General features: G+C 63.4%; 51 protein-coding genes and 1 riboswitch (2 of these 52 only partly in view). Of the genes, 24 read left to right on the forward strand and 27 right to left on the reverse strand.

What is annotated here, in order from left to right; translation table 11 throughout:
• The 3 genes in view from DEHOM01_RS02045 to DEHOM01_RS02055 are tightly spaced (at most 21 nt apart) and all read left to right on the forward strand, a layout consistent with a single transcriptional unit that may run on beyond the window.
• Positions 1-105, forward strand: partial view of an Fpg/Nei family DNA glycosylase gene (locus tag DEHOM01_RS02045; RefSeq protein WP_061211252.1) — the 3' end only. Its footprint begins 903 nt before the window's first position; 105 of the gene's 1,008 nt are visible here — the last part of the coding sequence; its start codon lies off the left edge, out of view; its stop codon occupies positions 103-105.
• Between the two features lies 1 nt (position 106).
• Complete coding sequence (locus tag DEHOM01_RS02050) at positions 107-607, forward strand: GNAT family N-acetyltransferase (RefSeq protein ID WP_061211253.1); 501 nt, start codon at positions 107-109, stop codon at positions 605-607.
• Between the two features lie 21 nt (positions 608-628).
• A complete protein-coding gene (locus DEHOM01_RS02055) occupies positions 629-1,597 on the forward strand; it encodes an isoaspartyl peptidase/L-asparaginase family protein (protein ID WP_061211254.1) in 969 nt (322 codons plus the stop codon).
• Between the two features lie 104 nt (positions 1,598-1,701).
• On the opposite strand, the gene DEHOM01_RS02060 is transcribed toward DEHOM01_RS02055, so the two are convergent.
• The 8 genes from DEHOM01_RS02060 to DEHOM01_RS02095 all read right to left on the reverse strand — a co-directional run bounded on the left by DEHOM01_RS02060 (position 1,702) and on the right by DEHOM01_RS02095 (position 11,279).
• Positions 1,702-3,282, reverse strand: coding sequence for a glycoside hydrolase family 10-like protein (locus tag DEHOM01_RS02060; RefSeq protein ID WP_061211255.1), 1,581 nt, complete (start codon positions 3,280-3,282; stop codon positions 1,702-1,704).
• A gap of 129 nt (positions 3,283-3,411) precedes the next feature.
• Positions 3,412-4,323 (reverse strand): MurR/RpiR family transcriptional regulator, encoded by a 912-nt coding sequence (locus DEHOM01_RS02065; protein WP_061211256.1) that lies wholly within the window; start codon positions 4,321-4,323, stop codon positions 3,412-3,414.
• 10 nt (positions 4,324-4,333) lie between these two features.
• Positions 4,334-5,332 carry an N-acetylmuramic acid 6-phosphate etherase gene (locus DEHOM01_RS02070; RefSeq protein WP_061211257.1) on the reverse strand — a complete coding sequence of 333 codons (999 nt, stop codon included), beginning with the start codon at positions 5,330-5,332 and terminating at the stop codon, positions 4,334-4,336.
• Entirely contained in the window at positions 5,325-6,548 is a 1,224-nt protein-coding gene (locus tag DEHOM01_RS02075) for an anhydro-N-acetylmuramic acid kinase (RefSeq protein WP_061211258.1), read from the reverse strand. Before DEHOM01_RS02075 ends, DEHOM01_RS02070 begins: the two co-directional genes overlap by 8 nt.
• A complete protein-coding gene (locus DEHOM01_RS02080; protein ID WP_061211259.1) occupies positions 6,545-8,044 on the reverse strand; it encodes a glycoside hydrolase family 3 N-terminal domain-containing protein in 1,500 nt (499 codons plus the stop codon). Before DEHOM01_RS02080 ends, DEHOM01_RS02075 begins: the two co-directional genes overlap by 4 nt.
• A 9-nt stretch (positions 8,045-8,053) precedes the next feature.
• Positions 8,054-8,920 carry a carbohydrate ABC transporter permease gene (locus DEHOM01_RS02085; protein WP_082738649.1) on the reverse strand — a complete coding sequence of 289 codons (867 nt, stop codon included), beginning with the start codon at positions 8,918-8,920 and terminating at the stop codon, positions 8,054-8,056.
• Positions 8,917-9,885: a carbohydrate ABC transporter permease gene (locus DEHOM01_RS02090; RefSeq protein WP_016664252.1), complete on the reverse strand. Its 969-nt coding sequence runs from the start codon at positions 9,883-9,885 to the stop codon at positions 8,917-8,919. Before DEHOM01_RS02090 ends, DEHOM01_RS02085 begins: the two co-directional genes overlap by 4 nt.
• 89 nt (positions 9,886-9,974) lie before the next feature.
• Complete coding sequence (locus DEHOM01_RS02095; RefSeq protein ID WP_061211260.1) at positions 9,975-11,279, reverse strand: sugar ABC transporter substrate-binding protein; 1,305 nt, start codon at positions 11,277-11,279, stop codon at positions 9,975-9,977.
• Between the two features lie 130 nt (positions 11,280-11,409).
• Here DEHOM01_RS02095 and DEHOM01_RS02100 point away from each other — a divergent pair, with 130 nt between their 5' ends.
• Positions 11,410-12,420, forward strand: coding sequence for an N-acetylglucosamine kinase (locus DEHOM01_RS02100; protein ID WP_061211261.1), 1,011 nt, complete (start codon positions 11,410-11,412; stop codon positions 12,418-12,420).
• Here the strand turns inward: DEHOM01_RS02100 and DEHOM01_RS02105 are convergent.
• The 6 genes from DEHOM01_RS02105 to DEHOM01_RS02130 all read right to left on the reverse strand — a co-directional run bounded on the left by DEHOM01_RS02105 (position 12,408) and on the right by DEHOM01_RS02130 (position 18,999).
• Positions 12,408-12,803, reverse strand: coding sequence for an ankyrin repeat domain-containing protein (locus DEHOM01_RS02105; RefSeq protein WP_061211262.1), 396 nt, complete (start codon positions 12,801-12,803; stop codon positions 12,408-12,410). The genes DEHOM01_RS02100 and DEHOM01_RS02105 overlap by 13 nt on opposite strands.
• On the reverse strand, positions 12,800-14,965 hold the full coding sequence (locus DEHOM01_RS02110; RefSeq protein WP_061211263.1) for an ATP-binding cassette domain-containing protein: 2,166 nt from the start codon (positions 14,963-14,965) through the stop codon (positions 12,800-12,802). Before DEHOM01_RS02110 ends, DEHOM01_RS02105 begins: the two co-directional genes overlap by 4 nt.
• Positions 14,962-15,570 (reverse strand): ECF transporter S component, encoded by a 609-nt coding sequence (locus tag DEHOM01_RS02115; protein ID WP_016664257.1) that lies wholly within the window; start codon positions 15,568-15,570, stop codon positions 14,962-14,964. The genes DEHOM01_RS02110 and DEHOM01_RS02115 overlap by 4 nt, the downstream gene beginning before the upstream one ends.
• The gene (locus tag DEHOM01_RS02120) at positions 15,567-16,211 is read right to left on the reverse strand and encodes an ECF transporter S component (RefSeq protein WP_061211264.1); all 645 of its coding nucleotides are present in this window, start codon (positions 16,209-16,211) and stop codon (positions 15,567-15,569) included. The genes DEHOM01_RS02115 and DEHOM01_RS02120 overlap by 4 nt, the downstream gene beginning before the upstream one ends.
• A gap of 53 nt (positions 16,212-16,264) precedes the next feature.
• Positions 16,265-16,370: riboswitch (TPP riboswitch) on the reverse strand.
• Between the two features lie 46 nt (positions 16,371-16,416).
• Positions 16,417-17,001: a hypothetical protein gene (locus tag DEHOM01_RS02125; RefSeq protein ID WP_061211265.1), complete on the reverse strand. Its 585-nt coding sequence runs from the start codon at positions 16,999-17,001 to the stop codon at positions 16,417-16,419.
• 3 nt (positions 17,002-17,004) lie between these two features.
• Positions 17,005-18,999 (reverse strand): M13 family metallopeptidase, encoded by a 1,995-nt coding sequence (locus tag DEHOM01_RS02130; RefSeq protein ID WP_061211266.1) that lies wholly within the window; start codon positions 18,997-18,999, stop codon positions 17,005-17,007.
• 140 nt (positions 19,000-19,139) lie between these two features.
• Between DEHOM01_RS02130 and DEHOM01_RS02135 the strand changes: the two genes are divergently transcribed.
• Positions 19,140-20,156: a YeiH family protein gene (locus DEHOM01_RS02135; RefSeq protein ID WP_061211267.1), complete on the forward strand. Its 1,017-nt coding sequence runs from the start codon at positions 19,140-19,142 to the stop codon at positions 20,154-20,156.
• A gap of 70 nt (positions 20,157-20,226) precedes the next feature.
• On the opposite strand, the gene DEHOM01_RS02140 is transcribed toward DEHOM01_RS02135, so the two are convergent.
• Positions 20,227-21,048, reverse strand: coding sequence for a hypothetical protein (locus DEHOM01_RS02140; protein WP_061211268.1), 822 nt, complete (start codon positions 21,046-21,048; stop codon positions 20,227-20,229).
• A gap of 191 nt (positions 21,049-21,239) precedes the next feature.
• Here DEHOM01_RS02140 and DEHOM01_RS02145 point away from each other — a divergent pair, with 191 nt between their 5' ends.
• Entirely contained in the window at positions 21,240-22,319 is a 1,080-nt protein-coding gene (locus tag DEHOM01_RS02145) for an ADP-ribosylglycohydrolase family protein (RefSeq protein WP_061211385.1), read from the forward strand.
• 167 nt (positions 22,320-22,486) lie between these two features.
• Here DEHOM01_RS02145 and DEHOM01_RS02150 read toward each other — a convergent pair whose 3' ends face one another.
• Positions 22,487-25,042: an FtsX-like permease family protein gene (locus DEHOM01_RS02150; RefSeq protein WP_061211269.1), complete on the reverse strand. Its 2,556-nt coding sequence runs from the start codon at positions 25,040-25,042 to the stop codon at positions 22,487-22,489.
• Positions 25,039-25,764, reverse strand: coding sequence for an ABC transporter ATP-binding protein (locus DEHOM01_RS02155; RefSeq protein ID WP_061211270.1), 726 nt, complete (start codon positions 25,762-25,764; stop codon positions 25,039-25,041). The genes DEHOM01_RS02150 and DEHOM01_RS02155 overlap by 4 nt, the downstream gene beginning before the upstream one ends.
• A 279-nt stretch (positions 25,765-26,043) precedes the next feature.
• On the opposite strand from DEHOM01_RS02155, the gene DEHOM01_RS02160 reads away from it, so the two are divergent.
• Genes DEHOM01_RS02160 through DEHOM01_RS02175 form a run of 4 tightly spaced genes read left to right on the forward strand, consistent with a single transcriptional unit; the run spans position 26,044 to position 29,502 of the window.
• Positions 26,044-27,180 (forward strand): trans-sulfuration enzyme family protein, encoded by a 1,137-nt coding sequence (locus DEHOM01_RS02160; RefSeq protein WP_061211271.1) that lies wholly within the window; start codon positions 26,044-26,046, stop codon positions 27,178-27,180.
• Positions 27,181-27,215: 35 nt separating this feature from the next.
• Positions 27,216-28,019 (forward strand): transporter substrate-binding domain-containing protein, encoded by an 804-nt coding sequence (locus DEHOM01_RS02165; protein ID WP_061211272.1) that lies wholly within the window; start codon positions 27,216-27,218, stop codon positions 28,017-28,019.
• 21 nt (positions 28,020-28,040) lie between these two features.
• The gene (locus tag DEHOM01_RS02170; RefSeq protein ID WP_082738651.1) at positions 28,041-28,727 is read left to right on the forward strand and encodes an amino acid ABC transporter permease; all 687 of its coding nucleotides are present in this window, start codon (positions 28,041-28,043) and stop codon (positions 28,725-28,727) included.
• Positions 28,714-29,502, forward strand: coding sequence for an amino acid ABC transporter ATP-binding protein (locus DEHOM01_RS02175; protein ID WP_082738652.1), 789 nt, complete (start codon positions 28,714-28,716; stop codon positions 29,500-29,502). Before DEHOM01_RS02170 ends, DEHOM01_RS02175 begins: the two co-directional genes overlap by 14 nt.
• A gap of 47 nt (positions 29,503-29,549) precedes the next feature.
• Here DEHOM01_RS02175 and DEHOM01_RS02180 read toward each other — a convergent pair whose 3' ends face one another.
• Entirely contained in the window at positions 29,550-30,110 is a 561-nt protein-coding gene (locus DEHOM01_RS02180) for a methylated-DNA--[protein]-cysteine S-methyltransferase (protein ID WP_061211273.1), read from the reverse strand.
• Positions 30,111-30,412: 302 nt separating this feature from the next.
• Here DEHOM01_RS02180 and dnaK point away from each other — a divergent pair, with 302 nt between their 5' ends.
• The 4 genes from dnaK to DEHOM01_RS02200 all read left to right on the forward strand — a co-directional run bounded on the left by dnaK (position 30,413) and on the right by DEHOM01_RS02200 (position 34,519).
• Entirely contained in the window at positions 30,413-32,275 is a 1,863-nt protein-coding gene (gene dnaK / locus DEHOM01_RS02185; RefSeq protein WP_061211274.1) for a molecular chaperone DnaK, read from the forward strand.
• Positions 32,272-32,919 carry a nucleotide exchange factor GrpE gene (locus DEHOM01_RS02190; RefSeq protein ID WP_061211275.1) on the forward strand — a complete coding sequence of 216 codons (648 nt, stop codon included), beginning with the start codon at positions 32,272-32,274 and terminating at the stop codon, positions 32,917-32,919. Before dnaK ends, DEHOM01_RS02190 begins: the two co-directional genes overlap by 4 nt.
• A 136-nt stretch (positions 32,920-33,055) precedes the next feature.
• Positions 33,056-34,051: a DnaJ C-terminal domain-containing protein gene (locus DEHOM01_RS02195; RefSeq protein WP_061211276.1), complete on the forward strand. Its 996-nt coding sequence runs from the start codon at positions 33,056-33,058 to the stop codon at positions 34,049-34,051.
• 33 nt (positions 34,052-34,084) lie between these two features.
• A complete protein-coding gene (locus tag DEHOM01_RS02200) occupies positions 34,085-34,519 on the forward strand; it encodes a heat shock protein transcriptional repressor HspR (protein WP_061211277.1) in 435 nt (144 codons plus the stop codon).
• On the opposite strand, the gene DEHOM01_RS02205 is transcribed toward DEHOM01_RS02200, so the two are convergent.
• From DEHOM01_RS02205 to DEHOM01_RS02215, 3 genes are read right to left on the reverse strand one after another with little or no spacing between them, the layout of a single operon-like run.
• Complete coding sequence (locus tag DEHOM01_RS02205) at positions 34,516-35,568, reverse strand: glycosyltransferase family 4 protein (protein ID WP_061211278.1); 1,053 nt, start codon at positions 35,566-35,568, stop codon at positions 34,516-34,518. The two genes, DEHOM01_RS02200 and DEHOM01_RS02205, sit on opposite strands and share 4 nt — an antisense overlap.
• 12 nt (positions 35,569-35,580) lie before the next feature.
• Positions 35,581-36,366: a TVP38/TMEM64 family protein gene (locus tag DEHOM01_RS02210; protein ID WP_061211279.1), complete on the reverse strand. Its 786-nt coding sequence runs from the start codon at positions 36,364-36,366 to the stop codon at positions 35,581-35,583.
• The gene (locus DEHOM01_RS02215; protein WP_217997990.1) at positions 36,363-37,661 is read right to left on the reverse strand and encodes a glycosyltransferase family 4 protein; all 1,299 of its coding nucleotides are present in this window, start codon (positions 37,659-37,661) and stop codon (positions 36,363-36,365) included. The genes DEHOM01_RS02210 and DEHOM01_RS02215 overlap by 4 nt, the downstream gene beginning before the upstream one ends.
• Before the next feature lie 315 nt (positions 37,662-37,976).
• On the opposite strand from DEHOM01_RS02215, the gene DEHOM01_RS02220 reads away from it, so the two are divergent.
• The 4 genes from DEHOM01_RS02220 (at position 37,977) to DEHOM01_RS02235 (ending at position 41,139) form a co-directional block, all read left to right on the forward strand.
• Positions 37,977-39,290 (forward strand): carboxylate--amine ligase, encoded by a 1,314-nt coding sequence (locus DEHOM01_RS02220; RefSeq protein WP_061211281.1) that lies wholly within the window; start codon positions 37,977-37,979, stop codon positions 39,288-39,290.
• Positions 39,287-40,036, forward strand: coding sequence for a cysteate racemase (gene cuyB / locus DEHOM01_RS02225; protein ID WP_061211282.1), 750 nt, complete (start codon positions 39,287-39,289; stop codon positions 40,034-40,036). The genes DEHOM01_RS02220 and cuyB overlap by 4 nt, the downstream gene beginning before the upstream one ends.
• A gap of 303 nt (positions 40,037-40,339) precedes the next feature.
• Positions 40,340-40,567 carry a helix-turn-helix domain-containing protein gene (locus DEHOM01_RS02230; protein WP_061211283.1) on the forward strand — a complete coding sequence of 76 codons (228 nt, stop codon included), beginning with the start codon at positions 40,340-40,342 and terminating at the stop codon, positions 40,565-40,567.
• Positions 40,568-40,578: 11 nt separating this feature from the next.
• A complete protein-coding gene (locus DEHOM01_RS02235; RefSeq protein ID WP_061211284.1) occupies positions 40,579-41,139 on the forward strand; it encodes an IclR family transcriptional regulator in 561 nt (186 codons plus the stop codon).
• An 81-nt stretch (positions 41,140-41,220) separates the two neighbouring features.
• Here the strand turns inward: DEHOM01_RS02235 and DEHOM01_RS02240 are convergent, their stop codons facing one another.
• From DEHOM01_RS02240 to DEHOM01_RS02260, 5 genes are all read right to left on the reverse strand, one after another.
• The gene (locus DEHOM01_RS02240) at positions 41,221-42,849 is read right to left on the reverse strand and encodes a glycoside hydrolase family 13 protein (protein WP_061211285.1); all 1,629 of its coding nucleotides are present in this window, start codon (positions 42,847-42,849) and stop codon (positions 41,221-41,223) included.
• Between the two features lie 64 nt (positions 42,850-42,913).
• Positions 42,914-44,863 carry an alpha-amylase family glycosyl hydrolase gene (locus tag DEHOM01_RS02245; protein ID WP_061211286.1) on the reverse strand — a complete coding sequence of 650 codons (1,950 nt, stop codon included), beginning with the start codon at positions 44,861-44,863 and terminating at the stop codon, positions 42,914-42,916.
• A gap of 7 nt (positions 44,864-44,870) precedes the next feature.
• Entirely contained in the window at positions 44,871-45,767 is an 897-nt protein-coding gene (locus tag DEHOM01_RS02250; RefSeq protein WP_061211287.1) for a sugar ABC transporter permease, read from the reverse strand.
• A gap of 23 nt (positions 45,768-45,790) precedes the next feature.
• Positions 45,791-47,374: an ABC transporter permease subunit gene (locus DEHOM01_RS02255; protein ID WP_061211288.1), complete on the reverse strand. Its 1,584-nt coding sequence runs from the start codon at positions 47,372-47,374 to the stop codon at positions 45,791-45,793.
• 117 nt (positions 47,375-47,491) lie between these two features.
• A complete protein-coding gene (locus DEHOM01_RS02260) occupies positions 47,492-48,766 on the reverse strand; it encodes a sugar ABC transporter substrate-binding protein (protein WP_061211289.1) in 1,275 nt (424 codons plus the stop codon).
• A gap of 205 nt (positions 48,767-48,971) precedes the next feature.
• On the opposite strand from DEHOM01_RS02260, the gene DEHOM01_RS02265 reads away from it, so the two are divergent.
• From DEHOM01_RS02265 to DEHOM01_RS02275, 3 genes are read left to right on the forward strand one after another with little or no spacing between them, the layout of a single operon-like run.
• Positions 48,972-49,973, forward strand: coding sequence for a LacI family DNA-binding transcriptional regulator (locus DEHOM01_RS02265; RefSeq protein WP_061211290.1), 1,002 nt, complete (start codon positions 48,972-48,974; stop codon positions 49,971-49,973).
• A gap of 5 nt (positions 49,974-49,978) precedes the next feature.
• Positions 49,979-51,079 (forward strand): tryptophan--tRNA ligase, encoded by a 1,101-nt coding sequence (gene trpS / locus DEHOM01_RS02270; protein ID WP_217997991.1) that lies wholly within the window; start codon positions 49,979-49,981, stop codon positions 51,077-51,079.
• Positions 51,080-51,087: 8 nt separating this feature from the next.
• On the forward strand, positions 51,088-51,876 hold the full coding sequence (locus tag DEHOM01_RS02275) for an SIR2 family NAD-dependent protein deacylase (protein ID WP_061211291.1): 789 nt from the start codon (positions 51,088-51,090) through the stop codon (positions 51,874-51,876).
• Here the strand turns inward: DEHOM01_RS02275 and DEHOM01_RS02280 are convergent.
• Complete coding sequence (locus DEHOM01_RS02280) at positions 51,873-52,493, reverse strand: GNAT family N-acetyltransferase (protein ID WP_369405714.1); 621 nt, start codon at positions 52,491-52,493, stop codon at positions 51,873-51,875. The two genes, DEHOM01_RS02275 and DEHOM01_RS02280, sit on opposite strands and share 4 nt — an antisense overlap.
• A gap of 99 nt (positions 52,494-52,592) precedes the next feature.
• On the opposite strand from DEHOM01_RS02280, the gene gcvT reads away from it, so the two are divergent.
• The 3 genes from gcvT to gcvP all read left to right on the forward strand — a co-directional run.
• Positions 52,593-53,714 (forward strand): glycine cleavage system aminomethyltransferase GcvT, encoded by a 1,122-nt coding sequence (gcvT, locus tag DEHOM01_RS02285; RefSeq protein ID WP_061211293.1) that lies wholly within the window; start codon positions 52,593-52,595, stop codon positions 53,712-53,714.
• A 78-nt stretch (positions 53,715-53,792) separates the two neighbouring features.
• Complete coding sequence (gcvH, locus tag DEHOM01_RS02290) at positions 53,793-54,161, forward strand: glycine cleavage system protein GcvH (RefSeq protein WP_061211294.1); 369 nt, start codon at positions 53,793-53,795, stop codon at positions 54,159-54,161.
• A 22-nt stretch (positions 54,162-54,183) separates the two neighbouring features.
• Positions 54,184-57,147, forward strand: partial view of an aminomethyl-transferring glycine dehydrogenase gene (gcvP, locus tag DEHOM01_RS02295; protein WP_174519425.1) — the 5' portion only. 30 nt of this gene lie beyond the right edge of the window; the window shows 2,964 of its 2,994 coding nt (coding positions 1-2,964); it begins with the start codon at positions 54,184-54,186; its stop codon lies beyond the right edge, outside the window.

Raw genomic sequence — 57,147 nt, forward strand, 5'->3', positions numbered from 1 at the left:
GCCCTGTACTGGTGTCCCCGCTGCCAAAGGCGCCGCGTTCGCAAGGCCGGGTGGACGGACCTGAACAGTGCAGCCGGCTGGGCGTACACTCCGGAGGGTGAATGAGATGACCCCACACCCCAAGTTTGATCTGCGCGTGCTCGCCGAAAGGCCCGACGGTTCCACCCTCAAGGCGTCGCACCTCAGCTTCATGGAGCCCGAGATCGTGTACTCGCTGTGCATGCTCCGCCAGGACGTGTTCATCATTGAGCAGGGCGTATCGAGCGAGCAAGAGCTCGACGGGCTCGACCGCGAGGATTCCACCATCACCGTGTGGTGGGAAAAAGACGGCGATGTGATCGGGACGATCCGCGTGTTCCCCGGTGAGGGATGCATGAGAATCGGTCGCCTCGCGTGCGCCAAGAGTGCCCGCCGTGGCGGTTATGGCGGCGACCTCATGGCCGCGGCAATCGACCTGTGCAAGGAGCGCGAGAGCACCCAGAAGATCGTTATCCACGGACAGTCCTACCTCAAAGACTGGTACGAATCGCTCGGATACGTGACCGTGAGCGACGAGTTCTACGAAGCTGGGATCGCGCATTACACGATGGAGTACCACCACCCGTAAGTGTTTCGAGGAGGAGCGACGATGAACACGAGCGTGTCTGCCGCGCGCGCAGCCGGCGAGGAGAACGTCCAGCCACCAGCCACCCTTACGCTTCACCGGGCGAGCGCCGAGCCGTGGGCACTTGCGATCCACGGTGGTGCCGGCGGTCGCATTCTCGAGCTCGGTGAACAGGCCGATTACGAGAGCGGTTTGCGCGAGGCACACGCGGCCGGTGAAGCGGTACTGTCGGGCGGCGGAAGCGCCCTCGAGGCGTGCTGCGCTGCTGTGCAATCGCTCGAGGAGAACCCGCTGTTCAACGCGGGTCGTGGTGCGGCGCTCGCGAAAGACGGCCGTGCCGAACTCGACGCCTCGATCATGGACGGGGCTAGCGGTCTTGCCGGGGCCGTTCTCGCGAGTCAGCACGCCAAGAGCCCCGTGCGTGCGGCGCGCGCCGTCATGGAACGCACCGATCACGTCATGATCGTCGATCCGCCAGCGCAGCTCGTGCGTGAGTGGAGCCTCGAGGTCGCAAACCCCGAGTGGTTCGTCACCGAGCGGCGCCTCGCACAGCTGCGACGGCTGCTCGACAAGAGTGAGAGCGGCCCGAGGCACGGCACCGTCGGAGCCGTGGCCCTTGATGCGAACGGCCACCTCGCCGCCGCAACCTCGACGGGAGGAATCAGCGCCCAGGATGTGGGTCGCATCGGGGACACCCCCGTGATCGGGGCGGGCACATACGCGCGCGATGGACTCGCGGCACTGTCATGCACGGGGGAGGGCGAGGCCTTCCTCCGCGGCGTTGTGGCTTACGACGTTGCTGCACGCATGAGGTATGCGGGCTGCGACCTTCCCTCTGCTGTTGCGGCCACCATCGAGGAGACCCTCACCGAAAAGGGCTCGAGCGGAGGCCTCATCGCAGTGCTGCCCACCGGGGAATTGGTCATCGCTCATAACTCGCCCATGATGTTTTCGGCGTACCGCGACGGGGCCGAGGTGCGCGTCCACCTCTAGCGAACAATCGCGCCCTTCGTCGCACGCCCCAAACGGTGAGGGTGCAGAAAACGAAGCGATGTGCCCGTTTTCTGCACCCTCATCCAGATGCATAGATGCCCCGGTCAGCGTGCGCGGGTTGGCTTCGAGGGATCAGACTCGTTCCACAGACGATCGAGCGCCGTCACGATGATCCAGTCACCGCCCGCGACCCCCTCAACGTGAACGCTCTGGCGCACGACTTGCGCATCGGCGCGTACACACGCGAGAAGGTTGCGGCCATCTGCGAGTTCGGCGGGATCAAATCGCGCACCCGAGACCCGGTAGATCGCGAAACTCGTCGCCTCAGAATGAGGGTGGCGATTGAACTCGACCACGGCATTACCGCGCGAGCAACGCACCTTGAGGCCTTTTGGCGTGCGCGGCGCGGCTCCTCCCATGTGAGCGATGACAGGCACGATCGCGGGATGGGCGTAGTGGCGGCGAACGACCTCGCCCATCGCACCGTCTCGCTCATCACGCACTGACTTCGCCGAGAAGTACACATCGCCCTCGACACGCGGGTAGTCGCGATTGAAGTCGAGGTGGCGTGCCATCTCTTCCGGATCCTCGATTGCGCCCGAGGCCTGCTTGTACATCGCTTGGCCAATGTAGAGTGCGACATCGGTGCCCTCGACGACATCGTTCCACCAGGGAACGAGTGCCGCGTAGTCGGCGACCTCAAGCCCGATCGGCCAGTAGATCTGCGGATTGATGTAGTCGACGAGGCCATCCTTGACCCACGCGCGCGAATCCGCGCAAATGATCTCGTAGCTCTCCGACCCGCTCGTCGCAGACCCGGCGGGATCGCTCGTGTTGTTGCGCCAAATACCGAACGGGCTAATACCGAACTTCACCCACGGCTTGCACGAGCGGATCCTCTCTCGCATCTCGCGGATAAAGATCGTGATGTTCTCGCGACGCCAATCATCAAGCGACGACGTGCCATCCGAGTAGCGCTCATAGGTCGCCTGGTCCGGGTAGTCCTTACCTTCAACCTTGTACGGATAGAAGTAGTCGTCGAAGTGGACCGCATCGATGTCGTAATGCTCAACCGAATGCATGATCGCGCGCAGCGAGTGCTCTCGAACCTCAGGGATACCCGGATCGAAATAGGTCTTCGTCCCGTACGCCCACGCCCACCCCTCGTTCACGAGCGCGGGGTGGTCGGGGACGAGGTGATCGACGGATTCGGTCATCGACACCCGGAACGGGTTGTACCACGCGTGGAATTCGAGGTTGCGCTTGTGGGCCTCCTCGATCTGGAATGCGAGGGGGTCAAACCCCGGGTCCTTGCCCTGTTCGCCCGTGAGGAACTGCGACCACGGTTCATACGGCGAGGGCCAGAAGGCATCGGCAGCAGGGCGGATCTGAGAAATCACCGCGTTGAGGTTGAGCTCCTTCGCCAGATCAAGCCACGCGATGAATTCCGCTTTGGATTCCTCGACGCTGAGGCCGGTGCGACTCGGGTAGTCAATATTGTCGGTGGAGGCGATCCACATCGCGCGAAACTCGCGTGCGCGTGGGGCCACTGCTGCGTCGGAGGCGCTCGCCTCCTGCGGTGAAGGCGACGCGACGGCCGGGACCGCACCGATCGCGGCGACGAAGGCGCCCGCGCTGGCGGCGCCGGAAAGCGTGACGAATGAACGACGTGAAAGGTTAGTCATAGGGTCTCCTCGTTGAGAATCTCGTGAGCATGACGAAAAACGACCTAATGTCCCCGTCAAGAGCCCCGTCCCTGACAATGCAGAGGTTTTGCACCCTGGGCGGAGGGCCTGGAACGTCGGTGGAGTAGGTTATCGCCTCCTTGCCGAGACCGCGGAATACGTGCGTGCGAGCGCCTCGTGAGCCTCGTCCATGCGCATTTGTGCGATGGCGACAAAGAGAAAATCTACGACGGTAAGCTGCGCAATCCTTGAAGCCGTCGCTCCCGAGCGCAGCTCCGACTCGTGGGCGTGAGTCAGCAACGTGATATCGGCAAGGCGGGCGATCTCACTCGACGGTGCATTCGTAATCGCGATCGTGGCTGCGCCCGCATCCTGCGCAATCGCGAGCGAATCAAGAATGTCGAGCGTTTCGCCGGAGTGCGAAATACCGACTGCGACGTCACCGTCGCCCATGAGCGACGCCGCAGGCAAGGCCTGGTGCGCATCCACGTAGCTCGTGGCGCGCATACCGATGCGGGCGAGTTTTTGTTCGAGGTCCATCGCCGCAAACGCCGAAGCTCCCACACCGAACGTCACCACCTGGCGGGCTCTCGTGCACAACGTCCGCGCACGCTCGAGTTCGCTTACGCTCACGGCATCGGCGGTATCGGCAACCGCGCGCGAATCGGCAAACGCCACCTTCTTGACGACCGCTTCGAGAGAGTCCTGCGGGTCGATGTCGGCGGCAAGCGCGCTCGCGGCACGCTCGTCGCCACCCGCGATGGTTGTCGCGCGCCCGCGCGAAAACGCCAGGTCCTCACGGAACGCGGCCCTCAACTCCCTAAAGCCGCTGAAACCGAGGCTCGTGGCGAGCCGCACGATGCTCGCGGGCGACGTGCGAGAGGCCGCGGCAATCTCAGCAATGGGTCGAGAGAGGGCCTCGTCGGGGTGATTCAAGAGGTAGCGGCTCGCGCGCGCGAGGGTGCGCGACTCGCTCTTGGCGGCATCCTCGAGAGCATCGAGGACTCGTGCCGGTGGGCGCTGGGAGTCTTCGCCTGTCATGGTGGGGTGCCTATCGTTCCTCGGCGGCCGTCGGAGAGCTCACGCGGGCGCGCAAGGCTTCGCTTGCCGAACGAATCCCCGAGGCGTCCCCCGGGCGCTTAGCAGAAGGCGGGAACTGCGCGAGAACCTCGAGGGCCTCCGGAGCGTGCTCAAGCGAGGCTCCAGCGAGGAGGAGCACGAGGGCGGCGCGCAGGTTGTTCCCGGTCGCGCCGAGCGCAGCGCGCGCGTCGTCTTCATTCGCGCCCGTTGCTTCGCGCACGATGCGCACCGTGCGTGCCACGAGCTTCTCATTCGTCGCGCGAACATCGATCATGAGGTTCTCGAAGGTCTTGCCGAGACGCACCATCACCGACGTCGACAGGGCGTTGAGGAGCACCTTTTGCGCGGTCGCAGCTTTCATCCGGGTCGACCCCGTGACAACCTCGGGACCAGTGTTCACGAGAAGCGGCACATCGGCAAGCGCCGCGAGCGGTGCGTTCGGGTTGGCACTCACGAGCGCCGTGGCGAGTCCGCGCTCGCGGGCAGCCGCAAGCGCGCCCTTCACGTACGGGGTTCGGCCACTCGCGGCAAGCCCCACGATGACGTCGTGCGCGCCCGCGTGGTCCGCAACCACACTCGCGCCAAGCTCTTCGCTATCTTCGGCGCCCTCGACAGCTTTCATCATTGCCCCATCGCCGCCGGCCAGATGCGCGACGAACATATCGGAGCCTGCGTTGTAGGTGGGAAGGAGCTCGACCGCATCGAGAACACCGAGACGACCCGAGGTCCCTGCTCCCACGTAGTGCACGCGGCCCCCGATCGTGAGGGCGTCCACGCACAGGTCGGTCAAGCGCGCGATCTCGTGGGTCAGTGCTTGCACGGCCGCGACGACCGTGGCATCTTCCGCGAGGATGCGCGAGACAACCTGCTCGGATGCGAGCGTATCGATGTCGCGCGAGCGGGGATTGCGCTCTTCGGTAGGCGAATGCACTTGGACAAGCGGCGTGAGCGGGCCATGTGAATCAGTCACGGGAATCCTCCACGAGAAGTTGGCGGGGTGCGGTTGTCGAAAGCGGGACGGTGCGCAGGGCGTGCGGCGGGGTGAGTTGACCGAGGACAGCGGGCTCTGCGGCACCCGTGGCATCGATCAGCGCACCGGGCAAGCCGTGCGCAGAGTAGTAGCCGATGAGGGCCATGAGGAACGCTTCTTTGATGTCGGGGTCGAGGCCGCCAAGCGGTCCCGTAGTCACCGTACATGCAGGAAGGAGGGCTTCGATGCGGGCCATGAGGGTCGGGTTGTGGGCGCCGCCGCCGGTCACGTGAAGGCGCGTGCGAGGCTCGTGCCCCACTTCGGCCTTGAGCGCATCAGCGAGTGCACGGGCAGTGAGTTCCGTGAGCGTCGCGAGCAGGTTCTCAGCGCTAAGCGCGTTCAGGTCGATGCCCGCTTCGCGTGCGCGAGCATCGAGCCACGCCGGCGAAAAATACTCCCTGCCCGTGGACTTCGGAAAGGGAAGTGCGAAGTAAGGGTCGGCGAGCAGCGCTGAAAGAAGGGTGTCGTCCACACGTCCGGCGGCGGCTCGGGCACCATCCGTATCGCACGCCGTTCCCGTGCGAAGGGCGGCGGCCGCGTCGATGAGCCCGTTACCGGGGCCCGTGTCGCCCGCACGCACGAGCGGGGGAGCGGTTGGTCCGACGGCTGCCGGGGTGCACAGCGTCGCATTGGCTATCCCACCGATGTTCACCGCGCATCCGCCATCGGGGCCGAGCAGGAGTTGGTCGAGGAGAGGGGCGAGTGGCGCGCCGGTCCCGCCACGGGCGATGTCGGCGCTGCGCACGGTGCTCAGCGCCGCAATCCCGGTTGCGGCGTGGATACGGGAGGCGTCTCCAATGGCGAGGGTTGCGAGGGTGCGCCCGCCCTCGACGTTGTGAAAGAGCGTTTGCCCGGGCGAGACGACAAGATCGAGTGGTGTGTCGGATCCGCGTTCGCGGGCATCGTCGCGCACGCTTGTGACGACGCCAGCGAGGAACTCGCCAACGTGCGCATCGAGCAGTGTGAGCTCTGCGAGCGAGGGAACACTCGCGCTGGTCACGGCCTCGAGGACGCGGCTGCGAAGGGCGTCGGGCCACGGGTGCTCACCCGAGCTCTTCACGCGTGCGTGAAGCACGTCGCCGTCGCGGGAGAAATCGACGAGGGCGAAATCCGCCGAATCAACCGACGTGCCCGTCATGAGACCGAGGATCCTCATCGCACGACCTCTCCCAGAGCGAGATCGGCTGCGGCGTTCATGACGCCCCGACTCGCACCATAGGTGAGAAGAACGGCTGCGGGCGATGAGAGTGTGTGGGGGAGCGGTGCCGTTTCCGGAACACCCGTGTGAAGGACGAGCAGGCGCGAGCCCAACTCGTGTGCATTCGCGGCGGCCTGATCGAGACGAGCCGTTTCCGCGTCACTCGCCGAGCCAAGCCGCGTGAGCACGAACGTCACCTGCGGGCTTTCGTAGCCCGGCGGCGGGTCTGCGGGCAGAAGGCGAATGCCTCGATGCTCGAGTACCGGCGCGAGGAAGGTGCGCCCCTTACCCGCAGCGTAATCGTGCGCGAAACGCGCATCGACGATGGCTGCGGTCGAAACGTGGCCCGCGACAGGCGACGACTCGAGTGCCCACCGCACCGCACGTCGAGAGGCACGCTCGCCAACTGCCTCGAGATGAGCCTCCGCACTCTCGAGAGCCTCTACGGTGCACGCAGACACACGTGGGCGCCTCTCGAGGGTTGTGCGCACGCGCTCGGCGCGCGAGCGCAGCTCACCGCGATCAAGCCGACCCGAACGAAGAGCCTCAGCGATCGCGTCGTGGGCCTCGACAAGCATGTTCTCGCCATCACGGCGGATCGACGTCCCAAGACACAGCAGGTGCGCACCTGCCTCAAGCGCCCGCACGGCTGCCTCCGCGTAGCCCACCGATTCGGTAATCGCCCCCATGTCGAGAGCATCGGTGACGACGAGCGCATCGGGATTGGTCTGCGCAGCGAGAGAATACGACCACGGGGCAATCGTTGCGGGCCCATCACCGAGCGACGGCACACACACGTGGCCCGTCATGAGGGCATCGGGCGCGCTGCCGAGCTCGCGGAAGGCCGCGACATGCTGGGCGAGGGCGTCCTCGCGCGACAGGGCGACCGTCGGAACCCCCAGGTGCGAATCCACCGCAGTGTCCCCGTGCCCGGGAAAATGCTTCGCGCAGCTCAGCACTCCCGCGCGCGAAAGCCCCTCGCACACCGCCCGCGCATGCCGCGCGACCAGCCCCGGCGACGTGCCGAAACTGCGGGCACCGATCACGGGATTTGCAGGGTTCGTGTTGACGTCTGCGACGGGGGCGAAGTTCATGCGTACGCCAATCGCGGCAAGCACCCGTCCGATGGCCTCGCCGTATTCGCGCGAAAGCTCGGGATCGTTGATGTCGCCGAAACCACGGGCTGCTGGAAACGCGCCGCCGCGCGCCGCATAGAGCCGGGTGACGTCGCCGCCCTCCTCGTCGATCGTGACGATCGGCTCTGTGCAACTCGCCTCGCGCACCTGGGTGATGAGCCTTTGGGCCTCGCGCGTATTCGGCGTGTTGTACCCGAACAGGCACACACCGCCGAGTCCGGCCTCGAGCGCCTTCGCGAGCCATTCAGGGACGTCCGTGCCGGGAAAAGACGCGAGAAGCGGGGCGAGAGCATCGGCATCAAAACGAGACTGAGACATGGTCACCTTCTAACCTTTGACCGCGCCTGCCGTGAGCCCCGACGACAGCTGGCGCTGGACCAGGACGAAGAAGATCACAACGGGAAGCGCGATGATGGTCGAGGCGGCCATGATCGGCCCCCAGTCGGCCGTGTTCTGGGTGAAGAACGTCCGCAGGCCAACACCTACCGTGTACTTCGAAGAGTCCGTCATAAACGTGAGGGCAAAAATGAATTCGTTCCACGCGGTGATGAACGCGAACACGCTCGTGGCGACGAGACCGGGGGCGACGAGCGGCAGGAGAATCGAGAAGAACATCCTGAACCATCCGGCGCCATCGATGTAGGCGGCTTCCTCAAGTTCCTTCGGGACCGCGGCGACGAAACCCTTGAGGTTCCAAATCGCGAACGGAAGCGAGAAGGCGAGATAGACGATCACGAGCCCGAGGAGCGAGTTGAGCATGTTGAGGGTGCGCGCCTGGAGGAACAGCGGGATCACGAGAGCCTCGAGCGGCACCATCTGCACCATGAGCACGAGAACGAGCACGACGGTGCGAAGGCGGAAGCGGTAGCGAGCGACGCCAATCGCGGCGAACAGCGCGATTGCACCCGACAGGAGCACGGTGCCGGCCGCGACGATGAGGGAGACCTTGATGTACTCGAAGAAGTTCGCGTCGATCAGGACAGTTTTAAAGTGATCGAGGGTGAAGCCCGAAGGCAAAATGCCCGCGCCGCGAGAGTTTGCGTGCGTGTCCACAGCGGTCGTGAGCATCCAGTAAAACGGGAAGAGCGCGTAGAGGAGAAGAAGGGCGATGCCGAACGCCTTCGCGATATTTGCGGGGCGAAGCGGGTTCTTCTTATTGGCGGGTGTGGCGCCTGTCGAAGCGGTGGTGCTCACAGTTCATCCTCCTTCATGAGTGCGCGCATGTAGACCACGGAGATCGCGAGAAGGACGAGAGTGAGAAGTACCGCGATAGCAGAGCCCATGCCGTACTTTCCCTGCCCAAACGACTCGGTGTAGGACCACACGCCGAGGTTCATCATGTGCCTGTTCGACCCATCGCCGCCGGGCATGAGATAGATCTGCGTGAAGACCTTGAAGTCCCAAATCGTCGACAAGATGATGCACACGGCGAGGATCGGGCGGATCATCGGGATGGTGACGTTCGTGAAGCGCTTGAACGCACTCGCGCCATCGACTTTCGCGGCCTCATACAGGGACTCCGGGATCGTGAGGAGCCCGGCGAGGGTCGTCACGGCGATAAAGGGAAAGCCGTGGTACACGACATTGAGTGCGGCAATTCCGTAAAACGCGAGGCGAGAATCCCACCAGTTGGCGCTGCCCGGAGTGAACAGCCCGAGTGATTCAAGGACGCTCGCCACGAACCCGCTCGTGGGGTCGAAAAGCCACACAAACACGTACGTGCCGGTCAGCGCGGGAACGGCCCACGCGACCATGATCGCGCCGATGCAGATGTTGCGCCACGTGAGCGAGAGCGTATTGAGAAACAGCGCAACGGCAACACCCACGAGCATCGTCAGCACCACGCACACGGCCGCAAATCCGACGGTGTTGGGAAGCACGGTTGTCCACAGATGCGGGTCGCTGAGAATCGCCGAATAGTTGGCGAAGCCCACGTAGTTGGTGGTGCCCTTCAGCAGGTTACGCAGGCCGTAGTCCTGAAGCGAGAGGTCGAATACGCGAAACAGGGGGAAGATCAACAGGACCGCGAGCGTGAGGAGCCCGGGCGCAAGGAGCAGCCACGGCGGCAAGTGTCGGCGCGCCCACATCGACAGTCGTGACGAGCGGCTCGTGTCAGCCGGGGGCAGCGCACTCTCGTGAGTGTCGTTCATGGTGGTCATCGAGGAAGCTTTCGGACGTGAGCTGGGGGCTCGGGACCCAGCCCTCAGCGAGTGGGTCCCGAGCGATGGTCGGTGAACAAAAATGCGGCTTAGGCGCCGAAGATTCCGTCCATTTCCTTAGCGGCAGCATCAGCGGCAGCCTGCGGAGCCTGGCCACCGGCGAGCACGTTGCTCAGGAGGTTCGGGAGGGTCTTCTTGCCCTCGATCTGGCCCCACATTGGAGTAACGGGTACGGACTTGCCGGCCTCGGTCATTTGCGAAGCAAAGACCTTTGTGAGGTCGGTGCCGTTCTCGATGGTCTCGTCGAGCGCTGACTTCGTGCCGGGGAAGAAGTTCGTCTCTTCGCTCCACCGGGTCGCGAATTCGCCGGTTGTCATGAGCTTGATGAGTTCGAAGGCGAGCTCGGGCTCCTCGGAGTCCAGGAACCGGCACAGGTGGGAACCGCCCACGAAGCTGGCGGCGATCGCCGAGTCCTTGGCGGGGATGGTGAAAGCCGTGAGCTTGTTGAACAGTTCTTCGTCGCTTGCCTTCACGGTTGCGGGCACCCACGAACCGGTGATGAACATGGCGACCTTGCCCTCCTGGAACTGCTTGAGGGAGTCGGTCTCCTTCCAGGTCGAGGCGGCCTCGGTCGACGAGCCATGCTTGAGGGCGAGGTCGGTGTACCACGTGAGGCCCTCGACTGCGGGCGCTTCGTTGATGGTGGCCTTCCAGTCTTTGCCGGAGCCTTCGGCGATGTCGCCGCCTGCTCCCCAGATGAAGGGGAGGAGAGCGAAGGGGGATCCGCCGTTGACGGGGAACGGGATGACGTCGGGGTTCTTCGTCTTGAGGGTATCGATCATGGCGAGGAGGTCATCCCACGACTGGGGCTGGGAGTTGACCCCCGCGGCTTCGAGGATCTCCTTGTTCGCGAGGATCGAGCGGATGCCCGCGTACCACGGCATGCCATACAGCTTGCCGTCAAGCGTGCCCGCTTCCTTGAGTGCATCGACGAGGTCAGAGTCGATGCCGGCCTTCTTGACGTCTTCCGTGAGGTCGTCGAGGCCCCCTGCATCCGCGAACTCGGGAGTCCAGGTTGTGCCGATCTCCGCAACGTCGGGGCCGGTGCCGCCCGCCATGGCGGTCACGAACTTGTCGTGCGCACCATCCCACGGCTGGACCTCGACCTTGAGAGTCGCGCCCGTGTGCTTGGTGAACTCCTCCTGGAGGGCTTTGACGTATTCGTCAGTCTTGGCGTTCGTGCCCTCCATGATCCACAGGGTGATGGTCTTGCCGTCGTTGGCGGCCTTATCGGTGGGGTTGGAGGAGGAACCGCCCGAATTGCCGCACGCGGCGAGGCCCACGGTGGCCGCGCCGAGCGCTCCGGTGGCGATGAGGTTCCTGCGGGTGATCATAGTGTCTCCTTTGAGCTATGGGGGACGGGCACCGTCGTGAAAAAATATTTCATCCGTATGCCTCAAGATGAAACTTACCACAACTTGTGGGGTGGATGACATACTGGGCGAGACCGAAAGGACTGCTGACATGCCGATTTCCGTGATTCTGGGTGCCGACGTCGGAGCGACCCACACGCGCCTCGCAATCGAGGGAGCCGATGGGCGAAGTGGCGAGAGTTTCACGCCGGTCCGCGTCGAGGGCGCGGGGTTTAACGTGAGGTCCTCCGGGCCCGACGCGCTCGAGCACTTCGAGCAGACACTTGCGCGCGCCTTCGCCCCGCTCGACACCGGTAGCACCCTGGAAAAGGCCGTCTTCGGCATATCTGGAGCGGGGCCCGCCCGCCACGAGCGCATCGAGGCGCTCGTGCGTGAGGCCGTTGTCTCGCAAGCGGCCTCTCACCACATCCAGGTCGATCCCGCGAGCGTTCGTGTCGTCGATGACCTGTGCACGGCATTCGCGAGTGCCTTCCCGGCATCCGCGTCACGACCCACCGGCGTTCTCGTTCTCGCGGGCACCGGCGCGGCAAGCGTGAGCTATGTCCGGGGCGTGGAGTCGGTGCGCCGTGATGGCATGGGATGGCTGCTAGGGGACGTCGGCTCGGCCGTGTGGCTTGGCAAGCGCGCGCTCGAGGCAGTGGCGGCGGACCTCGACGCGCGCGGGAGCTCGACAGCCCTCACCGACCGTGTATGCGCGGCGCTGGGCTTCAACCCGCGTGACACCGCTGCCCAGCTCGACCCACGCCAAGCGCTCATCCGTGAAGCCTACGACCTGACCCCGGCCGAGTACGGGCGTTTCGCCCCGATCGTGACCGAGCTCGGTCATTTCGGCGAGGGCGAAAGTGACGAGGTCGCACGCGAGATCGTCGCGCAAGCCGTGGACAGTCTCCTCGAGGGGGCCCTTGCGCTCGCGGATCCTCTTCGCGGCAATTCACCCGTGAGTGTCGTCCTCGCCGGTAGTGTCCTCACCGCTCGCGGCCCGATAGGGGATCTCATGCGCTATGCGCTCGAACGCGAGGGGTTCGACGTGCGTGAGGCTGCCTCGCCGCTCGACGGTGCGCTTGCGTTAGCGCGCGCGGAAACACGTCTTCAGAAGGCGTAGGCGCGGGAGAAGAACCGAGCGCTCTCGCGCGCGCTGGGCACTCCCGCATCGGGATCAGCACCAGCTTCGACGAGCACCGCGACCACGTCGTCGAAACCTTTGAATACGGCGCCCGCGAGCGGGCTCTGGCCACGGTCGTTGAGAAGGTCGACGTCCGCGCCGTGCTCTGCAAGCAGCTTCACGAGTGCCGCGTGGTCGTGGTACGCGGCAAGCATGAGCATGGTGTTGCCGTCTGCATCTTGCATGTTGAGGGGAATTCCCGCCTCGATGGCGGGGCGGAGAATATCGAGGTTCCCCTCGCGTGCAGCGTCCATGAGGGCGCGCGCGAGTGCGGCGGCCTCATCGGCGTCGGTACCGGGCTGGGGCGCGGTGTTGTCACTCATGCCACAAGCGTAGCGATGATGGGCGCGGCCAGCAGGACGATCCCGAGTCCCAAGCCCCACGCATCGTGCCACGTGAACCGCGCATCGTGGACCCACGTGCGCCGTTGCGCCGTCGCGAATCCGCGCGCGTCCATCGCGAGAGCTTGGATCTCCGCGCCGCGCAGCGTCGAGACGAGAAGCGCAAACGTTGCACCGGCGTAGAGCGCGAAGGAATTGCGCTGCTGGATGCCCCGGATGCGGCGCGTAAAGACGATGTCGCCCCACTGCGAAAACACGTGTCCGAGCCGCGCAAGGCCCGCACTCATGGCTGCCGCAAACCGCGCGGGAACATGACACTTTTGGGCGAGAGCCTGACCGAAGCGGGTCGGGTCTAGACCTTCAAGAAGGATCGCGCCGGGGCCGACCATGGCGAAGATTCTCAGGCCCTCGACGCCGGCACTCTGCCATGTCGACAGTTCGCCGAGTGGCCTGCCGGAGAGAATCCCGGCCGACCACGCGATGGTGAGCGCCGCGAGCACGATTGGTGCAAGGCGCGCCATGAGCCGGGCTGGAGTGCGCCAGGCGAGAGGGATGAGCGTGAGCGTGAGGATGGTGCCCGTGAGCGTCGGCGCGAGCGTGTGCATTCCGCACGATCCAGCGAAGGCTAAAGCAGCGACCGCGAGGATCGTGAGTGGATTGAGCTTATCGGCAGCGACGGCGCGCGGCGGGTGGGGAACGCGCGGGATTGGGGGAGCGGGGGACGGGCCCGACGGTTGCTGGCACGCGATACTCTCTCGGAGATCGTCACGCCCCGGCGCTGCCTCGAGGGCAATGACTCGGTCGCACGCGCGCACGAGCCGCTCGTCATGGGTGGCCGCAAGAACCGCGCGGCCGCTGACGAGTGCGCGAGCAATGAGCTCAGCCACCGCGCCAAACGCCGCGTCGTCGAGGCCCACCGTCGGCTCGTCGAGCACGAGAATGTCGCGGCCTGAGGCGAGTGCCGTCGCGAAGGCGAGGCGGCGCTGCTCGCCCCCTGAAAGTGTGAAGGGGCCGGCGGATTCGAGGTGGGCGAGGCCTGTTGCCTCAAGCCACGCCCGTGCGGCCTCATCGTCGCTCGGATCCTCGGCGCCGGCTTTCACCTCGTCGAGGACGGTGCGGGCGACGAAGCTCTGCTCGGGGTTTTGCGGGAGCCATGCGGCTCGAAACGGCGCCCTTTTCGCTGCGCGCTTCCCCCTACCCGTACGTTCACGGGTCTCCTCGAGAAGGTAGCGGATCAAGGTCGACTTGCCGATGCCGCTCGGACCCGTGAGCGCGGCGAGTTCCCCGGTGTAAAGCTCGACGTGAACGGGCCCGGCAAACAGCGTGCGGCCCTCGAGTGTCGCGGGAACCTCGAGGTCAATGAGGGCGGTACCCTCGTTGCCTCCTCGCAGCGGTTTTTGTTCGCTGCCGAGCGCACTTTCGCCGCGAGAGTCGTCCGCGCGCCATGCCCCCGCGGGAGCGTCCTCAAGTATCTGACCGCCCGCACCTATGCGGATGACGCGGTCGACGTGGTCGCGCCAGAGCTCCACTTGGTGATCCGCAACGACGAGAGTGAGGCCCTCGGTTGCTTCGCAAATGGCGTCGCGTACGGCGAGTGCCGTCTTGGCGTCGAGCATCGCAAGCGGCTCATCGAGAGCGATCGCCCCGGCACCCGTAGCGATCAGGCCCGCGAGGGAGAGGCGCTGCTGCTGCCCACCAGAAAGGTGGTAGGGGTTGGCATCGAGCGGAGAAGAAAACGCGGCCGCGGCGTGTGCATCGCGCACCATTGCGGGCATGCGTGAGGGATCAACGCTTGCATTTTCCGGGCCGAAAGCGGTATCGATTCCCGTCGTCGCGCCCACGAACGAGTGGACGGGATTTTGCACCATGAGGGCGACGCCCGGCACGGGAGACGCCTCGGGAAGCGGTGCCGACGGGTCGATCCCTTCCGGTGGGTCCTCGGGAATGAGGCCGCTCAGGGCCTTGAGAATCGTCGATTTTCCCGAGCCGCTCGCACCCGTGAGAAGAACGCGTTCACCCGCATCAATCTGGAGGGAAAGGCCAGAAAGAACCGGGGCCCTACGCCCCGGTGGCGTATAGGTGAAGTCATCGATCCCCACACCCACGGCGCGGCGGGTTGAGGCAAGCGTCGGGCTCTCACTCACCGCTGTGCGGCCTCCTCACGCCCGGGTGCGAAGTTCCCGAGAGCCCCGGTCTTCGCAAGCGCGCGCACGATTGCCGGCGCCGGCAACGCAAGCAGAATGACGCCAGAAATGATGAACAGTGCGAGGTGGGCGAAGCGGAACGGCATAGCCCAGCTCGGGAAGAACACGAACTGCTCCCAAATCCACTGCAAAACCATCGAGATCCAGGCACCTGCGAGAACCCACTTAAACGACGGCTTCGCGTACTTCGTGGCGGCACCCATGACCTCGAAGCCGATCGCAACGATCGCGCCCGAGATGAGCACCGTCCACCCGAAGTGCGAGCCGAGAAGTGCCTCGATGATCGCGCCAATCCACATCGTGCCAAGTGCCGAGCCTGGTTTGCGAACGATGAGCATCGAGAGCGCCGCCGGCAGAGCCCACGGACCCGCGGCGATGCCTTCACTGGGCGGGAAAAGCGAGAACACGGGCTTGAGTGCGCCGAGACCGGCGGCGTAGGCAAAGAACGCGACGCCCGCGATCAGGCCCATCGATACAACAACGAGAAGATCGATAGTGCGGTAGCGAAAAGCGGAATGGTTATCAGGAGCAGCTGTGGTCATCATGCATCGATTCTAGAACCGCCACGCGGGGCTTGAGAGACGGTAAAGTCCCTGCCCACCGGAAATTGATTGAGCGCGCCGGCCTTCGCGAGCGCCGTGACGATAGCGCGCCCGAGGGCAGCGAGAAGCGTGAGGGCGCTGATCCAGAAGAATACGAGAAGCATGACTTTGTAGCCCGCAGACCACGAGGGGAAGTAGGCGGTGATCTCGTAAAGCCACTCGAAGAGGGTCGACAGAAGCGAGCCGCCAATCACAACCGCAGCGCTCGTACTCGCCCACCCCGAGAGCGCGAACGCGATCTCGAAACCCGCGCCCTGGATGAGGCCGGAGATAAGCGCGCCGACACCGAAGTGGCTGCCGAGGAGCGCCTCGAGGCACGCCGCGATAATTTCCGCGCCGAAGGCAGCGCCTGGGCGGCGAACGATCAACATCGCGACGAGAGCAGGAAGGCACCAGAAGCCAGTGAGGAGGCCCTCGAGCGGGGGGAAAACCGCGGTGAGAGGGGCCACAAGGTTGTACAGGTGCGCGTAGCCGGCAAAGGCGACGCCGAAGGCTACGCCGACCATGACGATCACGACGAGATCAATCGTGCGGTACTTAATGCGCTCGGAAAAGCCCGCTCGCGCTGTGCGTTGATCGGTCATCACCACTCCTTCCACTCGGAAGGGGCATGCCCGTGAAGCGGCGTGGCCGCGGCATGCGAGAAATCCCGACTCCCTACGCCGGTGCTAACCGGATCAGGTTCGAGGGTCAGCGCCCTTTGCGCACTCTCAGCACCGGTCGGTGCTCCCCTGTCTGTTGGATGACGCCCACAAGTGTACAGGCAGGTGAGGGCAGGGCCGCGAGTGCTCAGCGCGCAAATGTGATGGCCTTCGCGATCGCCTCGGCGACCTCGCGCGGGTGCTCGGGGCTGAGCAGGTATGACCCTCCGTCTCGGCCGATGATCTCCACGAGCTCACCGCCGCGGGTGACCGCAAACCGAGTGTCGGCCTGCGGCCCCACAAGCGTGCGAGGTTTGAGCGGCGCCACCGGGCGTACCTCATCCATGCGGGAGACCGTGACTTCGGCGCGCCCGAGCCCGATGTTGCCCACGAGTGAGCCGACCCGTTCCGGTGCAACGACGCGGATCTGCACCGTGCGGAAGTCCTCGAGCGGCCACGTGGGCCGCGCGAGGAAACCGCCGAGCTTCGGCGTGAGGCCACGCTCGTCTACGACGAACCCGATCGACGTGCGCATCCACGCCCATAGTGCATACCCCGCGAAACCGATCGCGAGGAGGATAGCGGTGCCGAGTCCGGGGTCGCCAAAGGTCAGCAACACGAACAGGCAGATTGCCGCGCCGATCACGAGGGTGAGGACGACGCGGGCCCACGCGACCCGCCCCGGCCTCACCCTGCCCTCATACGGAGTGAGGTACTCGTGCTTGTGCGCCATCGCTTACCAGATGCTCACGCGGCGCTCGGGGGCGAGGAAGAGCCCGTCGCCTTCCTTCACCTCAAAGGCGTCGTGGAAGGCATCAATATGGCGCACGACCCCGTTCGCGCGGAACTCCATGGGCGAGTGCGGGTCGATTGTGAGGCGACGAATGGCGTCGGCCTCGCGGTTCTTGCCGCGCCATACCGCACCCCACGAAAGGAAGAGGCGCTGGATGCCCGTGTAACCGTCGGCCCCCACTTCGTGTGCCGCCTCGCCAACCTCGTTGAGATACGCCTTGAGCGCGATCGTGAGCCCGCCGAGATCGCCGATGTTCTCGCCGATCGTGAAAGCGCCGTTCACGTGATGCTCATCCGAGAGATTGCGCGGGCTCATCGCGTCGTAGTCGGCGATGAGTGAGCGCGTGCGCTTTTCAAACTCTTCGCGGTCAGCCTCGGTCCACCAGCTCTTGAGCGCGCCGTCGCCGTCGTACTTGGAGCCCTGGTCGTCGAAGCCGTGGCCGATTTCGTGGCCGATCACCGCGCCGATCCCGCCGAAGTTCACGGCATCATCCGCATCGATCCCAAAATACGGGGGTTGGAGGATTGCCGCGGGGAACACGATTTCGTTCGCGCCGGGGTTGTAGTAGGCATTGACCGTCTGCGGGGTCATGTGCCACTCGCCGCGATCGACGCTCCGCCCAAGCTTTGCGATCTCGTAGTCATGGGTAAACGTCGCGATGTTTCCGACGGTGGCAAGGAGTGAATCGGGATCAATGGTGAGGCTCGAGTAATCCCGCCAGGTCTCGGGGTGGCCGATCTTCGGCGTGAATTTCTCGAGTTTCGCGAGGGCCTTTTCGCGGGTCGCCGGGGTCATCCACTCAAGCGAGGAGATCGATTCGCGGTAGGCGGTGATGAGGGCCTCCACGAGATGCTCCATGCGTTCCTTCGCCTCCGGCGGGAAATACTCGGCTACGTACTTTTCACCCAACGCCTCGCCGAGAGCGGAGTCCACGAGGCTCACGCCTCGCTTCCAGCGCTCGCGGATCTCGGCGGTGCCCGAAAGCGTGGCGCCGTGGAAGGCGAAGTGGGCGTTCACGAAATCATCGCTCAGGTAGGGCGCAGCCGCGTCGATGGCATGGAGTGCAAGCCACGCGCGGAGGTTCTCGAGGCTTTCGCTCGACCACAGCTTCGAAACGGCCGACGTGTACTCCGGCTCGTTGATATTGATGGTCTCGACCCACTCGGCCTTCGCACCGGTGCCCTCGAAGTAGGCGCTCCAGTCGAAGCTCGGGAAGGCGTCGGCGCGCTCGGCGACGCTCATCGGGTTGTTCGATTTCTCGCTGTCGCGCCGGCGCACGACGTCGACGTGCTCTTTCGCGATGCGGGTCTCGAGATCCATGACGGTCTCAGCGAGGGCGCGGGCGTCGCCTTCGGGCAGCCCGGCGCGTCCCGGGAGCTTCGCAAGGTCGGCAAGCGTCGCAAGGTAGTCAACATAGGCCTCGCGGATCGCCCGGTACTGCTCATCGCGGTAGAACGATTCATCGGGAAGGCCGAGGCCCGCTTGGGCGATCTGTGCCTGGTAGCGCTCCGGGTCGTTGGCGTCCGTCCACACGTAGAGACCGACGATGCCCGTGGGGGCCGTTGCTTCGCCAGTGAAGCTCGTGAGCGCTGAACGGTCGGCGAGGCTGAGGATCCGCTCGAGCTGCGGCTCGAGGTCGCGCGTGCCCACCTCGTTCAAGCGAGCCACGTCCATGAAGAGTTCATAGAGCGCGCCGATCTTTCCCTCATTCGAGTCGGCCGGGGCGTTCGAGGCCGCGGCCTTTTCGATGATGCCGCGCACGCGCTCCTCAGAGAGATCGTGCAGGCGCATGAACTCCGAGTAGCTCGCCTTGTCGGCGGGGATCTCAGCCGAGGCGAGCCACGCGCCGTTAATGAAGCCGAAGAGGTCGTCTTGCGGACGAACGGACTGATCGATCTGGGTGAGATCGAGGCCAGTCTGGGATTCGGGCGAGGTCATGTGTCTCCTCCGGGATCGGGGAAATCGGGATGTCCGACGGTTGCCTCCACCCTAGCGAGCCGCGGTTCGGGAAGGGTGGATGTGTCACGTTACGGTCCCGAAAATCTGAGCAAGCACGCCTGGATTCCTAGAATGAGGCCGTGCCAGCTTCATCTTCTTCCCGCGTCTCTTCACCCTCTCTCGTGCCCGGACTCGTGCCGTGCGTGCTCGTAGCGGTCCTTGCGGTTGTCGTGAATCGTGCACTCCCGGCAGCGAGCCCGTTGCTCATCGCGATCGTGCTCGGTGCGCTCCTCACGAACCTCTGGACAATTCCGGAGTCGTGGAGCGCGGGCATCCAGTTCACGGCGAAGAAGCTTTTGCGCGTCGGGATTGTGCTGCTCGGTTTGCAGCTCGCGGTAGGGGACATCCTTTCGCTCGGCTGGCGCGTGATCGTGGGCGTCATCCTCGTCGTCACCCTCTCGATCCTCGGCACTCTCGCCATGGCACGCGCCCTGGGCATCAGCCGCTCACTGTCGATCCTGATTGCGTGCGGCTTCTCGATCTGCGGTGCGGCCGCCGTTGCCGGCGTTGAAGATATCGCTGACGCCGACGAAGAGGAAGTTGCCACCGCGATCGCGCTCGTCGTGCTGTTCGGTACCCTCATGATTCCGCTCGCGCCGCTTGCCGCGCACGCGATGGGCATGGGAGAAAGCGCGGGCGGCACGTGGATCGGGGCGAGCACTCACGAGGTCGCGCAGGTCGTCGCCGCCGCAGGAGCCTACGGTGCCTCGGCCCTCTCGGTCGCAGTGATCGTCAAGCTCACGCGCGTGGTGCTTCTCGCTCCCGTCGCGGTCGCGCTCTCCCTCGCAGCACGCTCACGCGGCACGCTGCGCGAGAGCACAAAGCGCCCGCCGGTCGTGCCACTTTTCGTCGTGGGCTTCCTCGTGATGGTTGGTCTCGGCTCGCTCCACATCATGCCCCCGCAGGCGCTCGCGGGAGTCAAGCTCCTGCAGACCGGGCTGCTCGCGGCGGCGATGTTCGCGCTTGGGCTCGGGGTGAAAATCAAGGGGCTGATCAGCGTCGGCGGGAAGCCCGTTCTCCTCGGTGCCATGAGCACCGTCTGGATTGCCCTGTTGGCGCTCGCCATGGTTGCGTTCTCGGGAGCGATGGGCGCGTAGCAAGCGTCGGAACCGCCCCACCGCGCCCGGCTTTTCTCGACCCGCGCCAGCGAGGATGAGATAGGGAAATTTAGGCGAGCGCGGCTATTCCTGGCGCGAGCACGAAAATGACCGCGAGCGCGGCCGTCACGATGCCGATAGCGAACGGGGCGAACGCCCACGGGGAGTTCTTGCGGCGTTGCGGGCTTAGGCTCTGCACGATAAGCGTTGAAAGGCCCGAGGCGATCGAGAGAACGATCGTCGCGACCGTCATGATGGGGGCCGCTGTCACGAGCGTGCAGGCGCCAAGCTGGAACAGGAACAACCCGGCGATGTCGAGGAAGCGTACGCACATCGCGCGCCGCACCGAAATGCCGCCGTCGAGAATGCTGAGGACAGTCTCCTTCGACCAGTCCGAGGGCCGCGTGATCCGCCGGCGAGAGGCGGCAAGTTGCACGGTCGCGAGGGTCGCCCACACGAGCATCGCTCCCACACCGATCCACAGGCCGAGCGCACCAGTCCACTGCCAACTCAGGGTCACGAGGGCAATCAGACAGACGAGCAGTCTCACGAGTTCCTCGATCGCCACACGGCCCACGAGGAACCATGGCGAGCGGGTCATCGCCGCGCCCTTCTTAGTTCCCACCATGCCCGCCACAAGCATGAGAGCGAGGTGAACGAGGCCAAGGCCGATGCCGAGGAACACCACGCCCGGTGAGGTCGGTGTCGCCGCGAGACTCGCTGCAGCGAGCACGAGAGCGAGAAGCGGGGTGAGCAGCGAAAGTATGGCGAAACCACGCCCGAGCGCGTGAACGATGTCGTTGCCCGTGGGGCCGTGGTCGTGGTCGCTGCCGCACGAGCAACGATCAGTGCCGGGATCCACGTCGTGGGCGGGCTCAGGCGCTGTACTCACACAATCTCCTTGGTCAGCCGGGTACCGGATGCGCCTTCCAAGCGTAGTGAGCCGATGCGCATTTGCCCATTGGGTACAGGAAAATGCGAGAAACGCGGCTTAAACTGGCGTGACCGGTGTGCGCAGGGCGGCGCCAACACCGCCCGTGCGCACGCCGCACGAGTTTTCACGGCAACGAAAGGGGATTGAAATTGTCGGACATCGCCCCTTCAACCGAGGCTACGGCGGCCCGGGAACCTGAACGGCCGCACGATCCGCACAGCCTCAGCAAGCAGCAGCGCGAACGCGCACTCGGCGCGGTACTCGGCGCTGCCACGGGCGACGCTCTCGGAGCGCCCTACGAATTCGAGCCTCCCATTGCGGATTCCGACGACGTGGCCATGACCGGCGGCGGGCAGCTCGGCTGGAAGCCGGGGGAGTGGACCGACGACACGGCGATGGCAATCGTCATCATGCGTGCGGCCGCCCATGAGATCCACGGTGATTCGCTCACGAGCGAAAGTTCCCTCGACGCGATCGCCGCCGGCTGGTACCAGTGGTCGCGAGAAACCCCCGACATCGGGATCCTCACCTCTAACGTGCTGCTCGCCGCCCTCGAGACCGCGCAATCACACGGCAACAGCGTGCCCTCGGGCCGCGACATGCACGAGGCGGCCCGTGCGATCCACAAAGCGCAGCATCACACCGCCGGCAACGGCGGGCTCATGCGCGCCTATTCGGTTGTTCTGCCGTACCTCCTCGCGAGCGAGGACGAATTCGAGCGCGCCGTTGTTTTCGTCAACACGCTTACGCACGTCGACCTCGAGACGATCGAGGCGGCAGTCCTGTGGAGCTTCGCTATTCGTCACGCGATTCTCACCGGCGAGCTCACGATCGATGCTGGTCTTGGCCGCCTCACGCCTGAACGCCGTGACTATTGGAGGGGCCTCATCGCCGAGGCGCACAGTGCTCCGCCCGCATATTTCGCTCGAAACGGGTGGGTCATTCACGCCTTCCAAGGAGCGGTTTCGGCCCTGTGCCAGGCGGGGGATGTTCCCGAGGACAAGTTCGAGCGCCGCGCCTACTTCACGCGCGTCGTCGAAGCGGCGGTGCGCAGTGGAAACGACACCGACACGGTCGCGGCAATCGCGGGTGCGCTCGCGGGCGCCGTCGTGGGGTACAAGGCCATCGATCCCGTGTGGCGGCGTGCGCTCAACGGCTGGCCCGGGTTTACCGAGAAGGACTTGGCGCAGCTCGCTCTGGCGGTTCTTGAGCGATTTGGCGCCTCGTGATTGCTCCCTCCCTCGAGGGGGTAGATAGGTGCCGAGTGGCCCCGTTGTAGTTTTGCCCCTGCGCGTTTCCGCATCGACGCAAAAGACGGGCGGGAACCAGTGTGCACGCACTGGTTCCCGCCCATGCCGCGCATGAGCGCGGCCGCCCTATGGTGTGACGCTGATGCCTACTCGTCTCGCTGCGCGAGCGCCTGGGCCGGTGCCGTCGCGCTCGCCCGCATTCCGGGCAGGATTGAAGCGAGAACGCCTGCGACGAGCCCGGCGAGCAGAATCATGAGGAGATACAGCCACGGAATTGCCGGGTAGAAGTCGAACTCGCCCGCGAGAAGCGAGCGCACGCCGAACATTCCGAAAGCGGTTCCTAGAAGCACGCCAACGAGTGAGCCCAGGAAGGCAATGAAAATACCTTCCCATACGAGCATCGCGCGGATCGCGCCCTTCGAGGTGCCGAGCGCACGCATCAGGGCGTACTCGCTTGAACGCTCGATCACGCTCAGGCTGAGGGTGTTCGCGACGCCGACGATCGCAACCACGACGGCAACCGCAAGGAGCGCGACGGTGATCGTGAGGAGCGTCTGGATCACTGTTGCCATCACCTCGCGCTGAGCCCCATCGAAGGACGTTGCCGTGACGGTCTCGGGAGGCAGCTGATTAGAAAGTTCACTCAGTGCGCCGGTGAGTTGGATCGACGTGGTGTGAGCCCTCTGTGGAGAATCAGGAGCGGCAAACTTGACGAAGACCGCTTTGCCTTCGTCGATCCCAAGCCCGCTGAGGGTATCGGGGGCCACCAGGGAAATTGACAGTTTCCCCTTGACACGGACGGTGACTTCGCGTGCACTTCCATCATTCGCGTTGACAGTGACCGTCTCGCCGTCGTGAACATGGAACCGTTCCGCGCGAGCCTTGCCCATGTGCAGCTCTCCGGGCGGTGGAACCTCGATCGAGTCCGACGTAGCGACCTCCTGCAGGTCCTCCGCCGAGGGGGCGTATACGGTCATCGCGCCCGCGTCGAATGGCAGTTCTGCCGTGGGGACCTGGCGAGCGGTGTCCACACCCTCGGTCTTTTGAACCTTCTCGAGGAAACCAGCGGGAAGGTCGGTGGCGGCAATGATGGTGTCGACGGGGACGCGGTCGGTGATGTCATGCTCGAATGTGTTTTGAGCGGTCACCGCACCGGAGGCCATTGTCGCCATGAGAGTGGTGCCAATGATGAGCGCCGACATCGTGATGCCCGTGCGTTTCGGATGTCGCGCAAGGTTCAAAAATGCGAAGCGTGCGCTCGTGAAACCGAGGGCGGAGGCGAGTGCGTTGCCGAGTTTCGCCACCGGCGGGATGAGCGCCGGCAGCAGCCCGATCACACCGACAAGAATCGTGAGGCACCCAAGGAACGCGCACAGCATGGAAATCAGGATCATGAACTCGCTGTCTTTGAGGACAATTTCGACAACGAACGAGCCAAGTGAGACAACGACACCGAGCGCAACAACCGCAGACGCGAAGATCGTGCGAATCAGCGACGCGTGCTTACCGGAGGCGATCTCCGCGGGGCGCAGCGCCTCGAGAGGCTTCACGCGAGAAGCGCTGATAGCCGGGAACACCGATGCACAGACCGCGAGGATGAGAGAGGCGAGGATCGGGACGAGAATCGCGAAAATATTCAATCCCGGGACGACGGGTAGAGCCTCGGAGTAGGTGAAGCGGCCCACGAGAAGGAGCGCCCACCAGGCGAGGTACGCGAGAACAATGCCGAGAATCGAGCCGATAATCCCGACGAGTAGTGCGTCGCGAACGATCGCCCACATCGCCTGTCGGCGTTTTGCGCCGAGTGCACGCGCGAGTGCGAACGATCGCCTGCGCTGCGCCATCGTCACGGCGAACGAGTTCGTCACGACGAGCGCGCTCGTCGCAATGGCGATCAGGACGAATCCTGCGAGAAGTGCCGAGAGCATGGTCACGACGGTCAACGCCATGAGATTCGCCTCTTGCAGGAATTCCGTGACGGTCGCGGCGTCGTAACCGGCAGCCTTGAGGTTACTCACCAACTCTTCTTCGCTCACGCCGGGCTTGGCGACGACGGCGATCGCGTAGTAGTCGGAGGCTTTTTCGGAGGCATCCCCTCCAAGAGCCGTGAGGGTGTCGATGCCCGCGGTGCCGAATGTGAGGGTACCCCCGGGATTGAGGACCTGCGCGAGCTGCGGCTGGCTAATGCCAGCGACGGTAAAGGTAAGCGTCTGGCCGGAGTCGAGCGACTGCACCCCAATCTGGCTTCCAACCTTCAGATTGCGTTTTTTGGCAAACGACGTATCGACGGCAACCTCGTGGTCTCCACTAGGGGCTTTGCCTTCGACGTAGTGGGCATCAACGCCGGGGCGAACCGCGTCTACCTTGACAAACGTTCCCTTGGAATCGAGTGGGTTTTCTTTGCCTGTCTCTCCCTCGTCGAGTGCGATCGCGAACGTGTTGTCAGTCTTATAAAAGGCGCCGTCGGCACCGTCCACCTTCCCGATGGCCTCGGGCGAGGCGGAAGTGGCGTCGCCTTCCGTTGTAAAAGCTGGCTGCACGAGGGCGCTAGCCCCTTGGACGGGTCCCGTGACCTGGGCTTTGACAGCTTCGCCCACAAATCCGACGGCGAGAACAGCAATGGCAATGAAGGCGCTCGTAAGCGCAATCGTGATGGCGGCGGCGAGGTGCCTGCGCCGCGGCTGAAGTTTCAGGGTACTCACTGTGCCTGCACCGCTTTCTGGCCGATGTACTCATCGGCGACGATTCGGCCGTCATGCATGCGAAGGATGCGATCTGCCCTGTGGGCAGCGTCGTCTTCGTGCGTCACCATGACGACGGTGTGGCCGAGAACGTCGACGCTCTCACGCAAGAAGCTCAGTACGGCCTCGGTCGAAGCCGAGTCGAGGTTGCCGGTGGGCTCATCGGCAAAAATGACAGCGGGGCGCGTGACGAGAGCGCGCGTCAGCGCGACGCGCTGGATCTGGCCACCCGAGAGCTGACTGGGGCGGTGCCCGAGGCGCTCGGCGAGACCAAAGCGCTGCACAAGCATCCCGAACCATTGCTCATCCACCTTGCGGCCGGCGAGTTCAAGCGGGAGAAGAATGTTCTCCTTAGCCGTGAGCATGGGCAACAGGTTGAACGACTGGAAGACGAATCCGATTCGGTCACGGCGGAGGGTTGTGAGCTGTGAGTCCGAGAGCTGAGTGATGTCGACGCCCTCAACCACGATCGTCCCGGAGTCGATTGAATCGAGGCCGGCGAGGGAGTGGAGAAGAGTCGATTTTCCGGAGCCCGAGGCTCCCATGATCGCAGTGAACTCTCCGGCACGGATGTCGAGCCCGACTGCGTTGAGAGCAGTCACCTGGTTGCTGCCGCTTCCGTAGGTTTTGGTGACCCCGCGCGCGCTGACGGCGACGGGAGAGGGGGGAACGGTTGTGGACATGGGTACTCCTCTGGATGTCCGGGGTGATGTGATCGGTCAGACATCTCTTATTCTTCGCGAGCGTATGCGCTGAGGCAACAGTCTCGAGGCGCGGATGTTCTGAGGGGATCTCATACGTGAGATTGAGGGGGATCGCGACTTTTGGAGCGTCATAGTGCGTCACAGGTTTTTGGTTTTCGCCAGCGAGACCCCTAGTATTGTCATGCTTATGGGGTACATAAGCTAGTGTTAGCGCTTGTGCATCCAGGAACTCGTGTTTTGGAAGGACTGTGGAGAGACATGCATATTGATACCCGGGCCATTCTTGCGCCGCGCAAGAGCGAGTTTGGGGCGGTTGTGCCGCCCGTCCACCTCTCCTCGACCTTCGAACTCGATATCGACTCAGTGAGCGGTGACTACGCCTATCAGCGCGGCTCGAACCCTTCGCGCGCCGACCTCGAGTCGGTCATTGCGAGCATTGAGGAAGCGAAGCACGGATTCGCTTTTGCGACCGGGATGGCCGCAGTGAGTTCGGTTTTCAGTCTCTTGAGCCCTGGTGACGAAGTGCTCTTTTCATCCAACGTGTATGGCGGCACCTTCCGCTACGTCGAAAAGATCTTTCCTCGCGCTGGCTTGACGGGCACGTTCTTCGACGACCTCGGTTCTATTACGAGCGAAGACCTGAGCGAGAACACGCGCATGATCTTCGTCGAAACACCCGGCAACCCCACGCTTCGCGTCGTCGATATCGAGCGTCTCGCGAAGCTCGCCCACGCGCACGGCGCTCTCCTCGTCATCGACAACACTTTCATGACCGCGGTCCTCCAGCGGCCCCTCGACTTCGGCGCGGACCTCGTCGTTCAGTCCGCGACCAAATTCCTCGGCGGCCACAGCGACCTCCTTGCGGGTGCTGTCACGACGAATGATGACGAGCTCGCCGAGAACATTCGTCTCAGCCAGAAGGTCTTCGGCGGCGTACTCGAACCATTGACCTCTTTCCGGCTTCTCCAGGCCATCAAGACTCTTCCGCTGCGCATCGCCCGTCAGCAAGAAAACGCTGAGAAACTCGTTGCCTTCTTGAGCGATCACCCCGCAGTCCAGACGGTGCTCTCAGCCGGGTCCTTCAGCGAGGCTGAACGGGAGGTTCACGAGCGTCAAGCCAAAGGTATCGGCGCCGTCTTCTCATTCGAACTCGCGCAAGGCTACGACCTCAAGAAATTCCTCCATGCGCTCGAAATCCCCTCGTTCGCCGTGAGTCTCGGAGGAGTCGAATCGCTCCTGTCGATCCCGGCGACGATGAGCCACGACGGCATGACACAAGCCGCACGCGACCGTGCCGGCATTACCGATGGCCTCGTGCGCTTCAGTGCGGGCATCGAGAATATCGACGACCTCCTGGATGACTTTGCCGGGGCGCTCGACGCAGCACAGAACTAATTACTTCCTCCATCACTCTCATAAAGGAGCTCACTATGTCTCGTTCCATTTCGCGCCGCTCAATCCTTGCGACCTCCGGCATCTCTGCTGCCGCGTTGGCCCTTGCCGCATGCGGCTCGTCCGATGGTGGAAAGCAGGCCGGTGGCTCGGGCTCCGCGGAGGGCGTGCTCAAGGTTGGTGTTGAGGGCGTGTACAAGCCGTACAACTTCCACGATGACTCGGGGAAGCTTGTGGGCTTCGAGATCGACATCGTCGAGGCGATTGCCGAGAAGATCGGCAAGAAGACACAATACGTCGAGGCGAAATGGGACAGCTTGCTTGCTGGCCTCGATGCCGGGCAGTACGACCTCGTGATGAATAACGTCGCTGTGACCGATGAACGCAAGAAAGCTTTTGACCTTACTGTCCCCTATGCACAGACCCAGGGTCGCCTTGGCGTCCCGGAGGGCTCGGACATCACGTCTCTCGCCGATGTCAAGGGGCGCCGCGCGGCGCAGACGACCACCTCAAACTGGGGGCAGGTCATGACGGACGCGGGGGCCGAAATTGTCGCGTCCCCGGGCTTCGCCGAATCGGTCGAACTTGTGTCCACCGGCCGAGCCGACGTCACGGCGAACGAGGTCGTTGCGTTCAATACCTATCTTGAGGAACATCCCGACGCGCCGATTACGGTCCTAGACGAGAAGCTCGAAACCGAGGTCCTTATCGCTGGGGCACTCAAGAAGGGCAGCCCTCTCACCGAGAAGATCAACAAGGCTATTACCGAGCTCCTCGACGATGGCACGATCGCAAAGATCGACAAGGACTGGCTCGGTCTTGACCTCACTCCCAAGAACTAAGCACCCCACGGAGATTCCCTCGTGAATGTTGATTTTTCGCGGGCCCTAGAGGTGTGGGCAGAGGCGATTGGCCCCATGCTCCTCGCGACCCTCAAGGTCACGATTCCGCTCTCGCTCATCGCTTTTGCGATCGCCCTCGTGCTGGCCATCATCACGGCCAGCGCGAGACTTTCGCGCTTTCGTCCGCTCAAGGCGATCGCGTGGCTATACGTGTGGGTGTTTCGCGGAACGCCTCTGCTCGTGCAGCTCTTCATCGTGTTTTACGGACTGCCGAAACTCGTCCCATCGCTCGTGCTCGACCCGTGGACTGCGGCCGTCGGAACCCTCGCCCTGAACAGTGGGGCCTACGCTTCCGAAGCGGTGCGCGCGTCAATCCTCTCGATCCCGCGCGGCCAGTACGAGGCAGCGGCGACGCTCGATCTCGATCGCCGCACGACATTCCTCAAGGTGATTGCCCCGCAGGCATTCCGCATTGCGCTCCCACCGCTCAGCAATGACTTCATTGACCTCGTGAAGGGCACGAGCCTCGTCTCGACGATTACGCTGCTCGACATGTTCATGGTGGCGCAGCAGCGAGCGGCCGCAACCTTCGAGCCGTTCTACCTCTACGTCCTCGTAGCGGCGATTTACCTTGTTCTTATTTCCGTGCTGAGTCTCGTGCAGGCGTGGCTAGAAAAGAAAGCGAGCGTGTACGTTGAGCGTGACTGAGACCTCTGCTGACCTCAATGCGGGTGAGGCGCGCAGCCCACTGAGGCTGCGCTCGATCACGAAGCGTTTTGGTGCGCTTACCGCACTCGATCACATCGACCTCGACATCGAGCCGGGGCGCACGACCGTTTTGCTCGGCCCCTCGGGCTCGGGTAAATCCACGCTTTTGCGTTCCATCAACCTTCTCGAAAAGCCGGATGAGGGCACGCTAGATTTCGGAAGCGGCCCGATAGGCGTGAGCGGCAAGCTTTCGGATCAGAAAGTCCGCGAAATCAGGCGTCATTCGACCATGGTGTTCCAGCAGTTCAACCTGTTTCCGCACCTCACGGCTCTACAGAACGTGACGCTTGCGCCGATCACGTCGCGCGGGATGTCGAAGGCCCACGCGCGTGAGAGGGGTGTTCGCGCCCTCGAGCGCGTGGGGCTTGCAGACAAGATCGACGCCTATCCCGCGCGGCTATCTGGCGGTCAGCAGCAGCGCGTCGCAATTGCCCGCGCCCTTGCGCTGAGCACCGATTATCTCTTGTTCGACGAACCGACGTCTGCGCTTGATCCGGAGCTTGCCGCCGAGGTTATCGCGGTGCTCTCGTCTCTCGCGAGCGAGCACCGCACCCTCGTCGTTGTGACGCATTCGCTCCAGTTTGCGCGAAGCGTTGCCGACCGCGTCGTGTTCCTTGAGGAAGGAAAGATCCTCTTCGACGGGAATCCCGAACACTTCTTCAACTCTGAGGATGAACGCCTCAAGCGTTTTGTGAGCGTCGTGGGGTCCGTCTAGGAGTTCGAAACGGTAGGGGAGAGGCCGACGGTTGCCATTTTGCGGCGTCACGCACGTGGCGCGTCGCCCTCCTCGAGTGCGAGCAAGAAACGCTTTTTCTCGATCCCGCCGCTATAGCCGCCGAGGCTGCCGTCGGATTTTATGACCCTGTGGCACGGGACCACGATCGGGAGGGGATTTGTGCCGCACGCCGTGCCCACTGCGCGCACCGCTTTGGGGTTGCCGGCGCGCTCTGCGATCCACCTGTAGCTTTGCTGCTCGCCGAAGCCGATCTGTTCGATTGCTTCATGCACCGCGCGGCGAAACCCCTGGGAAAGGGAGCGGTCGAGCGGGAAGCTGAAGGTCCGACGGTTGCCGTCGAGAAAGTCGAGGACCTGATCCTTAGCCGTGCTGAGCACCTCGTGGGGCTCGAATGCGGGTGCCTGAACTGAGGCGTGCGCGACCTTGCATAGCTGCGCTTCGGTGAGGGCTTTGGTGGCCGCGACGTCGTCGCTATCGAAGGCGATTCGCACGAGGCCACGTTCGGTCGCGGCGAGCATGAGCGTCCCGAGCGGGGAGGCGATTTCCGTGAATTCGAGCGTGAGCGGGGCTGCGCAGTGGGTGGGCATGGCCGTATCTTTCTAGTGCTCGAAGGTTGGTGGAGCTGCTGTGGTGATTGTGACACGTGCGCCTTGGAACCCTTTTATGGGCGCAAGCGCACAAAAAATGTGACGTGTGGCATATGCGGGAGTCGGTGGAATAAGCTCGCCAGCAGAAGAGTTGAGCCTAGTGAACTCAAGTTGAGTGATACGTCGATTGACAACCCGACTTTGGGGAGCGTTGACTAATCGCGTTCTTGAGCACAGCCAAGTTGATAGCGGTGCGGCCACCACAGAAATTCACCGGTCGCACACGCGGAAGGAGAACACTTATGTCACAGGCAGTAGGAATCGACCTCGGCACCACCAACTCTGTTGTCGCCGTTCTCGAAGGTGGCGAACCCACCGTTATCGCGAACGCCGAAGGTGCTCGCACGACCCCCTCGGTTGTGGCCTTCTCGAAGTCCGGCGAAGTCCTCGTCGGTGAAGTCGCTAAGCGCCAGGCCGCGACCAACGTTGACCGTACGTACTCGTCTGTCAAGCGCCACATGGGCACCGACTGGACGACCGAGGTTGACGACAAGAAGTACACCCCGCAGGAGATCTCGGCACGCACGCTCGGCAAACTCAAGCGCGACGCCGAGTCCTACCTCGGCCAGACCGTGACCGATGCGGTCATCACCGTTCCCGCCTACTTCAACGACGCGGAACGCCAGGCCACGAAGGACGCCGGCCAGATCGCGGGCCTCAACGTCCTGCGCATCATCAACGAGCCCACCGCCGCCGCTCTCGCGTACGGCCTCGAAAAGGGCAAGGACGACGAGCGCATCCTCGTGTTCGACCTCGGCGGCGGCACGTTCGACGTCTCCCTCCTCGAAATTTCGAAGGATGAGGACGGCTCGGCCATTCAGGTCGTGGCAACCGCGGGTGACAACCGCCTCGGTGGCGACGACTGGGACCAGCGCGTCGTCGACTACCTCGTGAGCCAGGTCAAGAACAAGGATGGCGTGGACCTCTCGAAGGATCGCATCGCACTGCACCGCCTCAAGGAAGCCGCCGAACAGGCCAAGAAGGAGCTCTCGAGCTCGACCTCGACCAACATTTCGCTCCAGTACCTCTCGATGAGCGAAAACGGCCCGATCCACCTCGACGAGAAGCTCACGCGCTCCCACTTCGAGGAGCTCACGAGCGACCTGCTCGAGCGCACCAAGGCACCGTTCCACCAGGTCATCAAAGACGCCGACGTTTCGGTTTCCGACATCGACCACGTCATCCTCGTGGGTGGCTCGACCCGTATGCCGGCCGTGAACGAGGTTGTCACCTCGCTCACCGGCAAGGAGCCCAACAAGGGCGTCAACCCCGATGAGGTCGTGGCTTATGGCGCCGCGCTCCAGGCCGCAGTGATCAAGGGCGACCGCAAGGACGTGCTCCTCATGGACGTCACGCCGCTCTCGCTCGGCATTGAAACCAAGGGCGGGCTCATGACCAAACTCATCGAGCGCAACTCGGCGATCCCGACCAAGGCCTCCGAGGTCTTCTCGACCGCTGAGGACAACCAGCCCTCGGTCGCCATTCAGGTTTACCAGGGTGAGCGCCAGTTCACGCGTGACAACAAGCTGCTCGGCACCTTCGAGCTTTCCGGAATCGCACCGGCACGCGCCGGCAAGCCGCAGATCGAAGTGACCTTCGACATCGACTCCAACGGCATCGTGAATGTGTCCGCGAAGGACCGCGGCACCGGCAACGAGCAGTCGATTCAGATCACGGGTGGCTCGGGCCTCTCCGACGAAGAGATCGACCGCATGGTGAAGGACGCCGAGGCACACGCAGCCGAGGACGCCGAGCGCCGCAAGAACGCTGACGCTCGCAACACCCTCGAGCAGCTCACCTACCAGGGCGACAAGCTCCTCAAGGACAACGGCGACAAGATCCAGGATGCCGACAAGACCGCGGCTGAAGACGCGATCAAGGAAGCCAAGGAAGTCCTCGCCAAGGAAGATGCCTCGACGAGCGACCTCGAAGCCGCGTATGAAGCACTGAGCGAGAAGCTCCAGGCCGTCGGCACCGCGATCTACTCGGCTGCTGAGGCCGAGCAGGCAAGCAACGCCGAAGGTGCGGATTCGGCCAACGCCACCTCGGGCGAAGACGACGACGTTGTCGACGCCGAGATCGTTGACGATGAGGACGACAAGTGAGCGAGAACGACAAACCGTTCACGTTCACTGATAAGCGCACGTCCACGAAAGGCGAGGAGCCAGACATGAACGAGCAACAACCAGGCGGCGCGCCGGAGGAAACTCCCGCGCCCGCCGAGGTCAACGCGAACAGCACTGAAACGCCCGAGGGTGCCGAGGTCGACGATCTCTCCGCTGAGGCCGGAGCCCTCTACGAGGGTGCTGTCGCCGAGACCGAAGCCCTCAAGGCGAAAGTGAACGAGCTCGAAGAGCAGCTCAAGCGCGACCAGGCCGAATACGTGAACTCGCGCAGGCGCATCGAACAGAGCGCCGTCGTGGGGCAGCAGCAGGCCGTCGCAAAGGTCCTCACATCGCTTCTGAGCGTCCTCGACGACATCGAGCTCGCTCGGCAGCACGGGGATATTGCCGAGGACACCCCGTTTGCCGCGATCACGAGCAAGCTTGAGGAAGCACTCGGTGCGCACGGTCTCGCTCGCTACGGCGAGGTCGGCGAAGAGTTCGACCCCGAAAAGCACGAGGCGCTCATGCACTCGAGCAGTGATGAAGCCGAGGCGACGACCCTTGAGGTCATCATGCAACCGGGCTACATGATGGGAGATCGCGTCCTGCGCCCGGCGCGCGTGGGCACGGTCGGCCCCAACTAGAGTAGGGCAAGCGTCGGCACCTCCCGCCACGTAACAGCGGAACGGGGTGGGCCGACGCCACCAGCACACCGCGGGGCGGCGGGCACATGCACCGCCGCCCCGCTCCATAGACTCAAACTATTGACGAGGAGACACCATGAGCCAGCAGGAATGGCTGAGCAAGGACTTTTACAAGATCCTCGGCGTCTCCCAGGACGCCTCCGCAGCAGAAATCAAGAAGGCCTATCGCAACAAGGCAAAGGAGCTGCATCCGGACAGGCATCCCGGGGATGCCGCGGCGGAAGAACGTTTCAAAGAAGTGGGCGAGGCCTACTCGATCCTGAACGACGCGGAGCAGCGCAAGCAGTACGACGCGATCCGCGCGATGGGGGCGGGCGGTGCCCGCTTCGCCTCTGGCCCCGGCGGTGCGGCCGGCGGCGGATTCGAGGATCTTTTCGGTGCCTTCACCGGCGGTGGTTTCGGTGGTGGCGCGGGCGGCGTCAACATCGAAGACCTCATGGGAATGTTTGGCGGAGGCGGCTTCGGCGGGGGTCAGGGCAGTGCAGGCTTCTCTCCGAACGGCGGCTTTGGGCGCCAGGCACCCCAAAAAGGTGCCGACGTGAGCGCAAGCGTGAGGCTCAGCTTCCGTGACGCAGTGCTCGGAACCGAAGTGTCGTTTAGCGCGGGAGGGCGGAACATTACGACCCGTATTCCCGCGGGAGTTCACGACGGACAGAAGATTCGGCTCAGGGGCAAAGGGCAAGCGTCGACTAACGGTGGCGCCCCCGGCGACCTCATGCTGACCGCGAAGGTCGCACCCCACCCGCTCTACACCATGGACGGGATCAACCTGCGCGTAAACGTCCCCGTCACCGCCGCGGAAGCCGCGTTCGGCACGACCCTAAGCGTGCCCCTTATCGATGGCTCAAGCGTGAAGCTTAAGGTACCCGCCGGCACTCCCTCCGGGCGCACGCTGCGTGCCAAAGGCAAGGGTGTTCGGGCCAAGAAGGGCACGGGTGATTTGCTCGTGACCCTCACGATTGCGCTTCCCGATACGCTCAGCGAAACTGCCGAGCGTGCCCTTCGCGATTTCGCCGAGGCGACGAGCGACTTCGACCCGCGGGCCGATTTTGCGGAGAACGCCACTCGTTAGTACCACGACCGACGGCCACGAGAAGGAGAAGACATGGCACCGTCACGATTCGATGAGCATGCGGGAGTCTTCGTCATCTCGGTCGCGGCCGAGCTTACGGGGATGCACCCGCAAACCTTACGCACTTACGATCGGCTTGGAATTGTGTCGCCGCAGCGCACGAGTGGGCGCGGGCGACGCTACAGCGCATGGAACATCGCGCAGTTGAGGCAGGTCCAAGCTCTCTCGCAAGAGGAAGGCATTAACCTCGCGGGCATTAAGCGCATCCTTGAACTTCAAAACGAGGTCGAACGTTTGCGCGCGCAACTCGACGAACTGACTGAGGAGCGCGACGCACAACGCGAGCGCGACACGAGGATCTTCGCGACCTCACAAACGGGTGAAGTCGAAGTGATGCGTCGCGGCCAGCGGCCACGCCGACGCCAAGCGGGTGCGCTTGTCGTGTGGAGGCCAGAAGGTCCCCGCTAACGCGCGAGCTGGCTCCTGTAGAACTCTCGCCACTGCTCGGCAACTGACGCCCTCGAATAGCGGGCGGCGCCTTCGCGCGCGGCCTGCTGGGCTTTCGCGTAAACGGTGGGGGAGTCCTTCAGACTCGTGAGGGCCTCGACGAACCCGTCGATCTCGCCACGGCCAGCCTGAACGCGCGTCGCATGATCGAACAGCACGCCTTCGTAGTACACGAGGTCCCGAACCACGATGGGGGTGTCGGTTGCCATGGCTTCGAGGAGCGTCATGGGAAAGAGCTCCTCGTAGCTCGGCAGGAAAAACGCATCCGCGGCGTTGAAGCACTCATTCATCTCCTCGCGCGGCACAAGTCCAATGAGCTTGACGTTCGCGGGGAGATTCTCTTTTGCCTTTTTGATTTGTTCGTAGCCGCTCGTGATGCGACCGAAAGAAAAGTCCCCGGCCCACACGAAGAGCGCCTCGGGCATCGCGCGTGCGACGTCGAGAAGATCAAAAAATCCCTTGCGGGTTTGCAGCTGGCCTGCACACATGACCACGAAGCGAGCGTCGTCTGCGCCCCAGGCCCGTCGTCGTTGTGCGATGCTCTCGTTTCTCTCGAGCGGATGGAACTGTTCCTCCGAGACGAAGTTCGGGATAAACGTGATGCGGGACGGGTCGAAGCCGTATTCGCTTTCGAGTGCCGTGATGAACCAGGGATTGACCGTGACGAGCGTATCCGTAGCGCGGTAGAAGTTCAGCATGTAGCGGTAGAACGCCCAGCGTGCCGGTTTCGGCATCGCGATCGAATCATCGACGGTCTCCGGAATGAAGTGCACGTGGGCAAGCGTCGCCCCACGTCGCTTGGCGAGGGGGATCACTGCGCGATACTCCGGGTTGATGGAATGGAAGTGGTTGATGTCGCCGAAGCTTCCGAGGCGTGCTCGCGGGTTGATGTCGAATTCGTCGCCGAGCTCCGCACTGATGAGTGCAACCTGCTCGAGGTAGGCGCTTCCCACCCCCTGGCCCGCGACGGAGTCGGCTTTCGAAAATGCGTGAATGCGTGGTTTCGCCATGCGCGTGCCCTCTTACCAGGGGAGAAGATTGGTCACGAGCGCGCTAATGCCGAGCCCGTATGCCACGAGGGTGGGGATCTTACCCAGGAGGATGATCCACGTGTAGGTCGAGAACTTCATTTTTGTCGTGCCCGCTAGGTAGCAAAGGAGGTCATCCGGGGCGATGGGCAGCACGATCGCAGCTGCGAATAATGTCGTGAAACCGGATTTTCGCGTCCACCCGAGGTACTTTTCGATCGTCTTCTCGCTAAACATTGCCTCGATGAGAGCCATGCCCACCTGGCGTGCCACGATGAAGTTCGTGATCGAGCCGGCGCACACCGCGAGCCAGTTATAGATCGTGCCCTCGATCGGCCCGAACAGAATTGGAGCAGCGATCACGAGGAGCCCGGCGGGGATGATGGGGAACATCACCGAGGCGAAGCTCGCCGACATAAACCCTATCGGTCCCCAGATCCCGAGCGAGTCGATGTACGCCTGAAGAGAATCGAGGGATTTGAGTGTGCCCGTCTTGATACCCCACGCGACGAGGCAGATCGAGAACGCGAGCCCGACGAACGGCATGACCTTGACCGCGATCTGAATGGCCTTCTTGTGGGCGGTGACGCGTTCGGCGGTGTGCTCACCGAAGCGCGACTGATGGTGCTCTTTCGCACTCATCCCCTCACGCGGTTCGATCGCGGGAGCGATATTGGTGCGTGAACGCTCCGTAGGAGTGAACGGAAGTTTCTCGGCCCCCGGGAACGCTGGCGAGGAGTCTTCGGTCGGTGCGGTCGTGGTGTCCTCGTGTGCACTCATGCGGCCAGGCGCTCTTCTCCATTGGTCGTGGGGTGAGGCGTCTTTGTAGCGCTCTCGCGGTGGGTGGAAATCTTCAGGCTCAGCGGGCTGCGGCGGCGCCCGGTTCCGACGCTTGCGAGCACCTTTTCGTAGACCTCTTTGGCGGATCGTCCAAAAGCTTCCGCCGAGAAAACCGTGGCCGCGCGCCGAGCGGCGCAGGCTGCCATGCGGGCACGCAGCGCATCGTCTTCGAGGATGTCGGCAAGGCGCGCGGCGAACTGGGCCGAGTCCCCGTAGGTGTAACCAGTTTTGCCTTCGAGAATCACTCCGTCGAGCGAGTCATCCTTGCGGCACAGGAGTGGAACGCCGCAGGCCATGGCTTCGATAAAGGTAAGGCCCTGGGTTTCGCTGAGCGAGGCAGAAACGAAGAGATCGGCCATGCGGTAGTAGTCGGCGACCTCCTCGGGAGCGCGGAAGCCCGCGAAACGCACCATGTCCCTGATCCCGAGGCGATCGGCGAGATCCTCGAGTTCATTACGCGATGGGCCGTCGCCGACCAGCACGAACACGGTTTCGGCGGGGCGGGCCTTTGCGAGGTGGCGCAGCACGTCGTCGACGCTCTTTTCTTTCGCAAGACGGCACACCGATAGGAGAACCTTCGTGCCTTCAGCGATACCAAGCTCACGGCGAATCTCGCGGCTGCGCTCGAGGTCCTCGTTCGTCTCAGCGGCGTGAAAACGCGAGAGATCGAGACCCGTGGGAATCACGGCGATGGGCTGTGTGACGCCGTAGCCGCGAAGAAGCCTCTCGACCTTTGCCGTCGGCGTGATCACCGCACTGACCTGCTCACAGAACTTCTTCGAGAAGGCCGTGATCATCTTCTTGCCCATCGTTTTCGTGGGCGCGTAGTAGTGGGTGTAATCCTCGTAGATCGTGTGGTAGGTGTGCACGATCGGGATGTTGAGTGCCTTGGCGATCGTTCTGGCCCACAGGAAGGTCGAGAACTCGCACTGCGAATGAATAACATCCGGGTGCCACTGCTCGATCTCCCGGCGGATTTTCCGGTTGGGGAGCACCGAAATGCGGGCGTGATCGTAGAACATGGAAGCGTTGAGCGATGCGAGGCGATACACGCCATCGCGCGAAGAGGACCGTAGGGATTCCGCGAGAGTCAGCACTCGTACATCGCATCCGAGCATCTCGAGTTGCTTTTTGAGCGTGAGAACGCTCGTCACGACCCCGTTGACAACCGGCTCGTACCAGTCGGTTGTAATGAGGACCTTGAGGGGTGCTCGTTCACTTCTGTGCATCATCATGTCTCCATCGTGAGTCGCGGAGGCCTGTGGACGCATCGGTCTGGAGGATCGACTCAATCATCCTCGAGACTGATATTGCTCAAGTTTCTCAACCCGCGAGGCTGAGACCTCGCCGGCAAGCGAGGCCCGCAAACCCGCAGGCGGGCGCGTCGCCACAACGCTTCGCCCTTCGAGAATATGTGCCCTATGTTTCGGGGCGGTGAACGCCATCCCGGAGTTTTCCCGGAATTGCGTGCGGGGAGAAAAGCCTCAGTTGCGCGAAGTCACGCGCGCGGGAACGCAACTGAGGGCTCGAGGCTCGATATAGTCGCGGCTATGGTGCACACGGAAATTTCGCCGGAAGAGGCGGCCGCGCTCGATATACAACCGGTCATCGTCGGGGGTGACATCGGCGCTTACTCACTCGCGCGCGCCTTTCACGAGGCGTACGGGGTCAAGTCAATTGTTGTGAGTGCGAAACTTGGGTGGCAGATCGCGAGAAGCGCGATCATCGACAACGTGCTGTGCGAGGACCCCATGACCCCCGACGTGCTCGCTCCGTCGCTCACAGCGATTGCCGAGAATATTGGGCGTGAGCGGCCGAACGCTCACGTCATCGTTTTGGGTTCCGCTGATGCCACGGTCAAATCCATCATCCGTGTCCGCGATGAGCTCGGAGCAATGGACCCCACGTGGATCGTGCCGTACGTGGGCCTCGAGGCGTTCGAGGCCGGCACCGAGAAGAACAACTTCACGCGCCTGTGCGAAAAGCTCGGTGTTGACCACCCCGAAACGGTGATCGTCGACCTCGCAGCGGGGGTGCCTGAATCATTCGACCTCCCCTTTGACTACCCCGTAATCGCGAAACCAGCCGACGTTTCGGCATGGAAGCGAACGAGTTTTGTCGGGAAGTCCAAGGTCCACACGGTAGCGAACGAACAGGATCTCCGTTCACTCTTTGCCAAGGTCCACGGGGCCGGCTACCGCAAGGCGATCATCGTCCAGGACCTCATTCCCGGCGACGATCAAAACATGCGCATCCTCACCGCCTATTGCGACCGCAACTCCCGTATCCGATTTGCCTCGTGGGGGCGGACGCTGCTCGAGGAGCACACTCCCGGCGCCATTGGTAATCCCGCAGCGATCGTTGCGGGCGTCAATCGCGAAGCCGTGGCACAGGCCCAAAAAATTGTGAGTGAACTCGGTTGGACCGGCTACGCGAACTTTGACCTCAAGTATGATCCGCGAACGGGCCGAACCGTGTTCTTTGAGCTTAACCCCCGACTTGGCCGATCGAACTACTACATCACCGCAGCCGGCCACAACCCCGTCACCTACTACGTCAACGAGCACATCCTCGATGCTCTCGGAGAGCCGGGGGAGATTGTTCAGGACCAGCCAGAAACGCTCTACACCGTGGTGCCGGTGGCCCTCGTCAAGCACTACACCCGCGATCCTGAATCGCGCGCGATTCTCAAGCGCGTACTCAAAGCGAGGCGCGTCAAGAATCCGCTCAACTATCGCGGAGTCGAAAAAGATCCGAAACGCTGGTTTTACTACTACGCGGCTCTCGTGAACTACGTGAAAAAATTCCGCACGCACTACAAGCCCGATACCGCGGACGTACAGGCCTCTGGGGAGAAGCGATGACGGTGTGGCAGACCCCTTTCGTAGGGGTACTTGGAGGGGTAGGCCCCGGGGCGACGGCCGTGTTCATGGACGTCCTTGTGCGAGCGACCGCTGCTCGAACGGACCAGGACCACATTGATTGCATCGTGATGCAGCACGCGAGCACCCCCGACCGTACGCGCCATATCCTCGACCCTGAGCATGCGGAGGACCCGGGCCCTGTGCTCGCCCGCGATGCGACGTTTTTGGAGAATGCGGGAGCGACGTTCCTCGTGCTGCCCTGCAACACCGCCCATCACTACGCCGAAGCGATCGATTCCGCGGCGGAGGTGGATCTGCTGTCGATCGTCGAGGTCACCGTGCGAGCCGCCGCCAAACGTCTCCGGGAGCGCCGAGCAGAGGATTCGCCGGTTGCGATCTTTGCGACTGAGGGCAATATTCGCGCAAACGTTTACCAGGATGCGCTAGCGCGCGCGGGCCTCACGCCGTTGGTTCCCGACCGGGACGTTCAAGAGGTCGTGAACTCTCTCATCTACGACCAAGTCAAGGCCGGACGCCCCGTCGACCTCCCCGCCCTTTCCGGCATCATCGACGCAATGGAGGCAGCTGGTGCCGGTGCGGTGATCTTTGGATGTACCGAATTGAGTTTGATCTTCGACAAGGAATCGATGTCAGGCGACAGGCGCATCGTTGACTCGCTGCGTGAGCTCGCGAAGGCGACGGTCAAGAAGGCAGGCAAGCGGCTCACTCCCGCCTTCGCTCACTAGACTTTCCTCGTCTCTTGTGACGTCTCAAGCGATGATGCCAATCTGCGTCAACGCAGATGCACGACCACATTTGAGTAGCGCTGTGGGCGAGTCCGTTCCTTCATTGTGAACATGACGACGGCGCTACCCGACATCGCTCCTGCGCGCGCCGGCGCGCCAATATGAGCAGGCTCTTCTGTCGCCGAAGCAAATCCCGGACGCGATCTCGGTATGTCCCACAAAGTAATTGAGCTCGTCACACTTCGTGCAGGAGGCTTTGCCGCCGTGCAAGGCCTCTCGCGCGGTGATTAGCATGGAGCCGTCATGACGAAAACGACCACACACTCCGCGCCCCAGGCCCCGCGTTCGAATTCCACCATTTCGACCGCCGCCGCAATCCTTCGATGCTTCACGGTCGATGAACCCGAATGCGGCGTCACCGAAAGTGCGGAGGCCGTCGGACTTCACAAGTCGAGCGTGTCACGAACCTTGCGCACCCTCGAGGCTGAACGCATGGTTGCGCAAAACCCCGAGACAAAAAATACCGGCTGAACTGGGGGCTTTTGTCGATCGTTGGCCCGCTCCTGTCGCACTTGGATCTGCGCTCGCTCGCGTACCCCATCATGAAAGAACTCGCTGAACAGACCCGCGAGACGGTGTCGCTGTGCGTATTCGACGGGGTAGAGGCGATCGTGGTCGAGCAGGTGCAGGGCACCGAAATGATCCGCCACGTCACCCCGATCGGTACGCGCTACCTGTCGCTCTCCCACGCAACCGTGCGAGTCTTCCACGCATGGGGTGGGGGAGAGCCCGGCCTGAAAACCGAGGGAGCTGACGAGGTTCAGCCGGCGGTGCTCGGCTGGAGCAGAGAGTCCTACGATCAGCATTGCGCCGAGATTCGCGAACGCCTCTACACGGTCAACAATCGCGATTCGAATGCAGACGAGGTCGGTATCGCAAGCCCTATCTTCGATCACCGCGGAGGGATCGTGGGGGCGCTTCTCCTCGCCGCACCTGCGTTCCGGACCTCGGAGGAAAGAATCGACACTCTCTGCCCAGCTGTGCGCGAAGCCGCGGAAAGAGTGGGGCGCAGCATGGGGTTTACGCCCGAGAACTTTCGTTAAAAAGGGGCGGGCGCCGGGCCCGGTGAGTTCCGGGTCCGACGCCTGCCGGTTTAGCGTCGATCGCCTACAGGCGGGCGGTGCTTACTTCTTGATCCACACCGTTGAGTTTGCGGCGAGGATGGTCTTCGCGTCTGGAACGGAGGCGAACACGACGTCGGCTCCTTCGGGAAGCGCGTGATCCTGATCGGTCGTATTGACGAGCACCGTGATGGGACCCGAGGTGAGCGAGAGGATGCCCTCACCGAGCGAGTCGTTGATCGTGACGTCCGTGCCCTTGCCGAGTTCGAGCTCGCGACGCAGGCGCAGGGCCGTGCGGTACATCTCGAGCGTGGAATCGGGCTTTCCAGCCTGCTGATCTGCGGCGAGTTCGCCAAAGATCTCGGGCTGGGGGAGCCACGCCTCGCCCGTCGGGGAGTAGCCGTAGGCGGGAGCATTCTTTTCCCAGGGGAGCGGCACGCGGCAGCCGTCGCGGCCCGGAACACCAGCGCGCTTGTGGGCAGGGTCTTCGCGCAGCTCGTCGGGGATGTCCGCGACCTCGGGAAGGCCGAGCTCTTCGCCCTGGTAGAGGTAGGCCGAGCCGGGCAGGGCCAGCATGAGTGCAGTCGCAGCGCGTGCGCGGCGCACGCCGAGCTCGAAGTCAGGCTTTTCCTCGCGCGAGAGGCCCTCGCCGAAGCGGTAGCCGTGATCGAAGCCGTAGCGGGTCGCGTGGCGGATCGTATCGTGGTTGGACAGCACCCAGGTCGTGGGGGCGCCGACCTCGTTCGCGAAGGTCAGCGGCTCCATGATCGCCGAGGTAAGGGTCTCAACGCTCCAACCGGCCTGCAAGAATCCGAAGTTGAAGATCTGGTGCATTTCGTCGGGGCGCACGTAGAGGTGCTGGCGGTTCTTAGGAACCCAAGCCTCGGCGACCATCATGCGATCGCCGTCGTATTCGTTCATGATGGCGCGCCACTCGCGGTAGATCTCGTGCACGCCGTCCTGATCGAAGTACACGGGGATGTCGTCGTCATCGCCCGTATCGAGCATCGCGGTTTCCTTGGCCTCGGGCGCATCGGGAAGTCCCTCGGGCTTCACCATGCCGTGCGCGACGTCCACGCGGAAGCCGTCGGCCCCGCGCTCCATCCAGAAACGCAAAACGCCCTCGAACAGTTCGTGAACCTTGGGGTTTTCCCAGTTCCAATCGGGCTGAGACGTATCGAAGATGTGGAGGTACCACTGGCCGGGCTTGCCGTCGGCCTCCGTGACGCGAGTCCAGGCGCTTCCGTGGAAAATCGACTGCCAGTTGTTCGGCGGAAGTTCGCCGTTTTCGCCCTTGCCGTCGCGGAACATGTACATATCGCGTTCGGGCGAGCCGGGCTGTGCCGCAAGGGCCTTCTGGAACAGCTCGTGCTGATCGCTCGAGTGGTTCGGAACGATATCGACGATCACTTTGATGCCGAGCTCGTGTGCGCGGGCGATGAGGTCGTCGGCGTCGCTGATCGAGCCGAAACGTGGATCAACGTCGGTGTAGTTCGAGACGTCGTAGCCGCCGTCCTTTTGCGGGGACGTGTAGAACGGGGAGAGCCACAGCGCATCGACGCCCAGGTCCTTGAGGTAGTCGAGCTTGGCGGTGATGCCGGGCAAGTCGCCCATGCCGTCACCGTTTGCGTCAGCGAACGAGCGCGGATACACCTGATAAACAACGGCGTCGCGCCACCATTCGTTGGCCATGTGGATTCCTCCTTGGGTTGTACGGGGTGCCCACGAGGTGCGGGCGGGAACAGTTGGGGGCGGCTCAGTGGCCGCGAGTAGGTGCGGCCGTGAGAGGTCGCAAGGGCACGAGGGCGAAGCCCGCGCGTTCGGCGTGCAGGGTCAGTGTGTGTTCCGACGGCTGCTTGCCACGTGTGGAGCCCGCGGTCTCGAGAGTGAGGCCCGGGGAGCACACGGCGGCGCGGTCGTGCCCGCTGGGGGAAGCAAGTACGAGCGATTCGGGAAGAGCGATCTCGCCGTGCGCCGCTCGCGCAAGATGGACGAGAACCGGCTCTTGTTCATCGGTGCGTATGAAGGTCAGAGAGTCGCACCCAGCGTGCAGCCAGCGAATGCCGCCGCTTCGCAGGGCTCGAAACGCGTGGCGCGCCGCAAAAACTCGCTTGGTGAGCTCTCGCCAACGCTGCGCCTTGTCGGGAAGAGCGCCGGCATCGATAGCCCCCCACGGCATCGGGGTGCGTGAGTGCTCGCCGTTGTTGCCTTCGAGTGCGAGCTCGTCCCCGGCAAAAAGGGTGGGGATGCCCGGCAACCCCACGAGCGCGCCGAGGGCGGCCGCGTGGCGGTCCGGGTCGGCGAACACGGTGCGGCTACGTGCCGTGTCGTGCGAGCACAGTTGGTTTTGTGAGTGGAGGCGAGCCTCGTAGGGGAGTTGAGCGTTGTACTCACGAAGGGTCGCGAGCACGGCGCGCGTGGGTAGTCTCGGCACGCCAATGGGGAGGCCGAGCCAATTGACCGAGGAGTCCTCGGGGCTCAGCCACGCCCACAGCGGCTTCGTGAAGCCGGTGTAGTTCATCGCGCCATCCCAGCCGTCACCGGCAAGGTCGGCTGAGGCATCGTGGAAATGCTCGGCGACAAGCCACGTGTCCTCTCGCATTGCCTCGCGGATTTCGCGGGCTACCTCGTGCGTGAGATCCTGCGCGCCGTGGCGACCCGTCATGTTCGCAACGTCGATGCGCCAGCCGTCCACGTTAAACGGGGGCTCGAGGTAGCGGCGCACGATCGAATTCTCGCTCGCGTACATACGCTCGCGAAGCGAGGCGCTCTCGTAATCGAGCTTCGGGAGCGAATCGATGCCGAGCCAGCCGTCGTAGCGGTCAGGGTGCTCGGTGAAAAAGTAGAAGCCTGCTTCTTCACTCGTCGCGTCAGCCTGCGCTCGTGCGAACCACTCGTGGGTATTGCCCGTGTGGTTCGTCGTGAGGTCCATGACGATCTTCATGCCGCGCGCATGAGCGGCCCGGGTGAGCGAAACCAGGGCCTCGTTGCCGCCCAGTAGAGGATCGACGTACTCGAACGTCGAGGCGTCATAGCGATGCGCCGAACCTGCCGGGAAAATCGGGCACATGTACACGACACTGACGCCAAGATCCTGGAGGTAGCCAAGCCTCTCTTCGAGGCCTTTGAGGTCGCCACCGTAGATTTGGCGACCGTTGCGCTCGCCGTTCTCCTCGCACGGCTCGTCCCACTTCATAGGGAGTGCCCACTCGGGAAGCTCGTGCACGGGAAGTTCCCCGCTTGAGACCGAACGTGCGAAACGGTCCGGGAACACCTGGTACACGATCGCGCCCTCTAGCCACTCGGGGGCCTTCGAGCCGCGCGCGAGATACGTGAAATCGTGGGCGTCAGAGACATCGTGATCGGCGATTCCCGCGGCCGTAAGCCACTCGTACACCGAGTGGCCATCTTCGCGCCCCGTCACGAGGAAGCGATACCTCGTCACCGGATTGCGCGCGAGAAGCTCGGCCTCAAACCAGTGCCCGGCACCGTCGGAATCGCCCCGCGTACACGTGACGAACCGGGGCTCCCCGTCCATTAATTGGCGCAAAACAACCGTCGGATTCTCCACCGAATCGGGAACCCACACGCGAAGTGGAACGGACGCGTCGAGCCCCGCGGCCCGGGAGGGAACCCCAATGCGCGAGTTGTCGTGGAAGGGTTCGCGCGCCAAAAGCGTGCCTGAGTCCTCGTCGTACGACCTCACGCAGCGATCAGCCCTTCACTGCGCCGGCGGTCGAGCCACCCACGATGTACTTCTGGAGGAACTGGTATAGCGCGATCACCGGGATCATCGTCATGACCGCACCGGCCGCAAAAATGCCGAGGTTATTCGAGCGATCGCCCTGGAGCATGCCGTAGAGCCCGACCGCGAGAGTCTTCTTGCTGTCATCCGTGAGGAAGATCGAGCCGAGGAGGAAGTCGCTCATGACACCGACGAGGGACAGCACGAAGGTGGTCGCGAGAATCGGCGTGAGGGTCGGCACGAGAATGCGCCAGAACACCTGCCAGTGGCTTGCGCCATCAATGATTGCGGCTTCGTCGAGTTCCTTCGGAACAGTGTCGAAGAAGCCCTTGATGAGCCACACCTGGCCGAGTGAACCGCCGAGCATCACGATGATGTAGCCCGGAAGCGAGTTGAGGCCAAGGAACGGAATCGCCTGACCGAGATCCGCGATCATCGTGTACACCGCAATCATCGAGAGGATCGCCGGGAACATCATGACGAGCAGGAGCGCGAGGAGACCTCCGCGGCGGCCCTTGAACCGCATTCGGCTGAAGGCATAGCTCGCAAGCAGCGACAGGAAGATCTGCGTGAACGAGACGACCGCGCAGACGATGACCGTATTCAGGGCCCACTGCAAGAAGTTTCCGCGTGCACCGCTCAGGAGGGTTTCGAAATGCACGAGGCTGAACTGCGTCGGGATCACCGAGGTCGAGCTGACCGTGCCGAGCGGGTTGAGCGACGCAGAGATCACGTAGAGGATCGGGATCGCCGCGAAAATCATCGCGGCAATACCCACGAGGTGACGCCACCCGATTTCGGCGCACCATCGGCCGAAGGGCATCTTGTTGGAACGCTCGAAGTCTTGAGGATTGTTCTTAGACATTGTTTTCTCCTACCTCGCGCGCCCTAGTTGAAGTCCTCGAGCACTCGCGTCGCGCGGAACTGCAGCGCGGCGAGAAGACCCGTGATGAAGAACAGTGCGACCGACACCGCCGAGGCGAAGCCGAAATCGGCGCCGGAACCGCCGAACGCGATGCGGTAAATCATCGAAATGAGAATGTCGGTTCCGCCGGCCGTGTATTCGCCCTGGCCGAACGGGCCGCCACCCGTAAGCAACTGGATCGCGTTGAAGTTATTGAAGTTGAACGCGAACGACGACACGAGCAGGGGCGCAACGGCGACGAGCAGAAGCGGGGCGATAACCCGAACCGTTGTCTGGAAGCGGCTCGCGCCATCGATGCGGGCGGCCTCCTTGATGTCCTCCGGAATCGACTGGAGAGCGCCCGTGCAAATGATGAACATGTAGGGAAAGCCCATCCAGAGGTTCGTGAGCAGCACCGCGACCTTCGCCATCGTCGGATCCCCGAGCCAGTTGATGTCGAGGTGGAGCAAGTTATTGATGAGGCCGAAGTCCTTGTTGTAGAAGTTCGACCAGATGAGCAGCGAGATGAAGCCTGGGACCGCGTACGGAAGGAGCAGGAAGGAGCGGTACAGTCGCTTGCCCTTGAGGCGGTCGTCGTTGAGGACGAGCGCGAGGAAAAGCCCCAAGATAAACGTCGTGGCGACGCTCAGGAATGCGAACGCGAGGGTCCACAGGAACACCTTGAAGAACTGCGCGCCGATCTTGCCATTCGTGAACAGGCGCGCGTAGTTATCGAGACCGACGCCTTGGAGCCAGCCCTGTGAGAGCGCCTGCCCCGTCTTGTCGCTGACGAACTTCTCGCTGCTTCCGACCTTCTTGATCGACCAGGTCTCGCCCGTTTCGGAATTCGTGATCGTGTCGGACGCCTCGTCATAGCGCATGACCTTCGTACCCTCGAAGGCCATCGTCGGAGTGAGCAGGCGGATCGCCTCTGTATCGCTCTTTTCAACGGCGATCTCGAGGACCTTCTTTCCTGCCTGGTTGATCTCCTTGTTTGTGAGGATCTGGACGCCCTTGCCGGCCTCAACGACGCGTTTATTCTCGACTTTGACGTCGGCCGGATCGACCTTCTCAAGCGGCTGCTCGGTGCTTCCGTGGAAGATCTCTCCCGTTTCTGGATTCACGAGATACAGCTCGAACGGGCCGTCGGCGGCGGTGCCGGTCGTCGCAACGCTCGCGTTGAAGCGCGTCGACCCTTCCACTTCTTTCACCGAATTGCCGGTGATCGAAGCGATCGCCTGTTCCTTCGTGCCGCGCGTGCCGTCACCGTAGTTCGTGAACGAGTAGTTCACGGTGAGGAGGATCGGCGTAATGAGGAAGATCAGAAGGAAGAACGTTCCCGGGAAGATGTACTTCGCGGGGATGAAGCGTTTAGTCGAGTAGATGCAGAAAATCGCGATCGTGACGACGATGGTGATCGCGAGCCACATCCACAGCTTGAGGCCGATCAGCACGGGCACAAGCCAGCACGCGGTTGCGAGCACCGCGCCGAGGAAAACGATTTTGAGGATAAGGGGCAAGAGCGACGTGGAGCGTTCCTTGAACGCGGGCGCATCCGTTGCGGTCATGGGCGTGGACCCTTCCTAAAGGGGCGAAGTAAGGGGTCACGCGCGCGGACAAGGCGGCGGCCGAAGCCGTGCGCCCTGCTCGCGCGCGTGAGTATCACGGGAGATCGTTCGTGGGGATCAGATCTGCGACTTGATCTGTTCGCCTGCGGACTCCATGGCGTCCTTGGGGTCGGCGCCCTTGATGATGTTGGCCTGGGCGATTCCGAGCGGCTGCCACACAGCGGCCATGGCGGGGATCGCGGGCATCGGCAGCGCCTTCGAGGCGAACTCAGCGTTCTTGATCATGTCGGGATGCTCGCCCGCGAGCTTCTCCTGAATTTCCTTGTTGACCGGGGGAAGCGGGTTGATCGGGAACATTTCCTCGATCACGGTCGAATCCTCGGCGATGGACTGGATGAAGGTCTGGGCGTTGACCGCGTTCTTACCGTTGGCGGCAACGAAGAAGAGGTTGACACCAGCGAACGGCTCGGCCGGGTTCATGCCTTCGAAGCCGGGAATCGCACTCATCGTGTAGTCCATACCGGCCTTCTGGATGTCTGCGAGTGCCCAGGGGCCCGAGATGAGGTAGGCGGCTTTGCCGTCGGTAAAGCGCGCGATCGAGTTCTCGCCGGTGATCGAGGTCTTGAGAACGCCCTGCTCGCCGAGTTCCTTGAGCTTCTCGCCGGCAGCGATCGAGCCTTCCTTGCCCACGCCGATATCCGAGGGATCCGGGTCGCCCTCGGCGGTCTTACCGAAGAGGTAGCCGCCGCCCGAGGTGTAAAGAGGCTCCATGTGGTAGGCGTCGCCTTCTTCGCCGATCGGAAGGGAGAGGATGTCCTCGGCGCCCGAGGCCTTGCCGGCTTCAACGAGTTCCTCGATGGTCTTCGGTTCGGGAACGTCCGTGAGGGCATTGTTCGAGTAGAGGACGAGGGTTTCGACGGCGTAGGGGAGGCCGTACACCTGGCCCTCGTACGTGGCGGCCTTCATGCCGATTTCGTCGATGGCTTCGGTTGCCTTCGCGCTCAGCTGAACCGGGGTGATGGCGGAGTTCTGGATGAGGTTACCGATCCAGTCGTGGGCCGCGAGGATCATGTCGGGGCCATTGCCGGCCTGGTTCGCGGTGATGAAGTTCGCCTGCGGGTCGGTCGCCACGATCTGCACGGCAACGGTCATACCGTTTGCCTCGCCCCACTTGGCTGCGGCGTCCTTGAGGGAGTTGGCCTTCTTCTCATCGGTCCAGATGACGAGGTCGGCGTCGGCACGTTCTGGGGCCTTGGACTTATCGCCACTCGCGCCGCCGTCCGAGGCGCCCGAGGAGTTCGAGCCCGATTTGTCGCCGCCACATGCGGCGAGGGCAGTAGCGCCGATGGTTGCTGCGCTTGCAGCGAGGAAAGTCTTGCGGCGAATCTTCACCGTGTTCTCCTTTGAAATGGTGGACCCGCGTAGGCGCGGGGCGACGGGGGTGTGTCGTGCTTTCACCGTAGCGTGAAAGCGAAAGTTGTGCAAAAATAGCAGAAAGATCGCAAGAAACTTGCAGTTCGATAATTCAGCTCGCGCGCATGGTTTACCAATGTGGACGCCGCTCCACGCGCGACACTTTTGGCCCTGGAGGGACCGTATGGCGAAGGTGCGACTCATCGATATAGCGCGCAAAGCGCACGTGAGTGAAGCAACCGTGTCGCGCGTCCTTGCGGGCAAACCCGGTGTCAACGCTGCAACTCGCGACAAGGTTCTTTCAGTCGCGCGCCTGCTCGGTCGCACCGACGGTGCAATCGATGACGCGGCGCCTCTCGTAGGCCTTGTCATGCCCAACATGGAAAACCCGATCTTCCCGCTCTTTCTCGAGCGCCTCGAAGCTGAGGCCTACGCCGCGGACCTCGAGACTCTCGTGAGCATCAACGCGCGAAGCGAGGCGCAAGAAGCCGCCTCCATGGAGCGCCTCATACGCGCCGGCGCGCGGGGGGTCGTTCTTGTCTCGGGTCAGCACGCGCACGATGAAACGAGCATCGATCACTACATCGCGTGCGCCGAACGCGGCATCAAGCTCTGCCTCATTAACGGGGTGCGGCCCGGGCTAGACGCGAGTTTCATCAGCACCGATGATTCGAAAGCGGTCTTTCTCGCGCTCGAGCACTTGCGGCACCTCGGTCACGTGCGCGTGGGCCTCGCGGTTGGCGACGAGCACTCGTGGCCGGTACGCGGCAAGGTTGCGGCGTTCGAGGAGCACTGGCCCCACGAGTTCGGATGCGTCGCCTACACCGATTTTTCGTTTGCGGGTGGTTACCAGGCCGCACTTGAGCTCTACGACCAAGGATGCACGGCCATGGTGTGCGGGAGTGATCAAATGGCGCTCGGGGCAATCGCAGCGATTCGTGATCTTGGGCTCCAAGTGCCCGCGGACATGTCGGTCGTGGGGTACGACGATATTCCGCTCGCGGCGCACCATACTCCCGCGCTTACAACAATTCGCCAACCGGTGCCGGCCATCGCGCGTACCGCCATACGAAGCGTGAGCAGTGCAACGGGGGAGTCGAGGCAAGCCCCTCGCGCCGTCTACGTTGTGCGTCCCGAGCTCGTGGTTCGGCAAACCACCTCACCGCCCGCGAACACGATAGGCTAAAAGGCGTGAACACCACCGACTCTGCCCCCACGACCCATATTGCCGACATTCCCAATAAGACCTACGAGGCGGCGCTCAAGCGCAACGCTCAGGTTGAGGAACAGCTCGCGAAGGACCCGTCGGTCTTTCGCATGCTCACCGGAGATCGCCCCACGGGTGCTCTGCATATCGGCCACTATTTCGGCACGCTCAAGAACAGGGTTCGCCTTCAGCAACAGGGGGTAGAGACCTGGATCCTCGTCGCTGATTACCAGGTGATTACGGATCGTGACGTCGCGGGGGATATCAAGGGCTCGGTGCGCGAGCTCCTCACCGACTACCTCGCTGCGGGCATCGATCCTGAGCGCGCAACGATCTTCGCGCATTCGGGTGTTCCCGAACTCAACCAGCTCATGCTCCCGTTTCTCTCGCTCGTGACGCAGCCGGAACTCGAGCGCAATCCCACCGTGAAGTCGGAGATGCAGGCTGCGGGCAAGAGCGCGATGGGCGGCTTGCTGCTCACGTACCCCGTCCACCAGGCGGCAGACATCCTTTTCTGCCACGGCAATCTCGTTCCGGTTGGCAAGGATCAACTCCCGCACATCGAACAGACCCGCCTCATCGCGCGACGCTTCAATGAGCGCTTCGCCGGCGGCGAAAAGTACTTCCCGGAGCCTGATGCGCTGCTCTCGAAGGCCGCTGTGATTCTCGGCCTCGACGGCGACAAGATGTCGAAGTCTCGTGGGAACACGGTCATGCTCAAGATGACCGCCGCGGAAACGGCGAAGAAGATTAAGAAGGCCAAGACTGACTCGGAGCGCCTCATCACGTTCGATCCCGACAATCGCCCCGAGGTTTCGAACCTTCTCACCATTACTGCTGAATGCACCGGCCGCTCGCCGGAGGACATCGCCGAGGAGATCGGTGATAAGGGTGCGGGGACACTCAAGGTGATGTGCGCCGATGCCCTCAATGCTCATCTCGAACCGGTGCGGGCGCGTCGCGCCGAACTCGAGGCGAATCCCGACTACCTCTTCGAGGTGCTGCGCGCGGGCACGGAGCGTGCGCGTGAGCGGGCGGTCCAAACCCTCGATGAGGTCCGCGACCGCATGGGCATGCGCTACTGAGTGCGCGCGTGAAAACTCGTTCGTTTGAGCTTCGACCCCATCATGAGCGGGTCGTCGCGCTGACCGGCGCCGGTCTGAGTGCTGCGGCCGGGCTTGCGACGTTCCGCGGGCCGGGTGGGATCTGGGAGGAAAACCCCGATCTCGAGGCGGCAATGGACGTCAGTCGTCTTCCGGGAAATGTGCCGATCCTGTGGCGCGTGTGGGGGAGCGTGTTTGAGCGGGCGCTCATCGCGGGGCCGACCCCCGGGCATCGGTCTCTCGCAGCGCTCGACGCAACGATTCTGACCCAGAACGTCGACGGGCTGCACCAGTTCGCCGGTTCGCACGATGTTGCCGAACTGCACGGAAGCGCGGCGGAGGCCGTGTGCCTCACCCCGGAGTGCACGTGGCGCGCGCAACTCGCCGTGCGCCTCGATCCCGAGCGTGATCCTTCCGATCCCGAGCATTACGGGGTGACGCGTGACTGCCCCGTGTGCGGGGCCCTCACGCGTCCCGACATCGTCCTTTTCGGCGAGATGCTCCCGAGCGGAGTGCTCGAGTATTCGGAAAACGCGGCGCGTAACTGCGACGTGTTTCTCGCCGTCGGTACGTCGAACGCGGTTGCTCCGGCATCGCTGCTCGCGCCGCTTGCGCGCGCTTCGGGTGCGGTGACCGTGTGTATCGACCCGTACGCGGACTCGGACCGCCTCGCGGGTGTGTTCGACTATGTGGTGCGGGAAGACGCCCACACGGTGCTCGCGCGCTGGGCGGAACACCGCGGGCGCGAGAGGCGCAACCCGTTCCTCGACCCGTTTTAGAGTGTGGGGACCTCGGGTGCGGTGACGGAGGTCCGACACTCGCCCGGCTCGGCTTGCAGCGGATATTCCATGAGGAGCTGCTGGCCCCCGAATTCTTCGAGTCCGCGCCTTACGCGGAAGCCGATCTTTTTGAGCTGTTCAACCGAGCGCTTGTTCGATGTTTGAACAACGGCGATCATGACGGGTTCGTCGAGGTTGTCTCTAGCGAACTCGATGACGCGCCTGACGGCTTCGCGCGCGTAGCCGTGACCGACGAATTCGGGCAGGAGCGCGTACGTGATTTCGAGCTCGTCGCGGTCGTAGTTCAGGTTGACGATACCGAGCATCTGATCCGTTGCGCCGTGCGCAATGATCCAGGCGCCCCACGTGTTCCCGAGCGGCGAAAGTTCGAGGGCCTGGCGCGAGCCGAAATTCACGGCTCCGCCGAGGTAGTGACTCGCCGAGGGATCGGTCATGAGCCGCACGTAGTCGTCCCGGTCTGCCTCTCCGGGTTCCCGGATATGAAGTCGTTCGGTGCATAGCCGAACTGGCCAATAGGGTTCGTGTTCGCGTCTCACGCCCACTACTTTAACTGTGACGCCTGAGACATTCCGAGGTGCGCTCGCGATGCGGGTCACCGTGTGTTTTAGTCGTGTTCATGTCACTGCAACCCGGACACCCCGCGAAGACGCGGGAAACACCGCGCGAGTATCGCGCAAGAAAGGGCAGGAAATCCGATGGCCGAGCTCATCAACAGCCCACTGTTCGCCGTTCACGAGCGTGAGGGCGCCTCGTTCACCGATTTTGCGGGCTGGAATATGCCCGTGCGCTACACCTCGGATCTTGCCGAGCACGCCGCCGTGCGCGAGCGTGCCGGTCAGTTCGACCTCTCGCACATGGGTGAGGTGTTCTTTACGGGCCCGGAGGCTGGCGAAGCGCTTGACTATGCGCTTGCGGGAAAGATCAGTTCGCTTGAGGTGGGCCGCGCGAAGTACTCGCTCTTGCTGAGCGAGGAAGGCGGCATCATCGATGACCTGATCGTCTACCGCCTCGCAGAGGATCGCTTCCTCACCGTCCCGAACGCGGGCAACCGTCTCGTGGACGCGAAGACTCTCAAGGAGCGTGCTGAAGGTTTCGATGTTGAGGTTGCCGATCGCAGCGAGGAGATCGCGCTCGTTGCGGTTCAGGGCCCGAAGTCCGCGGAAATCGTGCGCGGCTTTGCTGAACGTGAAGGTGTCGAGGCGGATCTCGACGCGCTCGATGCTCTCAAGTACTACCGCATTCTTGCGGGGACCTATGAGGGCGAGGAAATCCTTTTTGCCCGCACCGGTTACACGGGCGAAGACGGCTTCGAAATCTACGTGCCGAACGCCTTGGGCGTGAAGACATGGGAGGCCATCGCCGAAGTCGGCGGCGAGAACATCCAGTCGTGCGGTCTCGCGTGCCGCGACACGCTCCGCCTCGAAGCCGGCATGCCCCTTTACGGCCACGAGCTGAGCCTCGATATCGTCCCGGCACAGGCGGGCCTTCGCCGGGTGGTCGCCTTCAAGTCGAAAGGCGATTTCGTCGGGCGCGAAGCCCTCGAGGGCAAGGATTTTTCGGATCGCCGAGTGCTCGTGGGGCTCAAGGCCGACGGTCGCCGCGCCGGCCGCGCGGGCTACGTTCTTCACGATGAGAACGGCACGGAGGTAGGGGAGCTGACCTCGGGTGCGCTCGCACCGACTCTCGGTTACCCGATTGCGCTCGCTTACGTTGAGCCTCACCTCTCGAACGAAGGTCAGGAACTGTCGATTGATGTGCGCGGCAAGGCGCTGCCCGCAACCGTCGTATCCCTCCCGTTTTACTCGCGCGCCAAGTGACGCGTGGGGCTGCCTACCAGGAGGCGGCCCGTAGGATTTTCACGAAGGTACGCTTCACACACTCTGAAAGGAACGAAGATGTCGGATCTGAAGTACAGCAAGGACCACGAATGGGTGCGCGAGGAAGGCGACGGCACCGCAACGATCGGCGTGACCGACTTTGCTGCTGACCAGCTCGGCGACGTTGTCTACGTCGACCTGCCCTCCGTCGGTGAAGAAATTGAGGCCGGCACCGAGATGGGCGAGATCGAGTCGACGAAGTCGGTCTCGGATCTTTTTGCGCCGCTGTCGGGCGAGGTCACCGAGGTGAACGAGGACGTCGTCGAAAGCCCCGAGAAGGTCAACGACGACCCCTTCGGCGAAGCATGGCTCATCAAGGTCAAGGTCACCGACACCCCCGATGATCTGCTCTCGGCCGAGGAATACAGCGAACTGACCAGCAAGTAAACATTTGAGGAGTTTCCCGTTCATGTCTGAACACCACAGCAACGTCGCTGTCGATAATTCGGCGATCGACGGTCTTCATTCGTTCGTTCGTCGTCATGTCGGCACTGCGAGCGAGGACCAGAAGAGAATGCTCGAGGCGCTTGGCCTCGACTCGCTCGGTGCACTTCTTGAAAAAGCCGTGCCGGGCACGATCCTTCTCGACGAGGGGCTGGATTCCCTGCTTCCCGAAGGCGCGAGCGAAGCCGAGGCTCTCGAGGAGCTTCGCGCTCTTGCGAAGAAAAACACCGTGAAGCGATCGCTCATCGGCCACGGGTACTACGGCACGTACACGCCCTCGGTCATTCAGCGAAACATCCTCGAGAACCCAGCTTGGTATACGGCGTACACGCCGTACCAGCCTGAGATCTCGCAGGGTCGACTCGAGGCGCTGCTCAACTATCAGACCATGATCGGGGACCTCACGGGCCTCGAGATCGCAAACTCGTCGATGCTCGATGAGGCCACTGCGGCTGCCGAGGCAATGCTTCTTGCGCGCCGCGCGGCCCGCGGCAACAAGTCGAATGTGTTCCTCGTGGACACCGACGTGTTGCCATCGACCCGTGCTGTTCTCGGCGGCCGTGCCGAGGCCGTTGGCATTGAACTGAAGGACGTCGATTTCGCGAACGATGGCGCTCCGTCGGGCGAGTACTTCGGCGCGCTCGTGCAGTACCCGGGTGCTTCGGGTCGCGTGTGGGATCCTCGCGACGTGATTGCGGCGGTTCAGGCCAACAAGGCCAAGGCAATCGTGGCCGCGGATCTGCTCGCGCTCACGCTCCTTGCCTCGCCCGGCGAGCTCGGCGCGGATGTTGCGGTGGGTAACTCCCAGCGCTTTGGCGTTCCGCTCGGCTTTGGTGGCCCGCACGCTGGCTACATGGCGGTCTCGAAGGGGCTTGAGCGGCAGATTCCCGGCCGACTCGTGGGTATCTCCCTGGATGCGGAGGGCAACCCCGCGTATCGCCTCGCCCTCCAGACTCGTGAGCAGCACATTCGCCGCGAGAAGGCAACGAGCAATATCTGCACGGCGCAGGTCCTGCTCGCTGTCATGGCGTCGATGTACGCCGTGTACCACGGCCCCGAAGGCCTCAAGCAGATTGCTAGCGAGGTCGCTGGCCGCACCGCCGCGCTCGCTGCGTGGCTCACATCGAACGGTTTCCAGCTCAAGCACGAGACGTTCTTCGACACCCTTGAAGTGACCGTCAACGGCAAGGCCGAGGACATTGCTCAGGCCTTCGACGACCGAGGCATCCTCGTCGCTCATCCCGATGCGGACACTGTCCACATCAGCCTCGACGAGACTGTCACGCCGAACGCGCTTTCGGAGATCATCGAGGTATTTTCGGAGTTCTCGCCCTCGCACGTCGGCGACGTGGCTTTTGACGACTGGGCTCAGCCCGGTGAGACATGGGGCGAACTCGCGCGTACGTCCTCGTTCCTTGAGGCGCCCGTGTTCAACTCGTTCCGCTCGGAGACCGCGATGATGCGTTACCTGCGCCGTCTCGCGGATAAGGACTACGCCCTCGATCGCGGCATGATCCCGCTCGGTTCGTGCACGATGAAGCTCAATGCCGCGACCGAAATGGCCGCAGTTACGTGGCCCGAGTTCAACGCGATCCACCCGTCCGCGCCTGCAAGCGACGTTCAAGGCTACGTCGAGCTCATTACTCAGCTCGAGACCTGGCTCGCCGACGTCACAGGCTACGACACTGTGTCGCTTCAGCCGAACGCTGGTTCGCAGGGCGAGTACGCGGGTCTTCTCGCGATCCGTGCCTACCACGCGAGCCGCGGCGAATCCGCCCGTACCGTGTGTCTCGTGCCGAGCTCGGCCCACGGCACAAACGCCGCTTCCGCGGTCCTCGCGGGCCTGCGCGTCGTCGTTGTTGCGAGCGACGCAAACGGCAACGTGGATCTCGACGACCTCAAGCAGAAGATCAAGGATCACGCTGATGAACTCGCGTGCATCATGATCACGTACCCGTCGACCCACGGCGTGTACGAGTCCGAAGTCCGTACGATCACGCAGCTTGTGCACGATGCCGGCGGGCAGGTGTACGTTGATGGCGCAAACCTCAACGCGCTGCTCGAAGTGGCGAAGCCGGGCGAATTCGGCGGCGATGTCTCGCACTTGAATCTGCACAAGACGTTCTGCATTCCGCACGGCGGTGGCGGGCCTGGCGTCGGCCCCGTTGCGGCAAAGGCCCACCTCGCACCGTTCCTGCCGGGGCACCCGGACATGCAAAATGCGGAGCACCCCGTCATCGGCGGTGCGGATCGCGCCCACGGCGGCGCGCCTGTGTCGCAGGCACCGTACGGTTCCCCGTCGATCCTGCCCATCCCGTGGACCTACATCCGCCTCATGGGCGCGAAGGGGCTGCGCCACGCGACCGCATCGGCCGTGCTTGCCGCGAACTACATGGCGAAGCGGCTCGGCGAGAAGTTCGAGATCCTCTACCGTGGGGAAAACGGGCTCGTGGCGCACGAGTGCATCGTGGATCTGCGCCCCTTCACCGACCGCACGGGTATTACCGTCGATGATGTTGCCAAGCGTCTCATTGACTACGGTTTCCACGCGCCGACCATGAGCTTCCCCGTTGCGGGCACCCTCATGATCGAGCCGACCGAATCGGAAGACCTGTGGGAGATCGAGCGCTTCATCCTCGCGATGCACCGGATCGCGGACGAAGCCGAAAAGGTTGTGTCGGGCGAGTGGCCGAAGGACGACAACCCGCTCGTCAACGCCCCGCACACCGCGTATTCGGTTGCGCGCGAGGACTGGGATCATCCCTACTCGCGTGACGAAGCGGTGTACCCGGGTGTGAATGCTGCGAGCGAAGCGGGCTATGACCCTGACTTCCACATGACAAAGCAGATGCAGTACCAGGCGAAGTACTGGCCGCCGGTCAGGCGCATCGACCAGGCATACGGTGACCGCAATCTCGTGTGCTCGTGC

Source organism: Dermabacter hominis NBRC 106157 (genome assembly GCF_001570785.1).
Lineage (GTDB): Bacteria > Actinomycetota > Actinomycetes > Actinomycetales > Dermabacteraceae > Dermabacter > Dermabacter hominis.

Excerpts from the sequence above, each read along its gene's own strand:
- DEHOM01_RS02050 (WP_061211253.1), top strand. The coding sequence starts at position 107 with ATGACCCCACACCCCAAGTTTGATCTGCGCGTGCTCGCCGAAAGGCCC.
- DEHOM01_RS02055 (WP_061211254.1), top strand. The coding sequence starts at position 629 with ATGAACACGAGCGTGTCTGCCGCGCGCGCAGCCGGCGAGGAGAACGTC.
- DEHOM01_RS02060 (WP_061211255.1), bottom strand. The coding sequence starts at position 3,282 with ATGACTAACCTTTCACGTCGTTCATTCGTCACGCTTTCCGGCGCCGCC.
- DEHOM01_RS02065 (WP_061211256.1), bottom strand. The coding sequence starts at position 4,323 with ATGACAGGCGAAGACTCCCAGCGCCCACCGGCACGAGTCCTCGATGCT.
- DEHOM01_RS02075 (WP_061211258.1), bottom strand. The coding sequence starts at position 6,548 with ATGAGGATCCTCGGTCTCATGACGGGCACGTCGGTTGATTCGGCGGAT.
- DEHOM01_RS02080 (WP_061211259.1), bottom strand. The coding sequence starts at position 8,044 with ATGTCTCAGTCTCGTTTTGATGCCGATGCTCTCGCCCCGCTTCTCGCG.
- DEHOM01_RS02090 (WP_016664252.1), bottom strand. The coding sequence starts at position 9,885 with ATGACCACCATGAACGACACTCACGAGAGTGCGCTGCCCCCGGCTGAC.
- DEHOM01_RS02095 (WP_061211260.1), bottom strand. The coding sequence starts at position 11,279 with ATGATCACCCGCAGGAACCTCATCGCCACCGGAGCGCTCGGCGCGGCC.
- DEHOM01_RS02100 (WP_061211261.1), top strand. The coding sequence starts at position 11,410 with ATGCCGATTTCCGTGATTCTGGGTGCCGACGTCGGAGCGACCCACACG.
- DEHOM01_RS02105 (WP_061211262.1), bottom strand. The coding sequence starts at position 12,803 with ATGAGTGACAACACCGCGCCCCAGCCCGGTACCGACGCCGATGAGGCC.
- DEHOM01_RS02115 (WP_016664257.1), bottom strand. The coding sequence starts at position 15,570 with ATGATGACCACAGCTGCTCCTGATAACCATTCCGCTTTTCGCTACCGC.
- DEHOM01_RS02120 (WP_061211264.1), bottom strand. The coding sequence starts at position 16,211 with ATGACCGATCAACGCACAGCGCGAGCGGGCTTTTCCGAGCGCATTAAG.
- DEHOM01_RS02125 (WP_061211265.1), bottom strand. The coding sequence starts at position 17,001 with ATGGCGCACAAGCACGAGTACCTCACTCCGTATGAGGGCAGGGTGAGG.
- DEHOM01_RS02130 (WP_061211266.1), bottom strand. The coding sequence starts at position 18,999 with ATGACCTCGCCCGAATCCCAGACTGGCCTCGATCTCACCCAGATCGAT.
- DEHOM01_RS02155 (WP_061211270.1), bottom strand. The coding sequence starts at position 25,764 with ATGTCCACAACCGTTCCCCCCTCTCCCGTCGCCGTCAGCGCGCGCGGG.
- DEHOM01_RS02160 (WP_061211271.1), top strand. The coding sequence starts at position 26,044 with ATGCATATTGATACCCGGGCCATTCTTGCGCCGCGCAAGAGCGAGTTT.
- DEHOM01_RS02165 (WP_061211272.1), top strand. The coding sequence starts at position 27,216 with ATGTCTCGTTCCATTTCGCGCCGCTCAATCCTTGCGACCTCCGGCATC.
- DEHOM01_RS02180 (WP_061211273.1), bottom strand. The coding sequence starts at position 30,110 with ATGCCCACCCACTGCGCAGCCCCGCTCACGCTCGAATTCACGGAAATC.
- dnaK (WP_061211274.1), top strand. The coding sequence starts at position 30,413 with ATGTCACAGGCAGTAGGAATCGACCTCGGCACCACCAACTCTGTTGTC.
- DEHOM01_RS02195 (WP_061211276.1), top strand. The coding sequence starts at position 33,056 with ATGAGCCAGCAGGAATGGCTGAGCAAGGACTTTTACAAGATCCTCGGC.
- DEHOM01_RS02200 (WP_061211277.1), top strand. The coding sequence starts at position 34,085 with ATGGCACCGTCACGATTCGATGAGCATGCGGGAGTCTTCGTCATCTCG.
- DEHOM01_RS02205 (WP_061211278.1), bottom strand. The coding sequence starts at position 35,568 with ATGGCGAAACCACGCATTCACGCATTTTCGAAAGCCGACTCCGTCGCG.
- DEHOM01_RS02210 (WP_061211279.1), bottom strand. The coding sequence starts at position 36,366 with ATGAGTGCACACGAGGACACCACGACCGCACCGACCGAAGACTCCTCG.
- DEHOM01_RS02215 (WP_217997990.1), bottom strand. The coding sequence starts at position 37,661 with ATGATGATGCACAGAAGTGAACGAGCACCCCTCAAGGTCCTCATTACA.
- DEHOM01_RS02220 (WP_061211281.1), top strand. The coding sequence starts at position 37,977 with ATGGTGCACACGGAAATTTCGCCGGAAGAGGCGGCCGCGCTCGATATA.
- cuyB (WP_061211282.1), top strand. The coding sequence starts at position 39,287 with ATGACGGTGTGGCAGACCCCTTTCGTAGGGGTACTTGGAGGGGTAGGC.
- DEHOM01_RS02230 (WP_061211283.1), top strand. The coding sequence starts at position 40,340 with ATGACGAAAACGACCACACACTCCGCGCCCCAGGCCCCGCGTTCGAAT.
- DEHOM01_RS02240 (WP_061211285.1), bottom strand. The coding sequence starts at position 42,849 with ATGGCCAACGAATGGTGGCGCGACGCCGTTGTTTATCAGGTGTATCCG.
- DEHOM01_RS02250 (WP_061211287.1), bottom strand. The coding sequence starts at position 45,767 with ATGTCTAAGAACAATCCTCAAGACTTCGAGCGTTCCAACAAGATGCCC.
- DEHOM01_RS02255 (WP_061211288.1), bottom strand. The coding sequence starts at position 47,374 with ATGACCGCAACGGATGCGCCCGCGTTCAAGGAACGCTCCACGTCGCTC.
- DEHOM01_RS02265 (WP_061211290.1), top strand. The coding sequence starts at position 48,972 with ATGGCGAAGGTGCGACTCATCGATATAGCGCGCAAAGCGCACGTGAGT.
- gcvT (WP_061211293.1), top strand. The coding sequence starts at position 52,593 with ATGGCCGAGCTCATCAACAGCCCACTGTTCGCCGTTCACGAGCGTGAG.
- gcvH (WP_061211294.1), top strand. The coding sequence starts at position 53,793 with ATGTCGGATCTGAAGTACAGCAAGGACCACGAATGGGTGCGCGAGGAA.